We start from the raw sequence: 57,671 nt of genomic DNA on the forward strand, positions 1-57,671 counted from the left end.
AACGGTGATAAGGTTTATTTAGAGATCGTTAAAGATCTCTATAGTAAGCGAATCTTAACATGGTCAATCGGTGCTCATCCGAATTTGGCATTCTCATTAGCCCCATTAAAACAACTGGTGAAACAGATACCCCAAACGGGGTATCAAATCACACTCCATACTGATTAACGCTGGCAATACCAGCATCGAGCATGGAGAAAGCTACTCAAACAAATGCATATCCGGCAAAGTATGTCTCGACGAGCGACTTGTTTAGACAATGCAGCATGGGCTGTCTTTGATAAATTAAAAGTTGAAATCGTTAGTTTACAGCAATACGCAAACGCCTCAGAGCTAACCAAAGCAATCAATTCCTGGATTAATTATTACAATCAAAAGCGAATTCAAATAAAATTAGGCGGTCAATCACCACTCTATTTCGAGCGGCAATTAACTGCCTAATTAACAAAACTATTTAGTTCCAACTTTTTGGGTAAACGTCAAATCGTGAGCGGCGGTTGTTCGCTCTTTTCAGGTCGACTTATGCATTAATCACGGTTGCTGCCGTAACCAAAGATTTGAAGCACGTACAGGAAGATGTTGATGAAGTCCAAGTACAGTTGCAAAGCACCTTGGGCAGCTAACCCGCCAAGATCGACTTGGTTACCGTACTGTTCGTAGATTCGCTTCATCTTTTGGGTGTCCCACGCCGTCAACACGACGAAGATCCCAACAATAACGAAACTAAAAACGTAGCTGATCAATGATGACCGCAGCCACAAGTTGATCAGACTGACGACGATTACACCGATCAAAGCAAAAACCATCTGTGTTCCGATCTTTGTTAAATCACGGTGCGTTGTTGATCCATACACCGCCATTCCCCCAAAGATTACCGCGGAGGCCACAAAAGCTGCCATGATGGTTGCATTTGCATAGATCAAGAAAATCGTCGACAACATCAAGCCATTAACCAAGGCAAACCCCATTAGCCGGGCAACCCCCGTCGACTCATTCTGTTGAGCGCTAAACGATGAGCTAATGACAATCCCAAATTCTGCGATGACCAAGACCCATGTGAACCAGTGGTTGGCTGCCAAAAAGTTAAAGTACTGAGTGGCAAACACCTTCCCGGCTAAGAGCGCCACGATGGCGGACACCAACACAGCACCACCCATGTAACCAAACACCTTTGTCATAAAGGCGCTTAACCCGGAAGCAGAAACGTTCACTTCACGGCGCGGTTGTTGATATTCATTATTATTCACGTTAATTCCCCATTTCTAGTGTGCATCCGTAAAAGTCTGACGAATGTTGACTAATTACTTTCACATGTATTTTAACAAATCTAGCTAAACAAGCAAGTGTTTACCGCTAACCATGCACAACTTTAGAAAGTTTTATTGGGTTCAACGTTTCACCGTTTCCGCTAGTTTTTTCCTCACCACTCACTTAGAATGGTTAGTAACGTCATTCGTTATTTTCAAGAGAGGATCACCTGCATGAGTCAAACAAACACACCATCCGTTAAACCCACAACCTTTTTAACCCTCCTGTTAGGAACCCTGTCGGCGTTTGGGCCACTGTCACTTGATATGTACCTGCCGGCCCTTCCGCAACTACAAGCGAGTTTGCACACGAGTTCTGCCGCCGTTCAGGCGAGTATCAGTGCCTGCCTGATCGGAATGGCTGTTGGCCAACTTGCCATCGGTCCGTGGAGTGATCGTGTTGGTCGACGGACACCGCTACTAACCGGCCTTATTTTATTTACCGTAACGTCAACGGCCCTTATTTTCGTTCACAACATTACGCTCTTTTTAATTCTTCGTGTGCTACAGGGCTTGGCTGGTTCTGCGGGGCAAGTCCTATCCCGTGCTGTTGCCCGTGATTTATTTGAAGGCCCGCGGTTGACCCGCTTTTACGCAACATTGATGACGATCAACGGGGTCTTCCCCGTCATCGCCCCGATTGTTGGGGCCGGGCTTGTCAGCCTCTTTCCGTGGCCAGCCATTTTTATTACCCTCGCGCTAATCGGCCTCATCCTCGTTGCCGCAACATTTTTCGGTCTCCCGGAAACAGCGCCCGCAGACACAGCAACACCAGAACCGCTTAACTTCAAACCAATTTTCCATAATTCACGGTTCATGTTAAACGCAACGCTGCTTGCCCTGGTCTATGGTGCGCTGTTTACATACATTGCGGATTCATCCTTTATTTTCCAAAAGGAGTACGGCTTGAGCACGGGGGCATTCAGTCTAATTTACGCATTTAACGGTGTCGGCATTGCCCTTGGTAGCCAGCTCATGGGGCGCGCCAGTGGTCGCTTGTCTGAACACCAAATTGCCCAAGTTGGCTTTTTAGTGCCCATCATTAGTTGCGTTATTTTAGTCATCAATGCACTGACGATTAACCAGTTCTGGCTGTTTACCGCTGCTTTATGGCTTGTCGTTGTGTCGATCGGGTTCAACAGTGCTATTACGACCGCCATCGCCATGGAAAGCACCACAACCAACATTGGGACGGCGTCAGCAGTCCTTGGCACACTTTCACAAATTGTTGGTGGAATCGCCTCACCGTTAGTCGGCCTTTTTGGTTCTAACAGTGCCCTGCCAATGATTATCATCATTTTCCTCTTTGAACTAACCGGACTGCTTTTACTATGGTTTAGTCGTAAAAACACCACATTGCCAGCAGCCCACTCATAAACATAAACGACAAAAAAGCACGCCAGAAAATCTGGCGTGCTTTTTAATGACGACTCTAACCGTTATTCAAACTTGTGTTACTCAATAACGTTTCGTATTCACGTTCGTACTTTTGAACATCACCGGCACCCATAAAGATCACAACGGCATTGTGATAATCGAGTAATGGCGACATGTTCGCCCGTGTTAACACCTCGCCACCCTTGGTGATCTTTGCCCCAAGGTCGGCACTGGAAACAGTCCCGCTTTGTTCGCGCGCTGATCCAAAGATGTTTGTGAGGTACACTTTATCAGCAAGGTTTAAGCTCTTAGCGAAATCATCCATCAACGCAATCGTCCGACTGAACGTATGTGGTTGGAATACCGCAATTAATTGCTTGTCAGGATATTTTTGCCGAGCAGCATCAATGGTCGCCTTGATTTCTGATGGGTGGTGCGCATAGTCATCAATGATGGTCATATCCGCAACTTGTCGTTCTGAGAAGCGTCGTTTAACACCCTTAAACGACAACAGTTCCTTGCGTAAATCATCCATGTCCACTTTTTCAAAGTGTGCCACGGCGATCACAGCCAGACTGTTCAGCACGTTATGTTCACCAAACAATTGAATCTCGAAGTTACCCACAAATTCGTCATGGATGTACACATCAAAGTTTGAGCCCTTTGTTGTCCGCTTGATGTTCCGTGCTTGTACATCATCACGTTCATTGACCCCATAGTAGTAGACGGGAACGTCCGCCTTCAATTTACGAAGTTCTGGATCGTCACCCCAAGCAAAAATGGCTTTTCCAACTTGGCTCACATACGTTTGAAAGGCGTCGAAAACATCATCGATCCCCTTGTAATAATCCGGATGGTCAAAGTCGACGTTTGTCATGATCGCGTAGTCTGGGTGGTAGGCCAAAAAGTGGCGCCGGTATTCATCCGCTTCAAAAACGAAGAAGCGTGAGTTCGGTGTCCCCTTCCCGGTTCCGTCACCAATTAAGTAACTCGTTGGTGCAATCCCACTCAACACGTGGGCTAATAGGCCGGTTGTACTTGTCTTCCCGTGAGCACCAGCCACACCAATACTTGTATAACCGCCCATTAGTTGCCCGAGGAACTCATGGTAACGAACAACCGTTAAGCCCAGTTCCTTAGCCCGAACAATTTCAGGGTGTGTATCTGGAAAGGCGTTTCCGGCAATAATCGTTAGGCCTTCGTGGATGTTAGCTGGGTCAAAAGAATAGATCTTAATTCCCGCTTGTTCCAGTGGTCGCTGAGTAAACGTGTACTGATCAATGTCAGAACCCTCAACGTGGTCACCACGATCATGCAAGATCAATGCCAACGAGGCCATTCCTGACCCTTTAATACCAACAAAATAATACGTTGTTTCAGTGTTATCCATGACTAATGAGCTCCTTCATGAGACACATTGTCTCTGTTTACTAATTAATAATGTAGCAGGTTTTGTCCGCTTGGCGCAATTGATGGTCCTTGTTTAACCTAATCTTCATCAGTCTCCTGGTTCAACTGCTCGGGCGTTAAGTACACTTCCCGTGGCTTTGAACCCTGCTGAGCAGAAACGTAGCCGTTAGATTCCAGTTGATCAACAAGGTTGGCCGCCCGGTTATACCCAATCGAAAAGACGCGCTGAAGTTTCGATGTTGACACCGTTTTTTCGCCCGCAACGTACGTCAAAACTTCCGGCCATAAATCATCTTGGTCTTCCGCCGCAATTTCAGTTGCCAATAATTGTTTGGGCTCAAACGCATAGTGTGGCGCCATTTGTTCCCGAACAAAATCAGTCACTGCGTCAATTTCAGCATCGACATAAGTCCCCTGCAACCGAATTGGCTGACTCTTTCCGTTACCTAGATACAACATGTCTCCACGACCCAAAAGTCGTTCAGCACCAGCCGTATCCAGAATTGTCCGGGAATCAATTTGACTTGAAACCATGAATGCAACCCGGGTCGGAATGTTATTTTTGATGGTCCCCGTGACAACATCGACGGATGGCCGCTGAGTGGCAACAAGCAAGTGGATCCCGGCAGCCCGTGCCTTTTGCGTGATCCGTGCAATGTAATCTTGAACCTCTGAGGACGCAACCATCATCAGGTCAGCCAATTCATCAATAATGATTACGATGTATGGCATCTTTTGCTCTGGATGGTCACTTGCCATGGCCTTGTCGTTGTATTGCTCAATGTTACGTGCGCCAGCGGCTGCCAACCGTTGGTACCGTTCTTCCATTTCGGTGACCGTCCACTTCAATGCGGCTGCGGCCGCCTGTGGTTCAGAAACAACTGGTGACAGCAGGTGAGGAATCCCATTATACGGTGCCATTTCAACGGCCTTTGGATCAATTAAGATCAGTTTGACCTCTTGCGGGGTCGCCTTATATAAAATGGATAACAATAAGCTGTTAATGAACACAGACTTCCCGGAACCAGTGGCCCCAGCGATCAGTCCGTGTGGCATGTTCCGAAGATCCGTCACTTGTGGTTGGCCAAAAAGATCGACCCCAAGCGCCACCGTCAATGGTGACGTACTGTTCTGGAATGCAGGTGACCGTAGTACTTCGGACAACATAACTGGTCGCGACTTCAAATCAGGAATTTCGATCCCAACGGTTGATTTTCCTGGAATTGGTGCCTCGATCCGAATGTCTTTTGCAGCCAGTGCGAGTTTCAAGTCATCCTGTAAATTGGTAATTTTATTGACCCGGACGCCTGGTCCCAAGCTTACTTGAAACTGGGTTACCGTTGGGCCGACAGTGTAGTCAACCACTTCACCTGAAACATGAAACGAGGATAACGTTTCGTTTAAAACGTCGATCTGATTTTCAATCCACGCATCCAACTTTGCTTCATCACGCATCACCGGAGGCTTCAGCAGATCTAAGCTTGGAAAATGATACGTTAATAACGACTTATCATCCTCATCGGCGTAACTTCGACCAGACGGTAACTCGGTGATTGGTGCGCTGGTTTCTTCGGCCACCTCATCTTCATCAACAGAATCTGCGTGGTCGTTATTAAACAGTGCCAGGTCTTTTTGACCGTTTTGCTCTTCATTGAAGATGTCAGCCAACCCATGGCCCAAAGCCCCCTGTGGCCGCGATGGTGCGACCGGTGCAGCACTTGCTGGCTTGGTAACCACTGACGGAACTTCTTCAACGATCGTGGGCGTAACGCTTGTTGGCTCAACCGGGGCTTCACTTGATTGTGCGGACTCGGCAGCCGTTGATGCCACCATGACCGGTTGGCTCGTTACGGGAACGACCGTTGTGGTTGGTGCGACAACAACGGCCGCTTCCTCGGTCGTGACCGGCGCTTCACTGATCTCATCACTCAAGACGGTTGCTTCCGTAGCGCTTGTTGGTTCACTGGTTGGCGTTGCTAGTGATTGGACGGCACTTGGCGCGCTTGTTTCCGTTGCAGACGCGGCTTCATGGGACCAATCATCACTCACCCACGCACTCATTGCACCCTTATTTTGCTCAGAAAACGCCGTTGACGCTTGTGAGAATGGCCGGTTAACAGCCGAAACATAGCCTGCCTCGCTCGTCGCGCTTGCTTCTGGCGCAACTGGCGTCACTGAAGCGGCCGCAGGTGCCGTTGAAGTAACTGCCGTTGAAGCAGTTGATTCCACCACCGCTGCTTCACTAGCGGGCGTATGCCATGCACGACGTGGCCGAACTGTTTGCGCAATTGCACGGGCTTGCTGCGACGCATACTTCATTGCCATTGACCGGTCTAGCTCAACTTCGTTACTTCCGTAGCGAACGGCCTCGCTGGTTGCGGACATTGGTGTTGCGGCTGCAGATGACGGTCTTGGTGCTGGTGTCGCCAGTAACCGGTGTTGCCGTTGTTCACGTGCTCGTTCAAATTCTTCTGGATGTTGCCGAAAAAACGTCGGACCATCATAGTGTTTCATTGAATCACCTAAATCAATTTTGTTGTTTACTCAGCGATAAATGACGATTCCCATTCAGGAATAAAAAAGGAAGGCCCTGGCCTTCCTCACATCAATACATTACTTAATGATCATTAGTTTGGCTAGATTTTGCATTACGCAAATAGTGTATTACCCTTTTCAAAATCAAAAGGCGTTCCAACCGCCGCAAAATCATCCGGCAAAATTAACGCCCCCTTCTTTTGAGGTGCATTCTTTAACCGAAGCTCGCGACCACTAGTAATCATACCATTTGACGGCACCCCACGCAATTCGCCCGGCCAGATCACTTGCCCACTTGGCATCATTGCACCGACTTTGGCAACGACAACATAGATGTGATTCGTCATGTTCGGTGAACCACTGACAATTTGAACCGTTTGATCATTATCGATCCGCGTTGTTGTCACCAATAGGTGGTCTGAATCAGGGTGTGGCGTTGTCGCTTCAACATAGCCAACCACAAATCGTGGTTCGTGATCATTTTCCAAATCAGCTGGCATGTTTGCCGCAGTTAACGCCTGATTCAACGCGGCAACCTGGGCGTCAGTCAATGCTAATTGACCATTACCAGAAATGCTGGCATCAATCGCGCTAACGTTTAAGAAATTGTAGCCCAATGTTTGATCTGTTGCTGGATCGAAAATCCGGGCAATGTTACCTGTAACCGTCACGGCCTGTTCACTCACGTCCGGTCCGAGAATCACAACCAGGACATCCGGTGATGCCTGCTGGTTCATACTTGCAATCAACATTTTTCATCCTCCAAGATTGGGCCACGAGAATCACCAGATTTTGTGCCCAATAAACGTTTATACACCAGTTTATACGAAATTATCAGCAATTTAAAGGTGCAACGGCCCTGAAACACCATGTTTTCATCAATTTGCACAAAATTTAGTTTTCACTATGCCGATAAACGTTTGCACCAAACAAAAATGGCCGACGCTTCGTCATTCCGAAGAATCGGCCACCTGCATTTTTCAATCGTCATTAATGGCTAGGACGTTGCTTTATGTCTATGGCGCTGATCAACTAGGCCAAATACGGTCAACATCACAATTGCGGTTCCCAAAAAAAATTTCGGTAACGTTTGAATCGAGTGTCCGTGTAAAACACTCATTCCATACGTCAGCGCACTAACCAGACAGTAATATCCCAAACTGAACCACCCACTGGCGCGGCCCATCACGGCTTCATAACCAACAAGTGCACGGTTAAGCGCGTTTGGTAACGTCACGTTGAACCCCAAAAAGGCCAGAAAAAAGCCAATCACCAGCCAACCTGGCTGATTATTGATGGCTGCAAGCCATAGCCCTGCTGACGCCAAACAGCTCAATGATAAACCGCCAATAATCAACTGCTGTGGTTGCCACCACGTTAATAACCAGTTCACCAATAAGCTGCCTAACAGGCTGGCCAATGCGAGACTCAAGCCAAGGGCCCCATACGTGACCGCACGAAAATGAAAGTGGGTTTCAAAAATAAACGGTGCCTCAGCATAGTAGCTAAACAGCATGCCGTTGATTCCACCAATTAAGATGCCGTATGCCCAAACAACAGGATCACGCCATAAAAGGTGTAACAGATCTTGCTGAGCATCCGTTTCAGCCGTTATTGACTGCGGCCTCGTTTCTGGTAAGGCTAGTGCGGCATAGCCAAACACAAGAATGGCTAAAATCACGAGCGCAACGAACACGTTTCGCTCACCCGCCCAGGTTTGGATCGCGCCCCCAATTAATGGGCCCAACGCTGGGGCTAGGGCTAACGCCGCACTGGTTTGTGCAAAAATTTTGGCTCCCGCACGGCCATGGAAGCTCTCACGCATGATGGTTTGGGTCACCACAGATCCCGTACTGGCACCAAAGGCTTGGACCAGACGACTAATAATGATTCCCGTCAATGTCTGGCTAAGTAACAGGCCAACATTGCCGATGAGATAAATCACGATGCCGGCTAACAGTGCGGGGCGACGACCCCACCGGTCAGCAAGCTGCCCCCAGATAAGGACCCCAAGCGCAAACGCAATAAAGTACACGCTCATGGTCAACTGCACGCGGTTTGCACTTACATGCAGTGTTTGTTGTAATGCCGGTAAAATCGGCGTAAAGATTGATTCACTAATTTGTGGAAAGCCCACTAACGTCACCAATAATGTGAGTGTCGGAACTGTTCCGCGGACGTTTTTCATCAGATTCTCCTTAAAAATTTAATCTAGGAAAAACGTCCTTCACCGTTTACGGCAACACACACCAAGATTCGTTCATAATTCATGGTGTCACCTCTTTTCTATGTCGTTACACGATACGGAACTTGATCCAGTCTGTCAACCGTCCTATGTCAGCAACTTAGTGGTGAACAATTTTTTATATTCGCGCTTTTGGTGTACACTATGAACATTCATTAACACGTTTAGGAGGAATCATTGTGACAAATGACCATTATTACCGCCGTTTAGCACTCTTGGCCGGTGCCGGTATCAGCGCCGGATTTGCCATTGGATCAGCTATTCAAGCCATCCATGTCAAACACCCCGACCGAATCCTCGCCAAAGTTAAAGCATCATTTCAAAAGACCGGTGATCTGGACGGATCATGGATCGAGCACCGGCCCGTTCCATTTAAAAAACGGGCGTCTGACGTCCTCGTCTACCGCGGTGGCGTAACTCGTCAAGAGAATCACCACACAGTTGTTTATGCGTTCTTAGCCGACATTTATTCCGGTAAAGTTCTCGATGTATGGAAAGTGGCCACGCCCCTTTCATAGCGCGCTAAATAATTCTGCTCAATAACATAAAATGGCTGCTTCCCAAAACTTGGGAAGCAGCCATTTTATGTTACCGCCGTTCTTAATCACGATTTAGATCATCATCACTTACTTTTTTGAGGATGACTGATCACTAAGGTCACCTACATTAGTCTTTTGATTAGTCGTCCCTGTTGATTGTGACTGCCGGAACCGGGCACCCTGGAACTGAAGCAAGTTTTGCGACATTAGCGTCACGATTTGCTTGTTCTGCGGCAAATCGGTATGTTCCGCGTCACTCCCGGTGACCGTTAGTTCAGTAAAATGAGCCACCTGGTCCTGATAAACATACTTACCCGCGTACACACTTTCAACCGGCACAATCCCGTCACTGGTGTAATTTTCCGTGCCCGCGACGAGATAAACATTAAGTGCCTTTGGTAATTTATTCCGGTTATCAACCATGTCATTTAACATGTCGACCCGTTTAGTTTGATCCTTATCTTCAAGGTTAAACGGTGACCCCAACATCATTAACTCGTGCATCTTGAATTTAGACTGGTTGAAGTAATTCTCTAAAAAGAGGGTGTAAATGAGGCCCCCGTTCGAGTGTCCATAACCAGAGAAGTTATTGAAGTTATAGGTCTTTGCTAAGTACAAAAAGGCTGTGTTAAACCATTTTGCCTGTTTTTTGATGTTGCTGTACCCATCCTTGTTGTTCTCAAATGCCACAACAAAGAATGGTGCGTTATCACCAGCCCGCACATGACCAGTGACCCGCAGCGTGTTATCAGTTTTGACTGTCACCTTAACCACACTGTGCTGCACGGGTTGCTTATTTCCCTGCTGGTTCGGGTTCGCCTTCCCAGAATTAATTGTTTTGATCAGGTCGTCAAACCGATTTTGACCAGCTGATGATCCAGGAATAAAAATCACCGGGGACATTTGCGACTCACGGATGGCCCGTGGCTTTGTCACTGTATGGGTAACCCCTGGCACGGTGCACACAACAATGAGCACCAGAAAGAGAACAAATGCGCCTAATACGCCCCACCGAGTTCGTTTAATCTTCATGGTCGTCTCCTTTTGCCTTGGCTTTCTTTGCTCGGTCACGCTGAATCAATAAGGCCTGCAGACGATTACCATTTTTAACAAACGGAATAAACAACGCCACATCCACGATGAACAAGACAAACGCGACGATCAACGTTTTGATGTCGCCCCCGGTTCCCACGTATCCTTGCAACACGCCCGGTGTCGTCCACGGAATTCGATAAACGACCGGTGGAATCACCTTTGTCTTAATTAAAATTGCCCCAACCACCATGTTGATGACCGGCACAAAGACCATCGGAATCAGATAAATCGAATTGAAAATCACAGGCAACCCAACTAAGCCAATTCCCGATAGGTTTGACAATGCAGGTAACAGTGATCGGTAAGCAACCCGTCGCTCACGATGGGTAATCCCGACTAAAATAATGGCAATTGCCAATGCTAATAACCCACCAACACCACCAATGTTTCCAAACACATCGTACAACGTATGTAACGTGATCGGATATGGTGCCCCAAAGGACGTGTGGTGCGCCTGGGCAAATTGAGCGTTAGCGCCAGAAAACGTCGAGTAATTAATCAACCGTGGCTGTGCAATGGGACTCGCCAGCCCGATAAACATCAAGAGATTACTAATAATGGCCGAAAGCAAAATCGCCGGAACCCGAGTGGTCGCGTTCCCAACCGTAATGGCCGCCAGTCCCTCATTTAAAATCCCTAGTGGCCCCTGCGTTGTAACCAGGCTGATCAACCAGCCCAAGAGCATAAATAGCATCAGCACCAACGCCAATGGGATAAACATGCGTTGAGACCGCGCGAAGACCCGGTCATCGTCCGTTAATTGTTCGATTTTTGGAAGGTGCCGCGTCAACGGCAAGCGAAAAATCATTCCGACAATAATTCCGGTCACAAACGCTAAAAATAAGCCGCGCAACCCGAAGTTATTAAACAAAAACAGGTTATCTGCGCTCCGATAATCATAATTCAAAATCATATATGCGGCGGCACTTGCTAACCCAGTGGTCATCTTATCCCGGTGACACATTTCGGCGTAGTAGTACCCCACAAGATAAGCAGCACAAATACTGACCACAACGTTTAGCATGATCACCAGGTCGGTTAACAAATCACTTGCAATCAGCAACTTCTCACCAAGGGCCTGAAAGTGGAAAATTTGAAAATAAAAGCCGTCTGGCCGAAGCCAAGCTTCGTTGATCCAGTTAAGCAAAACATCCATCATGACAAACGGAAAGAGGATGGTTAGTGCGTGGCGAATAACAGCCATTAATGGCCGGTCACGAAAAAAAAGCGCTATGGCGCCATTTCGTGCATGAAAAGCGCTCATTAAGCGTTTCATTATGGTTCCTCCTCGTCCCTTTAATTAAGTTCTTTATACCCCCCGGGTTTGTTGATTGCAAGCCATATCACGTCATTTTCGTTAAAAGTCCGGGCGCCGATGTTGATGAGAAGATGACCACAAAAAAGACGCCCTTCCTTATCATTAAGAAAAGCGTCATTTAAGAACGGCTCATTCACCGTTATTTTTCTGTTGGAACAAACTGTGCCACCAGCCGGTAAATTGGTTGGCCCTTGGCAGCAAATTTTTGTTCGTATTCCGTTTCTACGTTTTCAAACTGGCCATCACTTGCCGCAACGTCTGTATGCAGATCTAAGGAAACTTCCGTCAGTTTCATCCCGAAGTTGGCCATGCTCATCAACGAATATTCGAACAAATGCCGATTATCCGTCTTAAACTGAATTGCGCCACCGATCCCTAAGACTGCAACGTAACTGGCTAAAAAGGTTGGTGATGTTAACCGCCGTTTTTCATGACGCGTCTTTGGCCATGGATCAGAAAAGTTCAAATACAGATGATCCACTTCTAAAGGTTCAAAGAAGTTTTCAATCCCCTGACCATCTGCCAACACCCACTGAAGATTTGGCAATGCTTCTGGCAGCGACCGTTTTAATGCGGCCCCCAGCACAGATTTTTGTAACTCGATCCCCACAAAGTTTCGTTCTGGGTGGGCCTTTGCCATGCCAATTAAAAATTGCCCCTTACCGGTCCCAATTTCAACTTGCAGCGGCTGTTCCCGTTCGAAGCGGTCCTGCCAGTGGCCCCGATGATTCACGGGTTCCAAAACGATTGCTTGTGGATTAGCGGCGATCAGCTCGTCCGCCCATGGTTTGTTTCTAACGCGCATACTTATTCTCCTTAATTAAGGTCGCTAAATAATGTCATTACATTGCCATCTTCTTCAATCGTAAGCGACTGTACCAACCAACGAAGATGATTAATTCTAAGCCTAAGGCGAAAATATCGGTGCCAAGCCGCACCCAGGACCAATTCACGCTGGCGTCGACAGCCACCAGTGCAACCGCCGTCAACGTTAACAGCACTGTTAACACCCGGCGAAAGGCCGCTAACTGCATGACAGTGGTCACCGGATAAAGGTGCGTGAACACCTTGCCTGCGTACTGTCCGTAAAATGGTAATAACTGAAAGCCAATTAGATAGACCGCCAAAAGCATTACGATCAGGCTGATCACCTGACTATGAACAAAGATCAAAATAACCATGCCAATAACGGTAAGCCGCACCACCAAACCGAATGTATCACTGTCGCGGCCTAACCCACGGGTAAATAGATAGAGGTATGGATTGGTTGATCGACCAACGATCATCCGCCACAGTGGGTCCAAATACCGGCGCCGTTTAACCGTTGCTTTAACCTGAGGAACGTCCGTAAACAGATTGAAGAACCGGTATAACAACATCATCCGATTGGATTCTTCATCCACAAGCACATGCCAGGCCAGTTGGCCACGCACCCACGATTGGCGTAGTCCAAAACTGGTCAAGGCGACAGCAAGGATTCCCAACCCGACTGCTAACCAGGCTGAAAGCCATACACCGCTTGCAAAAATCACTAATGGAACGATCCAGTTCAAGTACCGCGCCCATCCAACCGTTAAGCGTGTTTGCTGAACGGTTTGGCGCAATGCTAAGTTCATCCATGCCGCTTTAACCAAGATCTGGGTGACGATCATGAGCCCGGCTGAAAGCAAGCTCAGTTGGTCTGCTTGCCCCATAAATGGCACGAGGATAACACCGATCACCACTTGAATCACGCTCGCCATTAACAAACTGTAATTACGTGCGTGACGCAGATACGTGTGGAGTGGTGCCTCTGCTGGTAACAATAAAACCGCGTCGGCTGGTTCAATCAGCGTTGCTAATCGCCCCAACTGACTGCCGGCCGTCAGGATAACAACGGTTAGAATGGGTCCCCACCAAACGCCTGCTGTTAAGGACTTCAATCCGTTTTGATAGGCAAAGCCCAACGCACCGAAAAAGAAGAACAGTGCGATAACAAAGTGATCTGTGAAAACGAGGCGCAGATACTTCAGCAGCATGTTTCCGTGACGAGACAACCGCTGTGAAAACAACCGGCTTAACTCATTCATCGCGCTCACCATTGGCCAACGCAAGGTAAATTTCATCTAGGGATTCCCCGGCGTCTGGGAAGGCCGCCCGCAGTTCTGGTAATGTCCCAGCGACCCGAACCTCACCTTGGTGCAGTAAGACGAACCGGTCACAATATAATTCAGCGTTTGCAAGAACGTGGGTCGACATTAAAATGGCTGCCCCACGTTTTTTTGCTGCCTGAATCAAATCTAAGAGATCGTGAACTGCAACCGGGTCCAGCCCCAAAAATGGTTCATCAATAATGAAGACACTGGCCTGCGTCATGAACGCATTCACGATCATCACCTTTTGTTTCATCCCCTTTGAAAAGTTCACGGGGAACCAGGTTAGCTTATTGTCTAACCGAAACAATTTTAATAATTCGTGAGCCCGTGGCCAGGTCTGTTCTGGATCTAGTCCGTACGCATGCATTGTTAATGTCAGCGTCTCTTCCAACGTCAATTCATCGTACAATACCGGCAACTCCGGAATGTACGCAATTTGTTGTTTATACGCCACCGGGTCATCGGTTAACGTCACACCGCCCAGTTTGATTTGTCCATGTTGCGGCGTTAATAACCCAATAATGTGATTAATGGTGGTTGATTTCCCAGCACCGTTTAACCCGATCAAGCCGACAATCTCCCCGTCATTCACGCGAAATGTCACGTCTTTTAACACTGGTACTTGTGAATAACCTCCCACAAGGTGGTTGACTTCAATACCCATAATGATGTCCTTTCACAAAGAAAAATCGTTGCTCCGATTATAGCATACCTCACCCCGTGATGACGGCCATCAAACGCCGCTTCCTACCCCGACGCAAAACTTTTCGTTCTTTCCATTGATGTGTATAATTGGGGTAATCACGATTAACTGAGGAGGCTCCACAATGTTAGATGATAACTGTCTATTCTGTAAAATTATTAAGGGTGATATCCCGAGCTATACGGTTTACGAGGATGATGACGTCAAGGCCTTTTTGGATATTTCACAGGGCACCCCTGGTCACACACTCGTTATTCCTAAGACACACATCCCTGACATTTTTGCTTATGATGAGGCACTTGCGCAGCGCGTCTTTGCAAAAATCCCGAAGATTGCCCGGGCCGTCCGCGATTCTAACCCTGACATCGTGGCCATGAACATCGTTAATAACAACGGTGCCGTGGCGTACCAATCAGTCTTTCACTCACACTTTCACTTAGTTCCCCGTTACAGTGACCACGATGATTTCAAAATGATTTTCAAGGATAATAGCGCTCAATATGATGACGCTGCCTACAAAGCGCTGCAACAACACATCATTGATCACATGGAGGCGTAGCCCATGTTTAACAAACTCACTGATCCGATTCGCGACCTCATCCAATCCACAGCGGATTTCACAAAGGCAATAAAACGGCTCAACAACAACGTGAACCAACTATCGGCAACCGCAACCCAGGCTCAAGAAACCATCACCGACATTCAAAAGTCCGTGGACCGGTTCCAGTTCAAGGTTAACGCACACCAAAAAGTTCTTCAGGAAGGTGTGGACCAACTCAATCAGGATCTTAATGATCTCACCAACCGTCTCCCCCACTAAACGGAAGATTCCTTAAGCGAAACTTAACCCAAAGCAAAGTTTCTGTTAAGGGCGCGCAGGCATTCTACTTTCAGCTTAATCTATGTTAAGATATGCTTTGTGTGATTCATTAGACTCAACTAAAAAACGAATTGGATGTGAACTTTTTATGAAAAAATGGTTACTTATTCCTGCTGGCCTCTTGATGGCCCTTTCCTTAGCCGCTTGTGGTAACAAAACAGTGGCAACAACTGATGGTGGTAAAGTTACTCAGGACGAATATTACTCAAGCATGAAGACGACAAGTCAGGGTAAGCAAGTTCTGCAACAGATGATCATCAAGAAGGTTCTTGAAAAGAAATACGGCGACAAGGTTTCTGACAAGAAGGTTACTAAGCAATACGATGCCCTGAAGAAACAATACGGCTCAAGCTTTAGTAGCATGTTAGAACAACAAGGAATGACCGCTTCTGGCTTAAAAGACACGTTGCGTTTAAACCTGTTGTTACGTGAAGCTGTTAAGAACGACGTGAAGATTTCTGACTCTGACCTGAAGAAACAGTTCAAAGACTGGGAACCTAAAGTCCAAACAGCCATCATCGTTACTTCTTCTAAGGACAAGGCTCAAAAAGCCATTGACGCTTTAAACAACGGAGACAGCTTTAGTACCGTTGCTAAGAAGTACTCTGAAGACTCCAGCACAAAGAACAAGGGCGGAAAAGTCGGCAAGTTCGATAACGCCACTTCTTCTGTTGATGACTCCATTAAAACAGCAGCCTTCAAGCTGAAGAATGGTGAATACACCACTAGTCCTGTTGCTGACACAAGCTCAACCACTGGGACAAAGAGCTACTACGTCATCAAGATGCTTGACAAGCCTTCTAAGGGAACTTGGAAAGATCACAAGCAGGACTTAAAGAACCAAATCTGGGACCAAGACATGGATACCAGCAATGGTGGGACGGTTCTTCAATCCGTTATCTCTAAGGAATTGAAGAAAGCCAATGTTTCCATCAAGGACAATGACTTGAAGGATGTCTTATCACAATACACATCAACTTCATCTTCATCCACTTCAAAATAATTAGTTTTCTAAATAAGAGCGCCGAAACCTCCTTAGGTTTCGGCGCTCTTTTGCATGGCGAAGGCCCAAAATCACCGCTGGTTAAGATCGCAGTGTTGATATGCTTGCATTCTTTTCAAAGTTAGCCGACAATATGGCTGTTTTAAATCATTCATTTATCGGAGGTGCGTTATTATGGCAACAACACATGAATTAACCTTTAGTGACGCTGTTTTAGCTAAAATCAAACCCCTACTGATTAAGGGCAACCGCTTATTATTGAGCTACGATGACGGCGTTGGCCCCTATTCACATCATGGGTTAATGGCGCTTCAAATTTCCTTTCAATTGATTGTTGTGGGTGAAGCCGCAGACATCACCGATTATCAAGCCACGCTGCCATCTAATCTGGGCCCCGTCCATTACAAAGACTATTCCGGCGAATTTCTCGGTCACCACTTGCAAGCCGACTTTAACACGTTGATGCACACCATTCGCCTTTCTGATGAAAGTGAACAGATCGACGATGACGTTGCCTTAATTATTGATCCAAGCGCGGCTAAATAACGTTAGCCAGAAAGGTTTGTCACATGCCATCCATTACGCACATTCAAATTATGTTGTACGTTAACGACGTGCCCGCCATGGCCACTTTTTGGCAACACGCGGTGAGCGCAGAAGTGTCCAACCGTCAGAACATGCCTGACGAGTCTGAAAGTGTAACGCTCACAATTTTGAACCAGGTTGATTTGTGTCTGTTTGATCAACACTTTATTCAGACGACTTCCCCAGAAGTGGCGTTAAATTCGCCATCGCTCTTATTCCAAACGTCACATTTTGATGTCCTCTACCACCAGATCCGCACGGTTAGCCCATCAACTGGTGCCATCAGTGTGCACAATCAACAACGCAGCTTTAACTTTGCGGATCCTGAGGGTCATTATTTTGCCGTCAGTGAAATCCCGTCTTAGTGGCAGTATAAAACCCCAAAAGTTAGTGATAACTTTTGGGGTTTTCCTATGGATTAACATTCACTGAGCACTAGCCGTCCTGTCTAACTAAACCGCCCCTGCCTTAAGGATTTTACCAGTTGTCTTTTGAACCTTACTTTTCCGCCGATCCATGGCGTATTTTACAATGATCAACCCGTTTGCAAGCACCAATGCGCCCAAAAGCATCAACACATCAACGCCAATCCCACCGTTCAGCGAGATTCCCTGCCGAAGCCCATCAATGAGGTACGTCATTGGTAAGTACGGATTGATGATCCGGGCGTAGTTACTCGTTAATTCCACCGGGTACAATCCGGCTGCCGCAGAGAGCTGCACCACCAGTAAGATTGTAATGAGCCACGTGCCAAAGTCACCCAAGACCACCCGCAAACAGAAAAATCAATGATAAGAATGTCAACGCGCCCAACACAATCATGACGCTAAGTTTTCCTTCATTGACAGCATGAAGCCCGTTCCCGAAAGCCAATGTCGGAATCAAGATGCCCGCCTGTAAGAGGCCAACCGCCCCAATAATTGAAATTTTGCCACACCAGTACCGCCATGCTGAATCAGTGTGCTTCTTTGAATAGCTTGCATCAAACATAGTCCCAAGACCAATGCCGCCAACAAAGACCCCAATGGCAATTGAGAATGGTGCCATCCCGGTTCCGTTATTCGGAACCTTTGCAACATCCGTTGTGGATGATTCCACGGGTGAAGCCAACACTTTTGCCGTCTTATTTGTCTGTTTAATTTGGGCCAACTGAATGGCCCCCTTCGTTAAATGACTCGTCAACAACTGTTCGCCCGCGGTCGCCTGCTGCATCCCCGCGGTTAATCCCGCCGTTTGAGCAGCAATTGCATGTGCCACTTGGTTAGACCCTAACTGCTGGTCTAGTTCCTGATTTTCGCCATCCACAGTTTGCAAGCCCTGACTAATTTTTGTTAGTCCCGCTGTGACGGTGCCAGTTTTTTGCCCAGCCGTTGCCATTCCTGCCTGGGCACCCTTAAATGCGCTCAGCAAAGCGGCGACGTTCATTTGACTTACCTGCTTTGAAACGTTTGCTCGAATCACTGTTGTCGCCCCAGTTGTCATCTTTGAAACGATAAAATTGCGGCCTGAGTTGATCGTAAATTTGAGCTTCGCCAGTTGCGGTGTTTTAGTAAGTAACGTTATTGCACGTTTAGAAAAATTATGTAGGATCGTCACCACCATGTCGTAGCCACCAGTCCGAATCCCCTTACGTGCGGCCTTTACTGTTGTAACATGATAATCCATCGACTTTGAATTGTTAAGTTTATTCGTCAACTGGCGGCCAATATCAATCGACCGCCCGTGAACGGCTGTCGCCTGATCATGATTAACGACCGCTACCGGAATGTGGTCCACCCTTCCGTACGTATTCCACATGGATGATAAATAGAGAAAGCAGTAAATGGCGGGAATCAGCGCAATCGCAAGTAACGCTGCTACCAATCCCGGCTTTTTCCATAATTGGTTCCACTCGTTTTTAATCATTTAAATCCCTTCCCCTCGTAAACCATTTGACGCTTGGTTCAAGGATTATCCTAGTCGGGGACTTATCGGGATTCAATGTGCAAAACGACGCCAAGTGTTCATTTTTGGGAAGCGTCTAAACGAACCGGGCTAATTCAACGGCTGATAGTTGGTGGCTCGCGATAAAAATCTGGAAAACGTCAGCAACTGTTTCTGACCGCTCATCTCGTAACCAATAAGTAATTGTCGCGAGCACATTTCACAAGCATAGGCCGACGGGATGTTGTAATCAGCCGCCGGTGCCGCTTGTGGCGCGTCACTGACCCCCTTCGTGATTTCAGCTTTCGTTGCTTGCTTCATCTTATCAGCCAACTGTGATTCTGGCGTCTTCAATAATGCCTTCACTAGTTGCCGGTGTGCATCTAAATAATTAAAGAGCCAATAAAAAGCGTTATCCTCAGCCTGCAAAACGGTTTTAGGCATTTCTCGTTTCGCGTGTGTTTTAAAGACCCTTTCCACACCGTCGATCAAACGGTCTTCATACTTTTCCAACAAATCAAACTTATCTAAATAATGTAGGTAAAAGGTGCCTCGACTAATATGAGCCGTTTCGACAATGTCCCTAACGCTCATCTTTCTAAATCCTTTATTTGAAATAAGCTGAATCACTGCCGTTTCAATTTTGGCTTCAGTTTGTTGCCGCTGACGTTCACTTTTCATGACTAACCATCCCTCACTTAGGCCGCGTTTTCTTGATTATAACAGGAATTATTAATAACCAGCTGGCCAACACAAAAACGATCAGGGAATCATCCCCTGATCGTTTTTAAGTAGTCTTATAAATTATTATTTTGGTTGTTCATTTGTTTCTTCCGCCGTTGGTCGAAAGAAGTTGCGCCCGTCCAGGCCAAAGATTCGTTCAGAAAAGGCCCCCGGTTCAGTGTGTTCAACGGCCGTTGTCATCATTTGAATGCTGGCATCTAACTCATCCAAATCGTGAAGCACTTCCGCCTCCAACAGGTGGGGGCGAACTGGCGAACCGTATTCCATTAGGCCATGATGTGCTAGGATCATGTGCCGGAGCAAGATCAATTCCTCATCTTCAGGATCAAAGTGCAGTTCGTGACACACATCAACAATTTCTTCATCGATGAGGACAATGTGCCCGATCAAATTGCCTGCCAAAGTGTATGTGGTTGACACTGGTCCCGATAGTTCCGTCGTCTTTCCAAGGTCATGTAACAAGGCCCCAGCGTACAGCAAGGAGCGATCAATGTTCGGGTGGAGATCGGCCACCGTTTTAGCAAGCCGGGCGATGGAAATTGTGTGATACGCCAATCCGCCGGCAAACGCATGGTGGTTCTTTTTGGCTGCTGGGAAGCTGTAGAAGTCATCCGCGTGCCGTTGTAACAGCGTCCGCACCACCCGGTTCCATGATGGCGTTGTGATCTCAAAAATAATGTTTGAAATCTCTTCTTCCATCGCCGCGCGCGACATTGGTCCGTGAGCGACGAATGCTGACGGGTCATGTGGTTCGCTGTCATTGGCCAACCGTAAGTTTAAAATTTTGAGCTGTGGGCGTCCTTGATACAATTCCTTTTTTCCGTGGACAAGCACCACTTGTCCCGCAACATAGGTTTGAATGTCTTGTTCATTTGCATCCCAAACGTTTCCCGCTAACTCGCCTGATTGATCTTCAAACGTTAGGTGGATAAACTGCTTGCCGTTCTTTGCTGTCCGGACATCAGCCCCCTTCAGCAAAACAAACAGATCAAATTCTTCATCCACTTGGAACGCCATTAACTGTTTTTCTGGCATTTTGCTTCTCCTCGTTTACATCAATTTTATCGTGATAATCGTAATTGTTGGGCGGTGGTGACCGTTGTTAGCAACCGTTCATCTGCCGTAAAGTACAGCACCTGAATCTGCTCTGCAAACTGCTTTAACAAGCTTATCATGGCTGCTCGCCGTTCCTCATCAAAGTTAACGAACGCGTCATCCACAATTAACGGCAGCGGCACACGGTCACCCATGACACTCGCAAAGCCCAACCGTAGGGCAACGTATAATTGTTCTGCCGTTCCGCGTGATAGCTCGGCGACCGTAAAACGGGTCCCGGTGGTTGTCACCACTTGGAGGTCAGTACCCGTTAATTTAATTTCAGGATAATGCCCGAGCGTCAGCGTCGCAAAGTATTGCTCTGCTCGTTCAATGATGAGCGGTAACCGGTCACTCGAGGCAGCCGTTAGTGACTGATCAATCCACTGCGCTGCCAGTTGATTCACCAACCACTGCCGACTTAAATCAACAATGGTTGTCGTCTGGTTCGCAAGTTCCTGTTGTAACTGTGGATAAACATCATGCTCGGCCTGCTGGGTAAACTGCGCTTGTTGCTGAGCAACTTGTCGTTGCGCTTGCTCCCGCTGGGCTACAGCAGTTGCATACGCCGTGGTCGCCGCCTGAACGGCTTCTGTTACCGCTGCCTGATCACTAAACTGGGCTAACTGGGCTTGAATGACCGGCGTCAACTGTTCACCGAGTGCCGCTTGCTGGGCCTGTCGTTGCTGATCTTGCTGTTGTGCCTGATAAGCAGCCACCAATTGCTCGGCGTTCGCCACGTTTGCTTTTGCTAGGAGCGTTCCAAGTTGCGTCGTTAATTCAGTTTGCCGCGCCTGCATTTGCTCAGTTGTTTGAATCAACTTAACGCGTTGTTCCGCACGGGCGGAATCCGTTGCCACTAACGCACTCATTCGGCGTTCGTACGCCTCCGCGTGGCTTAACGCGTCAGCAGCTGACAACTGTGTTAATGGTAACCATTGATCAGCGAAACCGTAACGGCTAAAGTACTGCCCCACTTCATCGTTTAACTCATGGTCACGCTTTGTTAACTGATCAATTTGCTCGGTTAGCGTTGTCACCGTCTCACTGTCAGCCTGTAAACTAAGCCAGTCAGCAACCGGGATTCCGGTCAAATAGTGCTTCTGGGCTAATTCTTGAATGTCTACGGGCGGAACAACCTGTTGTTTGCTAACGGGTTGTCCCATCACACGCGCCGTAACGCCGGCCAACCAGCCTTGCCAACCGGCAACCCCCAGCGCTAACCCGGCAAGGATAAAGCCCCATTTGATGCCGCTACTCATCAGCAAGCCTAAAACCACAAGGACGCCACCAGCACCAACGCCCCACCACTGGCGAGCACTTGAAACTGACGAACCATCCGCCGTGTTTTGATGCGTCAATTGCTGTTGCAGAGCCGTTCGTTCGTTTGATGTTAGTGGTGTCGGGTATGGCGGTTGCCAGTGATGCACCATCGCTAATTCGTCGCGATTAGTCGTCATGGTTGTCCGCCGATCACGCCCGGCCTGCCGTTCCCGAAGCCAATCATGGACCTGATCAAACTGCTTCGCCTGATCTGTAAACGCTGTGCGGTGGTCAATGTAAAATGCCGTTTCTGGTGATTGCGCATCATCAGTTGCGGCTAACTGACGGGCCTGGTCTTCCAACGATTTTTTTAACGACTCGTGTTCAGCCCGAATTGCTAGAAAGTCGTTGTACACGTCATCATCGATTTGCGCCGTTAACGCTGGCGCCGCCGCTTGAAGCTCCTGATAATGTTCGTACGTTGGCCACAACCGCTGAACCGTCGCCAGTTGGTCGCGCTGCTGACGAAGATCACTGACCTGCTTGGTTAAGCCGGCCACATTAGCGTTGCCCTGCTGGATCTCACGCTGTAATTGAACAAACGCCGGGTACCGGTCGGCTGCTTGACGAACCCGATCCTGTAAATCATGATACGTTGCCAACTCTTGGTTAAGCCGCGGCTTCCGACCACGTGGTTTGTACACGTCATCCGCCGCCTTGGTTAGCCGTTCTGCGAGCTCGATCCACGCCTGACTACCGACAGCCCCGACCCGTTGCACATTTGCAATCAGTGCTTCTTGTGAGGTCGCTGTCAATGCTTGAAGCCCTGCAAGGTCAAAACTAAAAGTTGATTCAGCAAACTGTTGATCAACACCACCCAACAATTCTGGTAACAGGATGTCCACTGTTGTGTTGGTGGTGACGTTTAGTAACGTCACGTCACCACCGCTCTTCCCTGCTGTTCGTTGAACACGGTAGACCGTCTGATTTTTGTCATTTGCCACAAACGTCACCGCCCCACCATACCCCGCACCACTCTTCGGGATGTATTGTTCGGCGGGATGCTTTCCCGTTGCAAAGCCAAACAAAACGCCGTGAATAAACCGTTGAAGGGTTGTTTTCCCAGCCTCGTTTGCCCCATAAATCATTTGAAAGTGGTCATCAAACGTAAAGTCGACGTTTTGCCACTTCCCGAATCCGTCAATGTGTACTTGTGTGATTCTCATTGCTCACCCCCACGCTTTCTTGGTTAATGAGTGTTTCTGCTGCCGTTTTAAGGGCGGCCACGGAGGCCATCTTGACCGCATCGTCAATCGCGGTCTCCGCTAATAACTGATCTGCAAGTGCCGTAATGTTTTCCGGCGTAAAAACGGATTCGGCGGCCTGCGTCCAATACGTTTGGTCCAATGTACTAAACGCTGGTGTTGCCGCGATTTCTTCCACCCGTAAACTAACGACCATTCGGCCATGACCATTTTGTAACCGGTGAACCTGTTGTGTCTGGAGAACCGTCAGCAGACTATCGTTAGTCAACCGGGTGCGCACCGTCTCTGGTAGCCCAGCGGTCTTCGTTAACGTCACAGCAACGAGCATTAAATCATCAGTCTGTTGCTCATCAACTAACTGCGCCTGAATGGCCGCTAACACCCCGTCCGAATCGGTCGTTTGTGAACAATCAACGGTGACCGTTTGCCAAATAACTGGTGCCACTGCCCGAAATTGCGGTGTTAGTGTGCCGTGATCATCCGTCACAAGGTAGTACCCCTTTGCACCAGTTTCGTTTGCGTGACGCCCCTGAAGGTTGCCGGCGTAAATAACCCACGGTGTTTCCTGCAAAACTTGCCGTTTGTGAATGTGCCCTAACGCCCAGTAATCATAGTGTTTACTGGTCAATTCAGGAAGACTAAACGGCGCGTACGTTGCGTGGGGCGCATCGACGCTGGCCACGGACCCATGAAGCATCCCAATGGCAACATCCACTCCGGGTTGCCGAACTGGGTAATCAGGAATCATATCAGTCGTTACCGCCCGGTTCGCGTACGAAAAGCCGGTAATGGCCACCGTTGTTTGATCTGTTGTCGTCAGTGTTTGTGTGCTAACCGTTTCATCAAACGCATGAACGTTTGGTGGCAACTGCAACGTATCCGTCGTGCCGGTTAAATAATCATGATTCCCATAACTCAAATAAACCGGAATTTTGGCCTGATCAAGACGATTCATTTGCGTCAAAAATGCCGCCTGCGCGCCAATGGCCCGATCTTGTCGATCATACACATCACCACTGATCAGCATAAAATCGATTTTTTCATTAATCGCATCATCAACCATGCGCGTCAACGCCGTAAATGGTGATTGATAAATTTGTTCCCATAACGATTGGGGTAACTGTTTGAGTCCTAAAAACGGACTGTCTAAATGTAGATCCGCTGCATGAATAAACTTCATGGTGAGCCCCCCTTTTTTTCATTTAACGTGCGTACTGGACGAAAAAAGCCCAGCCGCCACGGAAACTTCCGCGACGACCAGACTTGTTCTCACCGTTCACATGTACCGGTCCTAGTTCACTGAGTCGCGGTATAAATCTTGGATTGGTTTCGTAATGACGTTGTTCAATTCGTTCAGCAAGTTGTTCACTGCTTCTTCCTTTTGCATCAACGTCTTCACTTCTTCGAATTCACCAACTTTAGTGGCCAATTCACGTGCGTCATTCATTTCTTCTTCAGTCATGTCCTGACCTTGCATTTGCTTCTGTTGCAAAGTCACTTGCATGTCTTGGAACTTTTTGAAGGTGTCAAACGCATCTTGGTTTGCCTTCATTGCTGTATAAGCATCGCTTAATGCTTTAAATTCGTCACTAGCAGTTAACGTTCCTGCCATTGTTTTTGCATCTGCTAAAATATCTGCTGCCATTATGGGTAGCCTCCTCAATTAAAGTACTTCACCATTTTACCATTTCTCCAGTGATCAAAACAGCTGTTCGCCTAATTTAACAGGAATTTAGCATTCAACGAGGATTAAAAAATAAGGTAGCTGACTTTTATCGTTTCATCGTCAGCTACCTTATTCTTAAACCGATTAGTGACCAAAACTGCCGGTCACTTTATCCCAAAATCCTTTTGCTTTTTGTGCTAAGGAATCCGCACCCTTACCGATTGAATCAGTGACTTTACCGGCGCCATCCTGAATGCTACTCCACATGTCACCATCACTGGAAGCAGAATTTTCTGAGGCCGCGAGGGTATTGGCGTCCTTCACCGTAAACTGTGTCTCATTTGTTGTTGGAATGATGCTCGTCATTTCCGCCTTATATAAAGACCCAACGGTTAACCCATCCGGAACATCCAAATGGTCTCCCTTACTGGTCTGATCAAAGCCTTCCCAGTTGACCACAACGATGTCTGGCGTGTAACCATCGACCCACATATCCGTGGTCCCGGCTGAATCGCTCACACCATCTGCTTCGGTCGTCCCGGTTTTACCGGCGACCTGGTAGTTAGCTGGTTTGCCGTAAACCCCGGTTCCGTGAGAGAACGTGCCCAGCATCATACTGGTCATTTCATTGGCCACTTTCTTACTAATGATCTGTTTTGGTTGATCATACTCATTATCAACGATTGTCTTTCCTGAAGCATCCACAATCTTTGTAATGTAGTGGGCCTGGGTCAGTTTTCCACCATTGGCAAACGTTGTGAACGCCTGGGCCATGGTTTGTGGTGTAACCCCTTTTTTAATTCCTCCAAGAGCCATCGCCAGGTTATCATCAGATTTATCAAGACCGAGGCCAAACTTCTGGGCAGAATCATACCCCTTTTGAACCCCAATCTTGTTTAATAACCAAACTGCTGGCGCATTATAACTATTTTGAAGCGCTTGGTACATTGGCACTTTACCACGATAAATGTCACCGTAATTACTTGGGCTGTAGTTATTGGCCCCATACGACTGCTTTTTATCCTGTAGCTCTGAATCATAGTAATAACCATTCTCAATGGCCGGTGTGTACACCGCAAATGGTTTAATTGTTGATCCAGGTGACCGCAGCGACTGGGTGGCACGGTTAAAGCCACGGAAAACGTGCTCCCCCCGGCCCCCAACAACAGCTGTCACACCACCATCAGATGGATCCATCGCAATACTTGCCGCCTGGACCATGGTGCCATCCGCCGCATTCGCCGGGAAGTTGGCCGAATTTTTAAACAACGTTTGCATGGTGGTCTGTTGTGACTGATCCAACGTGGTGTAGATCTTGTACCCCCGGTTCATAATGTCGGATTCCGTTAGACCATACTTGGAGATGGCCTCGTCAACCACTGCATCAAAGAAATACGGGTATTTATATGAACTATTCGCCGCGTAATTATCCGTTGTTGTTAAGGCAGTTTGTTTATAGCTGGCCGCCTGCGCTGTGGTTAACTTCTTGTTTTCCACCATCAGATCAAGAACCACGTTACGCCGCTTCTTGGCAGCCTCCGGATGATCGACAGGGTTGTACCCGCTTGGTGACGTCAACATTCCAGCTAGCACTGCCGCCTCGGGTGCAGTTAGTGCTGACGCATGTTTGCCAAAATACCGCTCTGAGGCATCTTCAACACCCCAGACCCCGTGGCCAAAGTAGGCGTTGTTGAGGTACATGGCGAGGATATCCTCTTTGGAATACACGTTTTCAACTTCAATCGAAATAAAGATTTCTCTGGCCTTCCGCGTGACCGTTTGTTCCTGCGATAGGTACGCATTTTTGACTAACTGTTGCGTTAACGTTGAGCCCCCACCACTAATGTAGTCACGGTGGAGAAGCTTGTTTCGTAGCAATAAGAAGGCCGCCCGACCAAGTCCCTTCACGGAATACCCGTGTTCATGGTAGAAATTACGATCTTCGGTTGATAACACCGCATTTTGGATGTTTGGGGAGATCTTATCCAGTGACACATAGGTCCCTTTTTGTGAGTATAGTTCACCGGCCTTTTTATTATCACGGTCATAAATGGTGGTTGGTTGTGATAACGCCGCCTTTAGGTCACCAACGTGGGCCGTCTTTGCCTCAAACGTTAGGTACGCACTCATGACCAACACAACGCTCAAAATAATCACGATAAGCCACCGGGTTAGTTGGAATCGGTGCCAAAAATGACGTAAGTGCCGCCATAGTGTCCTCAATAACCGGCTAAACCACTGCACCACAGCATTATCGCGCCATGATGGGCCACCGTCTGGATGTTGATTGCGCTTCATATTTTTCGTACCTTTCTCTCGTCAAAATCGTCCCGTGTATCTTACCACACAACCCCAAACGGAAATCACGATTTAACCGAGCTTAACCATTTTTTACAACGCCACATCATTAACCGCTGCCTGTTACCCTGTTTCTTTCCGTCATTAGTGCCTGGGGCAACAAAAAAAACGGGCTGCTTTCCAACGTTAGGAAAGCGGTCCGTCTCAGGTTACTAATTTAAGTAGGCAGCCCACATCTCGTGTAATGACGTTGCCGCCATTTTACTCGGGCTAATGATCAAAATGGTGTCATGACCGGCCAACGTGCCCGTAATCCGTGACTCCATTAATTCATCAATTAACGCAGCCAGTGCGTTTCCGTCACTTGGCGTGGTTTTCACAACGTTCATAAATTCAACCTGGGTGAAATCCACCACCACTTCACCAAATTGCTGTGCAAAGTGATCCATTGGCACCGGAACCGGTTGCTTTAGGACACGGTACACTGCCGGTCCCGTGACCGTTGGCTCCTTCACAATGTGGAGCTCCTTTAAGTCGCGAGATAATGTGGCAAGTGTTGTTGAAACGCCGTTTTCAGCCAAACGCTTTTGTAGGTCATCCTGGTTTACCACCTGTTCGCTGCGCACCAACTCTAAAATTGCTGCCTGCCGATCTTGCTTTCGCATTCAGCCACCACCCTACATTTCGTCTGGTGAATCAACGCCCAATAACCGCAAGCTTTCTTTCAGAACGATGCTGACACTCTTAACCAGTGCTAAACGGGCGTTTAACCCAGCGTCTTCCACCAAAATCTTAGAATTTGCATAGTATTTATTGAAATCACGGGCCAAGTTGATTGCGTACTTGGCAATGATCGATGGTTCGTAATCCGTCACGGCGCGTCTGATAACATGGTCAAATTCACTTAATGACTTGATCGTGTTCCATGCAGCTGGATCGTCAATGCTCAGGTCATCCATCGCGAAGTCCGTTTTGTGGGCCTTCCGGAGGATACTCTCAGCCCGCGCACGCGCATACTGCACGTAAGGACCAGTGTCCCCTTCGAAACGAACCACTTCTTCTAAGTTAAAGTCGAAGCTGTTCATGCGTTCGTTCTTCAAGTCATGGAAAATAACCGCCCCGACACCAACTTCGTGCGCAACCGTCTCTTTGTTTGCTAAATCAGGATTCTTTTCCTCGATTTGTTTCATTGCCAATTTCTTGGAATCACTCAAAACATCTTCCAATAAGACAACGCGGCCGGACCGAGTTGACAACTTCTGCCCGTTTAACGTGATCAATCCAAACGGAACGTGGTGAATTTGGTCGGCCCAGTCGAAGCCCATTTCCGTCAACACAGCCTTCAATTGTTTGAAGTGGTTGATTTGTTCCGCCCCAACAACGTACAGGGATTGCACAAAGTTGTATTCACGTTTCCGGTAGATAGCGGCAGCTAAGTCACGGGTAATGTACAGTGTTGCCCCATCAGACTTTTTGATCAGGGCCGGGTTCAGGTCATACTTATCCAGGTCGACAACTTCGGCCCCTTTACTTTCATGCAGCAGGTGCTTGTCTTCCAGAATTTGAACCACTTCAGCCATTTTATCGTTATAAAAGGCCTCACCGTTATAGGAATCAAACGTAATTCCTAACTCATCGTAGATCTTCATGAAGGATTTCAGTGATTCTGACCGGAACCACTTCCACAAGCGCATGGCTTCCTCATCCCCGTTTTCAAGCTTCAGGAACCATTCACGGGCAGCATCGTCCATTTCAGGATGCGCTTTATCTTCTTCATGAAAACGCACGTAGTATTCCAGTAAATTGTTGATGGGGTCAGCTTTAACTTCTTCCTCGCTTCCCCACATCTTATACGCTTGGATCAACTTTCCAAACTGGGTTCCCCAGTCACCTAAATGGTTTACTTTGACGGGATTGTAACCCGTCTTAGCTAGGATGTTTGCCAATGCGTTTCCGATCACAGTTGAACGCAAGTGCCCCATTGAAATTGGTTTGGCAATGTTTGGGGATGACATGTCGATCGGCACGTTACCACCATGGCCAATGTCTTGTTGACCGTAATTTTCCTTTTCCGTTAGCACGGCGGTTAACGTATCAACCGCAAAATTTCCCTTTTTCAAGAAGAAATTAAGGTATGGTCCCACTGCTTGAACCGTTTCAAAGTCATCCGTTGCGACTTTTTCAGCCAGGTCAGCGGCAATCATGTTTGGTGCCTTGTGCATCGTTTTTGCCAACATGAAGGCGGGAAAGGCCCAGTCTCCCAGGTCAGAAGTTTTTGGTTGTTCCAACTTATCAACGATGGTCTCAACACTCAGTTCACCATCTAAAGCTGTACTAATAGCTGTTGCAATTAAAGTTTTATTATCCATAATGTCATCCTTTCTGCATAAAAAAGGACAGCCGCCCCCTACATGTTCATGTAAGAGGCGGTTGCCCGCGGTACCACTCTTATTGGACGGCTGTTACCAGTCATCCCACTCATTGATTAATTTATCAAACGGTTAACACGCTTCGTTTCGCTGAACCATCGCCTTCCATCGACCGCGACTCGCTTAGGATTCAGTGGTGAAACTACTTCTCTAACCGGAAACTCTTGATATTATAACAGCCTTTATCGTGAAACACAATCATTGCCCGTTGGCGACCAATTGCAACGTCATTTTCTGATGCATAATCCCAAAATCATCAAATGCATCACCTTCTGCTTTAAAACCAAGCGAGGCATAAAAAGCGGTTAAATACACCTGTGCCTCAACTTCAACCGTTGTTGCGGTCGTCTGTTCAGAAAGCCACGTTAATGCGGTCGTCAATACTTGTCGCGCCAAGCCGCGGCCACGATCCTGCTGCGCCACTAATACCCGGCCGATGTGCCACACAGCACCTTGCGCACCGGCATAAATGCGACAGTACGTTTCAAGATGACCATCAGCCGCCTGCTCGAACAAATGCTGAGCCGTAAGATCAATGTCATCGACCTCGGGATAGGCACAGTTTTGTTCAACAACAAAGACATCCGTTCGTGCACGGTAGATCTGGTACAACTCAGGCGTTGATAACGCCGAAAATGATTTATTAAGCGTTGAAACCACCTCCTAGAATGATTTGCTCGTCAGTATAACACAGGCCACGTGCTATCAACGCTAAGGCCTTCGCATTTTAACTGTCAAAAAAGACTGACACAGAGGTCAGTCTTTTCATCATTAATTATAAAAGTAACCCCACGCGGTAGTGAATGAACATCGTTACAAGGCCAACAATCACATTTCTAATGATGGCACGTTTTGCTAAGCCGTCCCCCAGTTTGGCACTTAGATAACCCGTTAAGGCCACGGACAGGGTCACGGCAAAAATTGTCATGGGCCACTGAATGTTAACTGGTGAAAAGGTCATCGCAAAAAGTGGAAACAGTCCTCCGGCCGCTGCCGCAAAGAGCGATGAAAACGCAGCGTTCCACGGATTCATGTATTCACCTAGTTCAAGATCATCTTTAATTCGAACCAACGTGCCCAGTGGATTTTCGTGCATAAGTTCGTTTGTGATTGCCTGGGCGGTCTCCTCGCTAACCCCTCGTTCAACGTAGTACGCTTTGACAATGCCAGCCTCGACGTCTGGTTGGCTGTCCAACAGCGCCTTTTCTTCGGCCACGACGGCCTTTTCTGTATCTTTTTGTGAGCTGACCGACGCATATTCACCAGAAGCCATCGAAAACGCACATGCGAGTAAATCTGACAAACCAGCAATAAAAATTGTGAACTGATTGGTTGTTGCCACGGCAACTGAAAACAGTACCCCGACAACCGTTAAGATCCCGTCATTTGAGCCGAGCACACCAGCCCGTAACGTGTTCAATCGTTCCGCCATGGTCATTTTTGGCCGTGTTTTAGTTTTAACCCCATCTTGTTGCATTCACTTTCCCTCGTTTCCTCATTCTCGATAAGCCTACCGTGCAAATAACAAACCAATGGCATAGGTAACGGCCATCGTCAGAATCCCAGCAACAACATTTCGCAGTGTTGCTTTATAGCGGTTCGCATTTCCAAGAGCTGCGGCTGTAAATCCGGTAACTGATAACGCAATTATTACTGAAATAATCGTGGCAATAATCCGGATTCGGGCCGGGAAGAAGGTAATTGCAACGAGGGGCAAAATTGATCCCAGCGGAAACGAAATCATGGATGCAACTGCCGCTCCAATGGCACTGGTCTTCACTTTAGGATCAAAGCCGTAACGTTCCCGGACCCCAATGTATAACGGGTCACCGGCCATCATTTCATGGGCCGCTTGTTCAGAAAGTTCTGCTGAAATCCCCTGTTGCATATACTTATCCTTAATAAAGGTGATTTCTTCCGGCATGTGTTCAGCAACTGCAACTGTTTCACGCTGAATGGCCCGTTGCTCCGAGTCACGCTGCGTGCTAACGGAGACCCATTCCCCCATCGCCATAGAAATTGTTCCGGCAAGCATGCCGGCAATCCCGGCTAGGAAGATCGCGTTCGGACTGTTCGTCGCTCCCGCCACCCCGATAACGATCCCAGCAACAGATAAAATGCCATCGTTAGCACCCATCACGCTAGCTCGCATGATGTTGATGCGTTGTGCTAGTGAGGCGGTCGGCCGCTTCTTCTTCTCTACTGTTGTTTCCATCCTAATTGCCCCATTCTTTGTTTCATTCATTTACATTTAGAATGATTCTAAATATCTATGAATATCGTACCACATTCCTGCTGAACTGCAAGTCCGATTAAACAGACACTCGCGGTAGTTTAGTTAAATGTCACGTGTAAATTAATTTAATTTACTTTTCAATAAGTTAGTTGACCACTTATATATTTTATTATAAAATATTTTTTATAGAAAAGAATTTTAATTCCTATTTATAAAACCATCTTTTTGGCGTCAAAATCCAGTTAAAAATGATTTTATAAAAAATTCTAATCTTATGAATATTTATTAAAAATAATTTTCAAGCACGATTTCATTTATTTTCAAAAACCATTATTACCATTTGCACTGCGTGAATCATGTGCCATCGCATGCTTTTTTCACGGCCACCACTTCTTTACGATTTTAAAACGAAAACGGAGTCTCGTTTATGGATAAATTTTTTGGTCTTTTATTTGCCGCCCTTTTTGCTTACGCCGCCTACCGCCTTTATCAACGAAAAACAATGACAAAGTGGCTACGAATGAGCTTACTAATTCTCACCAGTATTTTCGCCATTGCATCACTCATCGGACCATTTAGTTCTTCTGAGCAAACCACGGCACCACGATCCACTACTTCAACGGGCAGTTCGTCACCTCGTCAGCATAAAAAAGCCACTAAAACAATCACAAGTTCACACGTTGACGATTCATCATCTTCAACTCGAAACTCAATGAGCCAGTCTATTGCTGAAAGTACGTCGGCGCGCCAATCACTTGAAGAAAGCGCTTCGCGCCAATCAGTTGACGCTGCCAAGCAGTCATCGAGTGCCCAATCCGCCGCGAACGCGGCCGCAGAAAGCTCACAAAAGGCCGTTGCTGAACAATCCTCAACGGTGGCGACCACAGAGGGCGGTATCATCGGTGATTCAAAGTCACACATCTACCACATGCCAGATCAGGCATCCTATCATATCAGCCCCGCTAACGCTGTTACATTCAGTTCAGAATCAGAAGCGCAGGCTGCTGGCTATCGAAAGTCACTTCGGTAAGTTTCTCCGCTTAATTTAACCGGAAGTCGTTACCATTTCTCGCTAATAATAAAGGCACACAGTCAGGTGACTGTGTGCCTTTATTATTTCTGACTGTTTAATCCTTGCCAACCAACGAAACACAAAAAGCCCCGACCTTGTCATAACGACGAAGATCGAGGCTTCAATTAACTATTGGTTTAATCTCGTTAAACATTAAATAGTGACTTTCAATGATGTTCCAAGTCACCGAGAGGATGAGTATTACTTTCAACTCATTGGTAGTAGAATAACACATCCAGTCAGAATAAGCCAGGATTTAAGTTTAGCTACCATATTGGAGCAAACACGCAGCACGTCGCTTCACCTAGTGCGCAACCGGTTCACGATTCCCCAGACGGACTTTCTTGACGCCCATCTTTTTATTAGCGACGTCGCTTTCTTTAAACCCAAAGGCCCACGTGCAGGCAAACGAAACGACCAATGACGTTGCGCTGGCCAACAAGTACCCCCAGAAGCTGGCATCTAGTCCCTTTGGATTAACAAACGACGTAAAACCGATCAAGGAACCCGTGAATCCCCACATATTCACTCGTAATAGACCAGTTATGAGACCACCCGCAGCACCACCAATACAAGCTGTGATAAAGGCCCGCCCATACTTCAGGTTAATCCCGTACATTGCGGGTTCCGTGATTCCGCTAAACGCAGAAATTGTGGCCCCAGCAGCCAGTTCACGAAGACTGGCCGTTTTTGTCTTTAAGAGAATTGCCAGGACCGCCCCACCTTGCGCCACCATGGAAGCAGAAACTAATGCGTTAATTTGAGAACTTCCGTCCGCAGCAATTTGATTAGCCACAATTGGGATCACCGCCCAGTGCAACCCAAAGATAACGAGACACTGGTAGAACCCGCCAATAATTACCCCGGCAACTGTCGGACTGGCATTATAAAGCCACATCAAGCCAGCGGCAATTCCAGAACTCAAAATACTAATGATGGGCCCCACAACAATGAGGATAACAGCACTGACCGCAAACACTTCAATCAATGGATTAAAGATCATTTGCAATGCCATTGGCATATGTTTCTTTAACCATGGTTCTAGTTTGGCAGCCATGTACGCAGCCGCAATAATTGGGAAGATGGAGTACGAATAATTCACTAAATGGATGGGCAGTCCAAAGAGATTGGCATTCATGTTGACGCCGAGAAAGTAACTTTTTGACGTCTGGGCGGCCGCTTTAACAATCGTCGGGTAAGTCATAACCCCACCAATAATGGCCACAATGATCGGGTCGGCACCAAGTCGGCGCGCTGCCGTGTAACCAACAAAAATTGGGAGGAAGAAGAAGACTGAATCCCCCATGGCGCTGACGATCACGTACGTTGAACTGGTGGCAGATACCCAATGAAACGTGGTCGCTAACGCGAGCGTGCCCTTTAAGATCCCAGCTGCGGCCATTAAACCAATGATGGGAATCATGGACCCAGTAATCACACCGATCAACTGAGAAAAGTAAAACTTTGTGGCTGGCCACATCCCTTTAGGAGCGACCTGTTTTGGCGCTGCAACACTGGCGTCACCGTCTTCAGAAAATTCGGGTCCAAGAACCTTAATGACCCCGTTATAAACCTCCGTCACGGCTGGTCCGATGACAACTTGATACTGACCACCTGACTTGGCAATATCAATAACACCATCCAGGTTCCGAATGGCCTCGTCATCCGCTTTGTGATCGTCCTTGAGGTAAAAACGCACCCGTGTAATACAGTGAATCACGCTATTCACGTTGGCCTTGCCACCAACGAGTTGCACGATCTGTTTAGCCAGTGTTTCATACTTGGATTCACCCTTAGTCGTGGACGCTGCCGCTGAATCTTGTTGAGCCGTCTTGAGGGTTACATCCGCCGCAACATCACCAGCCGTAACCGTTCCTGGTTTAACCGTTAAATGATCCAAAACAGCATCAGTGTTAGTGATAGCTGTAATCACGGTCTTTTGCTTGCCTGCGTGGTCAATTTCAGCCAGGTTCATGGTTGCCAACGACATCGCCAGCAGTTACGGTAGCGCCCTCCTGGATCGTTATGTCAAACGGACCTCCGTTTAGCTCCACCGTGTCAATTCCTAGATGAACGAGCACTTCCATCCCACTCGCCGTTTTAAACCCCAGCGCATGGCCAGTGTGCGCAACCAACATCACCGTGCCACTAACGGGAGCGACAATGTGCCCGTCTGTTGGTTCAATCCCAAACCCATCACCCATCATTTTTTGTGAAAAAACCGGATCCTTTACATCAGTGATGGGCATCATCTGCCCTGTAACTGGTGCCATAATTGATGCTTTATTGTTTGCCATTGTGCTCAATCCCCTCTCAACAAGTGATTACCAACGTAAAATGCAGTGCTTTGGTAAGGCTGTAATATCTGATCATTTGGCTTTGCGTCCACATAATTACTGATTAACACGCGAGCGTCTAAATAGTCTCTCGGCACTTGAAATGGCTTGGTGTGCCCCGAAAAGTTTGCAACCACCAGTAACCGTTCTGTGCCCCAGCGACGCTCGAAACCATACACATCATCATCAACCGTCGGAACAGCGAGAAAGTCACCGTCACTGATCAATTTGAACGTGTGGCGTAACGCAATCAGTCGTTGATAGTAGCTAAAAATTTGTTGACTCATTGGTGCGCCCTGGTGAATGATGGCTTGATTAGTGGCGCGCAGCCACGGGGTCCCCGTGGTAAAACCGGCCTGCACATCATTTTGCCACTGCATTGGTGTTCGACTATTATCCCGCGCTTTCCGTTGAACGATTCGAAACGCCGTTGCGGGGCTTTTGCCTGCCGTAAGCAATGCCTGGTACGCGTTGTGCGCCTCCACATCAACATAATCATCCATGCTGGTGTACTCAGGATCACTCATCCCCAGTTCCTCCCCTTGATAAACGAACGGGGTTCCCCGCGACAGGTGAACGACATTTGCCAGCATTTCAGCGGCCTGAACCCGGTAGCGGCCCACATCGCCAAACCGGTCTAACGCCCGCGGCTGATCATGGTTATTCCAAAAAAGTGCTGGCCAGCCGCCGTCAGCTGCTAAATTTGTTTCCCATTTGGTCAATGTTTCCTTGAGCAACCGGTAATTAACGGGCTGATCGGTCCACTTTTGACCGTGGTCATAATCCACCTTCAAGTGATGAAAATTAAACGCCATGTTCAGTTCGTGATTTTGCGGTTTGGTGTAGGCAACGCTCGCGGCCATTGTGGTCGAAGATAATTCACCGACCGTCACGATTTCTGGATCACGGCCAAAACTCATTTGATTTAACTGCTTAAGGTACGTTTCCACGACCGGTTGATCTGTGTAACGTGTGCGACCATCCGTTCCGGCAATCGCATCCATCAGTGGCTCTGGCTTGCCAATAACATTGATAACATCAAAACGAAATCCCTGGACCCCCTTTTGACGCCAAAAATTAATGATCTGGGCGCATTCGTTGCGGACCGCCGGATTACGCCAGTTCAAATCGGTCTGTGACTGGTCGTAGAGGTGTAGATAATATTTTCCAGTCGTTCCAAACGGCGCCCAGGCGGGGCCACCAAACTTTGATTGCCAATTGGTCGGTAATGAGCCATCCGGTTTCGGCGCCTCGATCAGATAATATGCTTGGTATTTTTCATCGCCAGCCAGCGCAGCTTGAAACCAGGGATGAGTCGTTGACGTGTGGTTAAACACCATGTCGAGCATGATCCCAATACCCACGCTTTTAAGTACGGCGACTAATTCTTCAAAGTCCGCCATGGTTCCAAATCGTGGATCAACCGCGCGGTAATCCGCGACGTCATAACCATTATCCCGTTGCGGCGAAACAAAAAACGGGTTAAGCCAAACCATGTCGATGCCTAACGACTGTAAATACGGGACTTTTTCGATAATGCCCCGAAGATCCCCCAGCCCATCACCGTCGCTATCATAAAAAGACTTTGGGTAAATTTGATAGATCACCTTTTGTCGAAAATCCATTGTTCTGTTTCCTCTCTCCAGCCTTGATTTTTCCCACTCATTCCGCATGAATCCGGCGCACAAAGCTTTCAAACCGAAATTTATCGGCTCTGTGCCGTGACTCTGTATAAGAAATCGTGCGGCCATCCGTTAAACTCGTTTTGCTCCGAACCACCACAATGTCCGTCTGGCCGTCAAGATCAAGAAGCCGTCGATCCGTTTGGGTCGCTGCTTCGATGGTAATGAGCTTTTGGGCGACACCGATGCTTAGACCCAAGTCATGTTCGAAATATTCAAACAATGAATTTGCCGCTTTGACCTCTGGAATCGTTAACACAACGTCTGGAGAAATATAATCTTTGTCAATAATCACGGCCAGGCCATCGATCACCCGAAGCCGTTCCACATAGAGCATTGTTTGAGCCGTAATATCTGGATTTAATGCCCGAAAATCGCGGACTGGCAATGGCCGCCCTTCAATTCGCTGCACACGCGTATCGACCCGAATGCTCAACCGTTCAGAAACCTCTTTATAACTGGTCAAACCAGAAACTGGAAGAACAAAATCACTTCGTGCTAACACCAGTGAGCCCTTGCCCCGAATCTTTTGAATGACACCACTTTCCTGCATCAGGGTCAACGCTCGGCGAATCGTTTCCCGCGATGTTTCAAACCGTTCAGCTAATTGGTTTTCACCCGGTAGGAATGTCCCAACAGAAATTTCACCACGACTAATTTCTGTCATTAACGTATCGTACACACTGGTGTATTTTTTAAGCATTGAGAAACCTCCTCTCTTTTTTGTAACCGCTTTCATATATGACGATAAAGCTTGTCTATACAATCCCGCAAGTGTTGGGATCACCACGCGGCAGTCTTATCCACACATTTAGTTGCTCAATGCCCAGTCTTAAAGGAACTTTCCCAGAGCAACCCATTTGAAAAAAATATTAAAAAAGCCAACGATCAACTGTCTTGTCTATGTAAAGATTCAGCGACTAAACATTAGCAGCCCATAAGTGTTTGATGACGCTCATCCTAATTTGAGCTTGTCATCCACCCTCACGTTTCCGAACCAAATCGCTGTCAAAAAAAAGTGCCTAACTTCCAAAAATGGAAATTAGGCACTCCGCTTACGCATGTTTATCGCTTAGTCTAAATCAATTACATTCGGAAAGTGAGCAAGCCGTGCTTTCTTTCCAAGCTCTTCCTCAATGCGCAAGAACTGGTTGTACTTTTCCACCCGTTCACTGCGCGCCGGCGCACCACTCTTAATTTCGCCAACATTTGTTGCAACTGCTAAATCAGCGATGTATGGATCACCCGTTTCGCCAGAACGGTGTGACATCATCGTTGTGTAGCCATTTTTACGGGCTAGCCGAATTGCTTCCAGTGTTTCCGTGATCGTCCCGATTTGGTTTGGCTTGATCAATAAACTGTTAGCCATCCCTTGCTTGATGGCTTTCCGAATAAGGATTGGATTTGTACAAATATTGTCGTCCGTCACAATCTGAACCCGGTCACCATTTGCCGTCGTGAACTTCTCAAAGTTATCCCAATCGTCTTCTCCAAACGGATCTTCGATCGACACAATTTCCGGAAACGCATCGAGAAGGCCTGTGTAGTAAGCTGCCATTTCGTCGGCTGTTTTGACTGATCCTTCAAACTTATACGTCCCGTCTGGTTGTGCAAAACTCGTGGCTGCCGCATCAAAAGCAATACCAATGTCGGTCCCGGGTTCGTAACCAGCTGCGATAATTGCTTCATGGAGCATTTTTAATGCTTCTTCACTCGAAGGCAAGTCTGGCGCAAAACCACCTTCGTCACCTAAACCAGTGGCGTATCCCGCCTTCTCCAGTAAGCCCGCTAACGTGTGGTACGTGTTCACAATTTTCTCAAACCCGTCACGGAAACTGATCCGTTTAATGGGTGTAATCATGAATTCTTGCATATCGATCCCGTTATCCGCATGTTCCCCGCCGTTAATGACGTTATGGAACGTTTGTGGTAACTCTAAGTCGACACCACCCAGATAACGATACAGCGGTTCGCCCTTCGCATTTGCGGCTGCCCGGGTCGTTGCCATTGAAACCGCAAGAATCGCGTTTGCCCCCAACCGGGCCTTATTCGGTGTGCCATCCAGATCAATCATCACCTGATCGATTTGGGCTTGGTCAAACGGCGACTTCCCCTTTAATGCCGCATTGATTTCCGTATTAACGTTGTTCACAGCTTTGCTAACGCCGCGCCCACCGAGACGGTCACCACCATCACGTAACTCGACGGCTTCATTTTCTCCCGTTGATTTTCCGGACGGAACTTCTGCCCGCCCGCGGGTCCCATCACTTAGAATGACGTCTGCCTCGACGGTTGGATTGCCCCGTGAATCAAAGATTTCGCGTGCCTTAACCTGTTCAATTGTTTGCATAATTTCGACTCCCTTTATTTACATGATTTTTTAATGTGACAAGTTCAGTTTGACATGAGCTGATTCGTTAGCCGCCTCATTCACCATCACTTCCCATCACATGGCGCCGGTAGAAACGTTGTTTAAACGCATCCAGCAGTGTTCCGACAATTAACACTGTGCCTAAGACCAACACCGTGGTGACCACGCTAACCCCACCGGTCAACCAACCAGCGGTCACAATAACAATTGTCACCACAATGTTTAAGCCAACCATTCCGGAAACTGCCCGGCTTGGATAACTCCGCCACCATGACTTATCCGTTCTGGTCATCAAAATTGTCATCATTGAGGAAAACATCAGGTACATCAATAACGTCGAACTGACCCAGCCGGCGGAAAAGTGCCAAATTTGTTGGTTTAAAATGATCATCGCTAAGCCTACAATCAACCAGCCGGTGGCCAACCAGGCAGCTAATCGGCTAATGGTCGGGAGATCCCACCGCGGTGTCGTTTGGAGATCACCCGTCCGGTCGGTTCCCAGTACTAATGTCACTAAATCGTTAAGCACCACGATCAAAACAATTAAATTCAGTGAAATTGGGAAACGACCCGTTAGCATAAACCCAAACGTTAACAGGGCTGTGAGGACCGCTGTCCGTGATAACTTCGTGATGGTCCAGGTCATCATCCGCTGATATACGCGCCGACCACTTGCAACGACCACACCAACATCAATCAGCCCAGCATGAGCCAACACTAACCGAGCCGCTTGTTTAGCGATGTCACGGGCATTAGAAACGGCCATGCCAACGTCTGCCTGATGAAGAGCGGCCGCATCATTGACCCCGTCACCAATCATCCCAACCACGTTACCTGCTTCTTGGAAACGCTGAACAATTGTTTGTTTATCCTGTGGATAGACGTTAGCAAACCCACCAATGGTCGTTAAATCAACGGGGTGATCGATGCCATTAACGATTGCGCCCGTTAAGCCGATTTGACCGGCAATTGCTTGGGCCGTGCTCACGCCATCACCAGTTAACATCACGATTCTGATCCCCGCAGCTTTTAACTGTGCAATTTGATCAGCAATATTCGGCTGGAGTGTGTCAGAAAACCCGAGGAGCCCAACTAACTGTGATTGTTGCTGATCATCTGTGACCCCAACCGCTAGAACCCGCTGGCCTTGATCGGCCAAGTTGCTAATCGCTGACTGCGACACCGTTAGATTTAACCGAGTGGCCACGGCCTCTGGCGCCCCAAACGTGATCGTCTTTGCAACACTGTCCTCAATAATTTTGGCTTCGGCAACCTTTTTCCGAGCATCAAACGGAATAAATTCTGTCACGGTGGGAATGATGGCGGCTTGTTGACTGGTTCCCGCCTGCACAGCCTTACTGATTGCGTCCTGAGCTGTTGCGCTGGTTGCAACCCGCGCCCACGATAACAATTGTTGTTTGGTAAAGGTTACAACTGGTTCAACACTCACTAATGCCTGTTTGTTTTCTGTCAGTGTCCCAGTCTTATCAACCAACAGAACGTCCATCGTCCCGGCTTCCTGAATCCCACTAAGCCCCGTTGCAAGAATGTTCTCCCGCGCAAGCACCTGTGCTTCAACCGCATTGGCGACCGTAAAACTTGCTGGCATCGACACTGGAATCGTCGCGATGATTAAAATTGCAATAAATGGTAATAACTCTTGCCAACTGGTGTGATGGAAAATTGCGGCAATCACTAACACCACGGTTAGTGCTGCATCTAAGTAGGCTAAGTAGCGAACAACCGTGAACAATAACCGTTCCAGTCGCCCTGGAACATCCGCAGTTTGTGCTAATGTGACGGTCTTCCCATAACTGCTGGTTGCCCCGACCGCACTTACTTCGGCAATCACTTCGCCACCAACGACCATGCTCGCAGCCGTTAGTAGATCACCAGTTTCTCGCGCGACGGCAACCGTTTCACCCGTCACTGCCGATTCATCAGCACTCGCTTGCCCAACAACAATGCGGGCATCGGCCGGAACCATGTCGCCTGCACGAAGATGGATGATGTCCCCAACCACCAAGTCATCGGCTGGTTGAAACGCCCACTGGCCATCGCTTAAGGTGCGCGCCGTTGGCACTAATCCTTGCTGAACGAGCTTTAGTGCCCGGTTAGCCCGGCGTTCTTGAATTGCGCCATCAATGGCTGAAAAGAGTAGCATGCCAACGACCACAACCGCCTGCAAGAGCTTTCCAAGCGCCAATTCAAACACAATTGCCGCCTCAAGGAGCCATGGAATGGGCCCCCACAGCCGTTTTACCGTACTTTGCCAGAACGTTGTCTGTTGATAGGCAACATGGTTGTCACCGTGTGCCTGCCGACTGGCCGCTTGCTCACTACCGGTTAACCCCTGTCCGCGGTACTGTTGCTCAAACCGATCCACTGTTTCAACATGGTGCCGTTCACTTTCTGTTTGTTCCATCTTTACCAACCCCCCTCAATGTGCTGGTTCAAAAAAATGACGCCTACCACACCAAAAAAGATGTAGTAGACGTCATCAGAACCCGCAGGCCTTTATGGCGAACGTCATCGCCAATTAAATTTTCTTTACGCACTTATAATAGTTCTTCGGTTACTGAGTTGCAAGGAAAAATGTTTACTTTGTTGATTATTTTGAAAATTTTCATCACGTGTTTGAAAACGACCGCCTGATTTTCATTGACAATCACTCATTCAAACGGTGCAGTCATTTTTAATGAACAAAAAAACGTCACGGCTCATCTGAGTCATGACGTTTTCGATAAAAGAATTAATTTAAGCGGGTGACGAGAATCGGACTCGCGACACAAGCTTGGGAAGCTTGGATTTTACCACTAAACTACACCCGCAAAACTTCAACTTTTATAGTCTAGCATAGCAATCCGTTTCTGTCAGCACTTTTTATTAATTTTATGCACCAAATTTCGGGTTCGCCTGTCATTCACTTATGCGGCAGGCTTTTCACCAGAGTTCTTATGATCTAACGCTGTGCGTTGCGTCAGGTAATAATACGCACACAGGCCAACGTAGATGCCAACCGTTAAGACCGTTACGATCCACGTTGTTGATAATAAAATCCCAAAGAAGACCAACACCAACGCGATTAATGAAAACCACGACGTCCACGGATATAAACTTGTGTGATACGTGTTCACGTCAAAGGCCACCTTCCGGCTTCGAATATGCCCCACACAGAGCAACATCCAAATCACTAAAATGGTGTAACTGATGGAACCTACCAAATAGGTAAACAAGGTATTCCCAATGAAAAACGTAACCAAAACACCCGCAAACAATGACAGTGAGCAAGTAAGGACCGCAACAAACGGGACGTGATTGCGATTCAACCGGGTTAGCGCGGCGGTCACCTTTGTTTGCCGCCGGTTTCGTTGATTTTGAACAAATAACAGTCGTGAGGCCGAATAAATGCCGGAATTAATGGATGAAATTAACGCCAAAATGATGACGAAGTTAACAATGTCCGAGGCATACGGAATGTTTAACAGTTGAAAAACGGCAACAAACGGACTCACCTTATCTGTAAGTTGGTTCCACGGAAACAACGTGACGATAATAAAAAATGGAATCAGATAAAATGTGATGATCCGCACCATGATGCCGTGAACTGCCTTAGGAATCACCTTTTGCGGATTCTTCACTTCACCTAACGTAATCCCAATTAACTCAGAACCCGCAAATGAGTAAATGACGATCAGCATGGCACTTAACACACCAAAGCCCCCATGAGGGAAGAAGCCACCGTGAGCCGTTAGATTTGTAAACGCATGCGGTGCTGTCACCATGTTGCGGCCAATCAAAAAGACACCCGCAAAGATAAAAAAGATGATGACAGAAATCTTCATTATTGCCAGCCAGTACTCTGTTTCAGCAAACCAACGAACCGACATGAGGTTGATTCCAGAAATGGTGACGGCAATGACCAAAACGATCGCCCACGTCGGCACCTGTGGAAACCAAACCTGAATGAAACTAGCTGCGGCAATGGCTTCGGCGGTGATGTCGACAAACCACATCGTGAAGTACGCCCAGTCAACCATGTACGCCGCAAACGGACCCAAGATAGGCGCCAAGAGCCCAGAAAATCCGGTCGCGGATGAATTATTGGCGGCCATCTCCGCCATTCCCTGCATGATGAACAACAAAATGAGTCCACCAAGCAAATAGGCTAAGATGACGGCTGGTCCCGCTGTGTGGACCGCGTTCGCGCTTCCCTTGAATAACCCGGCACCAATGGCGCCACCGAGCGCCAGCATGGTTATATGGCGACTTGTTAATGATCGTTCTAGCTGTGGTGCTTGTTCTTGTGTTGGCATAAACTCATCCTTTCATTCCCGTTGGTCCAAAAAAACGTCCCTTAGATCAGTTAAGATCTAAAGGACGTTTTCACGTGGTACCACCTTTTTTTCAATGACAGTGTCATCTCTTCTTTGCAAAGTTTCCTCTACAAAACTGGTGGATAACGGGGCGTCCCCCGACACACCTCGAGTGGTGTGTGCCTGAATTTACCTTTCAAACAAGTGGTCATCATACCCTTTCACCAACGGTACTCGCTTTGCATAACGACTTGCCTACTCCGCAACATTCAATCAACGGTTTTGTTAAATTAACGACATATTACATTACCATGAGAATGTCGTCAACCTTTTTAATTTTGACATACAAAAAAGAGCACGGCGTTAATGGCCATGCTCATCATTGTTATTTTTTATCCTGATCGTCGTCATCTTCAGCATCTGGATCTGGCTCAGGTACTGGTGCTGCCTTGATCACTTTGATGTCATCGTTTTTAACCACGGCCCGACGGTTCATTTCGCTAACCGTCATACTATCACCATCGTTATAATCATCGATTAAAATAAGGGCCGAGTTTTCATAAACCTTTTCCAGTTCACCACCGAAATCATGTTCAAACGGACCAAACTTCTTAGCGGTAACAACATCTCCAACGTGTAATTCAGCCATTTATTTCACCTCAAGTTCCGGATCACACTGGGTGATCATCGGTTATTCTGGTCCCATGCAAACTTGCATACGAGAATGTATCTTAACAAAATTCACAACAAAATTCAACTTTTGCTCTCTGCTGGGCTTGTGGCCTCTGAAATCGCTTTGTCCTGTTCATTTTGATCATGCATGTTTTGTAGATTCCGTAACTGCCGAATTGCCCGCATGTATGATGGAATCAACACAATACACGAGCCGACCCAGGCCAGTGGTTCGGCCGAAACTGCCCCGGCATAGCCAAGTGGACCAACCAAAAAGAAGGCTGTCAGGGTCCGCATGACCAGTTCCGCAATTCCCGCAAACGTCGGCATTGCTTGCTGACCAACCCCTTGAAGGGTATTTCGGATAATAAATAAGACTGCTAGAAAAATATAACTCGTCGCAATCACATTGAAGTACGTTTGTGACAATTGGAGGACGTGTTCATTCCCATTGCTGATGAAAAGCTTCACCAATGAGCGGCCAAAAACCACTTCCAAAATTCCGACCGCAATGGCAAAACCACCTGACAAAACGAGGGTTTGTCGAACCCCCGTGATAATTCGGCGGTACTTTCCGGCGCCCATATTTTGCGCCGCGAATGTTGCCATCGTTACCCCAAATGAGGACATCGGCATTGTCGCAATTTGGTCAATTTTACTGGCCGCTGTTGATGAAGCCACCGAATCGGTTCCCAAGCTGTTCAGTGCAGCCTGCATGACAATCGTTCCGATGGCAATGATCGACATTTGAAAACCCATTGGCAATCCGGTTGCAAAGTGTTCCCACAGTTGCCCCAGTCCGGCCCACATGTCCTGCGCAGTGATTCGTAGTAACGGGACGTGCCGCCAAATGTAAACCATACATAAGACGCTGGCAATCATTTGTGAAATCACCGTCGCATAACCGGCCCCGGCAACACCCATATGAAACACAAGAATGAAAACCAGTTCTAAAATAACGTTAATAACAGTCCCAATAATCAAAAAATATAACGGCGTCCGTGAATCACCCAGCCCGCGGATCATGTTTGATAACAGGTTAAACGCCACGGAGGCAAAGATTCCTGCAAAAATGATGGAAATAAACGTTTGGGCATCATGGTAAATTGCAGTCGGTGTTTGCATTAAGTAAAGAATTGGGTGCACAAATGCTAACGACAGCACGGTTAGTGTCACCGTGACCGCAATGCTAATCCAAATGCTCGCGGCAAAGCTTTCGCGAACGCCCTTTGCATCCCGGGCCCCAAATCGCTGGGCAGTCACAATTGATAGCCCCGCCGTCAGTCCCTGCGCAAAACCAATGATCAAAAAGCTGATTGACCCGGTTGATCCAACGGCCGCAAGTGCGTCGACACCAAGCGTCTGCCCCACAACAACCGTATCTGAAATGTTGTACAACTGCTGGAATAAATTCCCAATGAGCAGCGGCATTGTAAACAAGAAAATTAATTTTAAGGGCTTCCCCTCGGTTAAATCACCCACACTGTGACCTCCTTTATCACTTCGACCGTTGGCGAATTTATTTAGCGCATTAAACACTGCTTAACGCCGTGGTTTAACCATGCTAGAATAACTATAATTACATGTCAAGTTGTGTGCACGGAAAGGACCTCATTATGAACCTACTTATCGCCAGTCACCTCTGGGGCGCCATTTTTTTACTCATTACCGTAATTGCTGGACTTGCTAGCAAAACGGAAAAACGCATTAAGGTCTGGCTCATGTGGAGTCGTGTTTTGTACATGATTATGATCATTAGCGGCGTCATCGAGGCCGCCAGAACGTTCAGTCATGCCCCACTACTGACCATCATTAAGGGCCTCTTCGGCATCATTTTAATTGGTCTCATTGAAATTGTTTTTGCAAGAAAACAGGAGACCCACGTGACGACCACCCTTTACTGGCTGCTCGGTGCCGGCTTTCTGCTGACCATTATTTTAGGGGTGTCACTTCACATCTTCAGTTAAACCGTTCCAAAACGCCTTTTACCAATGATAATGGCCGATTTCCCGCCGTGGGAAATCGGCCATTTTAATTTGCTTCCTTATCAAACAGGGTCATCGGCGCCCGGCCTTAGCCCTCTAAATCAGCCACGACTCGTTTAGCCACCGCCATGTCCGTTGGGTATGGTGTGTCAACGCCCCGCACCTTTTGATACGGATCTTCACCCTTCGCCGCCAAAACCACAATATCGTTGCCATGACTATCTGAAATGGCATCATGAATGGCTGTTGGGCGATCAATCTGCACGTGGACATCCACGCGCTCGTGATCAATATGCGCATCAATTTGGGCCGCAATGTCAGCAGGATCTTCAAAACCAGGATCATCCGCCGTGAGGTAAACCACATCCGCTTCTTCATTCAGTGCCTTACCAAACCCTTCGCGCCGTGAGATCCCCTTGTCACCAGGGCTCCCCACCACAACGATCACCCGGCTATCGTCATACTGTTTGTGTAAAAACGACAACAATGCTTTAACAGAAGCGTAATTATGGGCATAATCCACAAATATCGTGCCATGTTGCTTTGTTTGCACTGATTCGAACCGTCCTGGAACACGGGTCGTTGGCAGACTCGTTTGGGCCTGCGCGACTGTGGCCCCGGCAAGTGTTGCCGCAATGATCGAAGCCACCGCATTACTTTCGTTATAGTCACCTGGTAACGCCAACTCATAATCACCACTAACGTCAATGGCTGATTCATTTGCCGTCGCTGACACTGTGAACTTAGCGTCCTTCAGGTTATCTTCATTGCTACGGAACTGGAAGTTTACCGGGACATCAATCGTTGGCGTAACCCCTTCGCGGGCATACACATAGATGTTTTCTGGGGCCGTTGTCATCTTGGCCGCCATGTACACGTCTTCCAAGTGGTCTGTTTCAGCATTGATAATACACCGCCGCGAGTTGACCAACAGTTGTGACTTACAGAATAGATAATCAGCAAACGTGGGGTGCTCATTACGGCCGATGTGATCTGGTGTAATGTTCAAGAACACACCAACGTCATACGTCAAGCCGAAGACACGGTCCCGTTTATACGCCTGTGAGGAGACCTCCATCACTAGGTGGGTCATCCCTGAATCCACCGCTTCCCGCATGTCATGGAATAGATCCAGTGATTCCGGTGTGGTTAAATCAGACTTAAATTCTTGCTCTGGACGTGGGCCAAGGATTCGATCAATCGTCGAAAATAGCGCCGTTTTATTTTCAGTCGATTGCTGAAGGATGCCCCGTGTAAAGTAGGCCGAGGTCGTCTTCCCTTTCGTTCCCGTAAAGGCAACGATGAACAGGTCATCTTGGGGATAGCCATAAAACGCCGCCCCCAGCAGTGCCATTGCTTGCTGAACGTTTGAAACAATGAAGCCCGTAACGGGTTGCTCTGGGTAGGCGATTTCTGACACGTACCCGGTAATCCCGGCCGCAACGGCCGTTTCAAGGTAAGCAACGTTAAAATTTCCTTTGCAGAAAAATAACCCGTTAGCTGCGGCCGTTCGTGAATCATAGGTCACAGACGTCACGTCCAGTTCACCAGCACCTGGCGTCGGTTGAACGACATCAACCAATAAATGATGTTCGCGCAAAATCAGCTGGATCTGTGCGCTTGTTAAATGCAATTTTGCCATAGGTTCACAAACTTCCCCTAACGTTTTTTTGAAACTTCATTATACACCATTTTTTGATTAGCTTTTGGCGATCTCACTTCAATGACCAAATCATGGCCGTCGTCCTGGTTCACGATTAGTGACGTGTTGGTTCGTCACGATCTGGAAACCAGTAACTACTTTCAATCGTCTGAAGCAACTTGACCAATTGGACCGTCTCCGTTGCGTCGTGAACCCGTAAAATTCGGCCCCCATGTAAATACATGTACGCTTCCGCAATCAGGGTCACAGGCAGGCGGTCATCTTTGGCCAAGCCAAAGAGCTTATGACCAAAGCCCTTCCGCGAAATCGCAATCATTAACGGGCGTTGCAACGGTAAAAACTGGTCAATATTGCGCATCATGGTAAAGTCCTGGTACCCATCAGCAACCTTGGCGTAACCAATTCCTTCATCCAGTGCAATCCGTTCACGGTCAATGCCCGCTGCTTCCAGCGCAGCAAGATTATCGGTGAAAAAATCTCGCATGGATGTGGTCAAATTTTCATATTCATGCCCCCGACTGGCGTGCATCGTTAATACCCCGACGGATGATGGTGCCAGCAGGGTCAACTTTCGAAGGTCATCTGTAAACGCATTAACATCATTAATGATGTCGACACCCTCCGCCAAAACAGCCTTCGTCACCGGCAACTTGTATGTATCAACTGCAATGGCTACCTCCGGAAAACGCGTCTTCACTGCCCGAATAGCAGGAACCACCCGGTCAATTTCAACATCCACAGGCAGTTCTTTAAACCCGGGGCGGGTCGTTTGCCCACCAAGTTCAATGACGGGAACGCCCGCGTCCACCAGTTCTTGAACCCGGTTCAAAATACTCGTCATCTCAACGTAACGACCACCATCATAAAATGATTCTGGGCTAACGTTAACAATTCCGTAAATGAGCGGCGTGGTTGACACGTTAAAGTCAAATCGTCCGGCCAGCCAGTGGACTTCGTGAGCCCGTTGAATGGTTTGCAATGTTTCAACCAGCGCCGAATCAGCAAATTGTCGCTCAAGTTGGTTCGCTAGGACTGGCAAAGCATCACTGCTCACCAGCGTTTGAATGCTTGCTTGATCCGCACTGCTGGAAAAAGTAACGGCATCAAGATTTCCAAGTAATGCAACCAAACGGTTCTGTTCTTCACCACTGAACTCACTAAATTGGAGCCCAATCTGTTGATGATGCGCCATGGCATCCGCGAGTGCTGCTTCTGCAAACGTTGTCGCTGGTTTAGTTGTTAATTCACTGAGTTTCATTAAATTACCCCCACTGCGCGCATCTTCTCTAATAAAACGGGCACTGCCTTTCCCCGCGGTGTAAACGGAATTCGAGCTGCGTCCGGCAATTCTGCCAGCGTCAGGCCCACTTCTGGAAGCCACATAATTTTGTCAAACCCGACGCTATGGTTACCGCGCGGAGCACTTGGCACCGTAAAGTTGGTTTGCCCCGTTGCTGTTAACCACGTTTCATTTGGTCCCGCAACTGTTAGCGTGGTTGTCAACGTCGCGGTCCGTGGTTCACCTGCATGTTGATTTAACAATTCAAGAATATAGTCATTCATCGCCGCATCGGTTTGTGCATGCGCCATCAGTTCGCGCATGGTCGTGATGCCAAAATGGTCTGGCAATGCATCCACCAACAAACCACTGTCATCGGCAATGACGACAGCCTCTGGCAGAAGCGTTTGGACAAACCGTGCTTTGCCCTCCGCGTTATTCGTAAAATCCGCCGTGCCCTCTTTTGGGAACTGCTGGCGGCCTACGTACAGCCAATACGGCTGAAGCGTTTGCCCATTAGCCGCAAACACGCGCGCAAGTTCGGCAAATTTTTGCCGATTATTGGTCGCTGCCACTAACAGTGGTTTACTCATTTAGTCCTGCCTCCCGCAATGCCCGAATCAAATAAAAACTGCCCGTAATAACGATTGGTGTTGATCCTGGCGTTTCACGTAATAAAGTTAGTGCCATCTGCGCAGTTGGGGCTAATTGCACGGCAACATCCGCTAACTGCTGGCGCGTTAATACCGCCGTGACCTTTTCTGCCAGAGCAGAACTTGCCAGTGCCCGCTCGTGTTGGTCTGGAACCGTCAAAATCACCCGGTCTGCCAGCGGCAACACCTGCGCCAACATTTCATCGACATTTTTATCCGCCAAGAAGCCAAGGACAAACGTTAGTCGCTTGTTTGGATACAGTTGCCGCAGTGTCTTCACTAGTGCTTGCATCCCGTCTGGATTATGGGCCCCGTCGATCCACAGCGCTGGGTGCCCCGTTGTTTCAGGTAGGTAGGTCATTCGGCCCGGCAATTGAACCCGCTCGAACCCCGTGCGAATTGCCGCTGCTGAAATCTGCCAACCGGCAAGCCGCAACTGATTAATAATGGTCACAACCGTCGCCGCGTTGGTCACCTGGTGCTCACCAACCAAGTTCAGCCGCACGTCAGTTATGGTTTCCTCGGCCAAATGAATATCCATCCGGGTGCCCGTGGTTTCCGGCCGAACGTGGGTTAACTGGACGCTTACTTGTGCTCGCTTTAGCGGGGCGTTCTTTGCTTTTGCAGCGGCCTCCACAACGGTAATGGCCGCCATGGGCTCACCATCTGCCAACACAACAGTCGTTCCTGATTTAATGATTCCGGCCTTATTTTGGGCAATGTCAGTAATTGTTGGTCCCAGGATTCGCGTGTGGTCCAACGCAATGTGCGTCACAACGCTTAACAACGGCGCACTAATCGCATTGGTTGCATCCATCAGCCCACCTAACCCGGCTTCAAATAACATCATGTCCACGTGTTGGTTGGCAAACCACCACACCGCAATCAAAAACTCCCATTCAAAAATACTGAGCTGATCACTAGCACCGGCCACAGCAATAACCGTTGGTAACAGCGCCTGATAACTTGCCACAAACGCGTCCTGGCTGATCAACTGACCGTTAATTTGGATCTGTTCGCGATCATCACTAATGGCCGGACTGGAAAAAGTTCCCACGGTGAACTCGGCGGCTTGCAAAATCGCCGCTGTTAGAGCCACAGTGGATCCCTTTCCGTTTGTACCAACCACATGGATTTTTGGAGCGGCGTGATCAGGTGCACCGGCGGCCGCCAATATTTTCCGTAACAGTGGCACCCGGTCGTCAAAGCCGGCCAGCATCGCCCGATTTAACGTCGCTAGTAAGACCTCATAGGTTAAGATTGCCATGACTTGTCCTCGTAAGAAACTCTTGTCGAAGCGCTGCGTCAGTTTTAAACGTTCCGGTATATTTAACCGTTTGGGTCACGGAGCCCGTCTTATTGACCCCGCGCATTTCCATGCACATGTGACGAGCCGAAACACTAACAGCCACCCCAGCAGGCGCCAAAATCCGGACTAATTCCGCGGCAATTTCGTTCGTTACATTTTCCTGAACGGTTGGCCGCCGTGTTACAAAATCCACTAACCGCGGGATCTTGCTAAGACCAATGATCGTTCCATCTTTTGGCACGTAGGCCACATTGACCTGCCCAAAGAATGGGAGTAAGTGATGTTCACACATTGAGTAAAACGGAATCTGGCCCACGAGGACCATATCCGCATTTGTGTCTTCTTTAAATAACTTGTAATCAACAAATTCTTCCTTATCCAAAGAAGAAAACATCTCTGCGTATGCCTTTGCGACACGCATGGGTGTTTCAACTAAGCCAGCTCGATCTGGATCTTCGCCGACGTTAGTCAAAATCGTCCGAACCGCCGCCGTAATGTTTGCCTGTTGTTCATCTGTCATTAATTATTGTCTCCCTTATGCCGTTCTTTACCCTAATCGCTGAATCGGTTGATGATCTGGTGTCTCCGCTAACCAATCCGTTAGCTGCCGTTGCAATTGTCGATCTGCCCCGCTTATTTCTAACAGCGGTTCCAATACAAACCGTCGATTGGCAGCTTCTGGATGCGGTACCGTTAGTGTTTCAGTATGAATGTGCGCCGTGCCATAAAAAACAATGTCAATATCTAACGACCGGGGGCCCCAGTGAACGAAGCGGTGCCGGTGTTCTGCCTGCTCTAATTCATGGATAAACGTGAGTAACGATTCGGCCGACCGACTCGTTTCAACTGCAACGGCTGTGTTCAAAAAGTCAGGTTGACTGACACCACCCACCGGTGCCGTTTCATAAAAATGGGCAACAGCCATCGCTGATGTTGCTTGATCTGCACGTAAACGCGCAATTGCGTATAACAAATGTTTGCGGCGATTACCAATATTAGCGCCCAAACTTAAATAAGCCGTGGTCATTGGAGGTCGCCTCCCGTCACTTCAATTTCAATGTTGTCAAAAATGCCGGCAATCGGCACCGCATATTTGCGGACCCGTAATTTAATCCCCGTTGCCTGTGGGTACTTTGCTTGAAGCATTGCAAGCGTGTTGTTTGCCAATGATTCAATTAAGTTATAGGGGTGCGTTAACACAAAATCTTCAATGTCATTATAAACGTGACCATAATGAATGGTCGTTGTTAAATCGTCGTCATGAACCTTTGTTTCAATGGGGTAAGCAAGTTCAACGTCCATTTCTAACCGTTGCCCAAGCTTTTTTTCTTCGGCATACACGCCGTTATAAGTGTGAAAACTCATGTTATTAATTCTAATCTTGCCCATTTTTCTTCACGTCCTTCACTAAAAGATCTTGTTCAATCTTAGCACAGCCCCCCGTGAAATACCGGGGAACGTGCTCTCTTACCAGTCTTTCATTGAAACCACAAAAAAGCGTTCAAAAGTTGTTATCAAACAACCCTTCTGAACGCTTTGAACGACACTAATCAGCCGTTAGTCCTTCAATTCTTCGTCACTAATCGCCGTTAACCGCGTGGATAATCCCCGTGCACTGCTCCGCGCATCAGCGTATGCTGACTTGTCATAGCCCAACAGATCCATGCACGAATTAACTTGAGCATAGATTTCATCACGCTTTCCACGACCCATTTCTGTTAGGGTCACGTTAACCTGCCGTTCATCTTCCTTTGACCGTTGCCGTTGCACCCAGCCATTATTTTCTAACCGCCGGAGCATGGGCGTCAACGTGCCGCTGTCCAAACTAAGGTGTTCCCCCAGTTCGCGCACATTTTGCCCATTTTCTTCCCATAACGCACAAAGTGTAATGTACTGTGCATACGTCAAATGGAATGGTTTTAAAGCTTCTGTATAGAAATGATTAAACAGTTTATTGGCATTATAAACCGCTACACAAAGCTGTTCGTCTAACAGGCGTGGTTTTACTGCATCTGCCATTTTTCAACCCTCTTTGTAATTAAGATCCTTTTTTATTTACCAACTAACACAATTCAATTGTACGTAAGGAACGAAAAAAAGCAACCCTTTTATAGATATTTAAAAGACAGATAATTTGCACCGGTTAGCTCATTCTCGGATAATTAGGGTGCCAAGAAGCACGCCAAGGTGTCGAATGTTGTGTGAGCCGTCGTGCAAAAGCGCAATCCTCACCCCCGACCGCACGTGGCCCCCTCGCTTCTGAGCGCAACGGTTCATACCCAACGTCTGGTTGGGCGCAGGCCAATGCAAACAGTGGTGATCACCACGTGCCGCCTCTTGGTTGGGTCAACAGCAATGTTGGTCCTTTTTTAATGCCAACTATTCAGAGCGTCACTTAACGACTATGCTACAATAAAGCCACGATTAAAGGAGGTTCACCATGCGCCACATTATCACTGCCATTATTTTCCTACTTGCTGCCGCCATTTTTGGCGGGGTTGTCTGGATCACGGAAATTCAGCACCTTACCGGTCTACCGTTAGCTGTCCTCTGGATCGGGGCCTTTTTGATAACGACCGGGCTCATTGCCTGGATTAAGATCTGGCAATTACGACGCCACCAGCAAAAACAACAGGAGTCAACCACCCATGAATAAACCACTTGACGCGACCCAAACTTCCCGGTTTGACCGGATTATTGAGACCATCCTGCTCTGTTTGATGGTCCAGCTTCCCCCGATGCTTCTGTTATTTGCACCCAAAACAAGCTTCCATAATCCGAGTGGTTACGGGCTTCTCATCGCCTATTGGGCTCTCTTTGGCCTCTGTATTTGGATTGCATTCCGTCGGTTTCGGCACTGGTCTAATGAGCGGTTATTCCATGACTTTCACCTTCGCGATGTTGGAATTGCACTACTTGCCTACGTTGTTATTTTAGTTGGTGAAAATGGTCTGATGGCTCTCCAACAACTACTTTACCATCAGCGGTCAACTGAAAATAATGATGCAATTGCAAGCATGCTCAAAACCAGTCCGGTCGCCCTCGTCGCCATCGTGGTCTCAACGGTTTCCCTCACCCCGTTTTTAGAGGAACTCGTTTTTCGTGGTGTATTCACAAACCTCTTTTTTGATCAAACAAAACTATGGCCGAAGATCATTCTTTCAAGCATTCTCTTTTCTGCCGGCCATGCCTCTAGCAACGTCATTAGTTTCTTGATTTATTTCTTCATGGGTAGCGTCCTGGCCTTTGTCTACCAGCGAACACATAAACAATTTACGTCCGTTATGGTTCACTTTCTAATCAACGCAATGGCCATGAGCCAATTGTTACTGATACTCAAATAACGTAAAAAACTGCCGTAAGCATCTAATGCTTACGGCAGTCTTTAGTAGCGGTTATTGCCGCTTTTGGTCGGGGTCGGTAAACTCCCCGTCAAATGTGTTGGTTTCATCTTGATGATGGCTTTGCCGCGACCCATTTGACTGCGAATCATCCGCGTCTGGCATAACTAAGGCTGCAATAGCGTAAACCACCAGTCCTGTCCCGATGGATGATAAGATGAGGATACTCCCAATTACACGGGTCAACGCCTTGTCCCAGTTGAAGTATTCAGCAACCCCACCAAAAACACCGGCTAGCACCCTGTCATTTGATTTTGTTAATTGCTTTTTCATGGTTCAGTCCTCCTTCGTTGATTGTTTACTTAACTGAATTATCACCATCATTGGTGTTCAATTGCAACCGATCTGCATTGGTTTCGTTTTGTTGCAATTGTCCACCATCACTGTTGGCCTGATCAAACAGTGCGTTACCACCACTCGTATGCGAGATGATGTAACCCTTGCTATGATCCGCGCCAACCACCGTGTTGTCACCATCGTCATTAAAGACGCTCACAACCCCGGTAAAGCTCCCGTCATGCATCCGGAAATCACCATTATTTAGCTTGATCGTCCCCTGGTTCAAGGTCACGTTTTTCAGTGCAACATCATCGCTTGATGTGATTTGTGGATTAGTTAACGTTACGTTTTCAACGTAAACACCATCGGCTTTGATGGTGGTTGGCTTTTTGATCGTCATGGTTTCCAAACTAACATCTGAATTTGAATTAACCGTCAACTTTTTCGTTGAAACATCCGTCATCCGAATGCTGCCGTCATCATTGTGTGCATTGATCACGTTTAGTTTTGTTCCTCGAGGAACGGTCACAACCACCGTCCGGTCGGCCATCTTTCCGTCATTAGCACTAAAGTTAATCAAACCACCCTCGTTGTTTTCAAACCCCCACTGGACGTGTTGGTTTTCACTGCGATGTTGGGTGATTTTTAAAGTTTTACCTGTTTGTTCAACGGTTGGCAGTGCCTTACTTTCTCCACGCATTTGAACGCGAAACTGGTCGCCCTCTTTGACCCGCAGCTGACTTGACTTCAGGTTAACGGTCAATGTGTCGAATGCCTTAACGTGCTTCGTAACGGTTTTCGTTTGTGCTAACTCTGGTCGGAAGTTTTTATTGTACGTCACGTCCCGAAAACTGTGCGTGATGGCGCCAATCATGATCAAAATCACCCCGACCACTAGGAACCAAATCCCAATCTTAAACGTTCGTTTCATTTTATTGGTCCCCCTTTAGTTGCTTAGGCTGTTGCCGCCGGCTGCTCAATTTCCGGTAAATGAACCGAATGAAGTTTGCGGTCATTTGGATGAGAACCCGAATCAGGTAGTAGCATGCTGGAATCAGCATCAGCGCAATCCCTAGGCCAGTGAACCCAATTCCCAGGTAAGCTAGCCCGACAAACAAATGGGTAAACAACAAGCTAAACCCGGTATAAAACGCCATTCCGGCGACAAAGATCCCGACCGCTAACAAGACTAAGGCCACGAAAATGCCGGTTCCAATTATGAGGGCGCAAATAAACACGCACAGTAATAATAATGCCACAATCGCAATGGCCACCGGAATGGTCACCGGTGTCGATAAAACGGCCAAAATGATGAGCCACACCATGTTGGCGTTTGATCGTGGACTCCGCCGTTCACCCTTTTGCTCAGCTGTTTCATTTTCACGAATGGAGTAATCGGCTAGAACTTTCCGTGCCAGTTGCTTTGGCGTCCCCAGTTTTTCAATGATTGCATCCCCCGATGTCAATCCCGCATCGTTCACGTACTCCGTGTAAAAATCCATCACATCAGCACGTTCAGCCGCCGTTAAATTATGCAACCGCCGTTCAAGTTCACTTAAATAGGCTTCACTTGTCATCGCCTTTTTCCCCCTTTGCTTGCATGTGTGCCGGTGGTAACAAGATTTTATCTAAACTATCTTTATAGGCGCCCCACTCATGCAATATTTCTGCTAACCGCTCACGACCAGCGGCTGTAATTTTATAATACCGGCGGTTTCGACCTTGAAATGGTTGATCATACGTTGTCAGCCAATCCTCTTTTCTTAACCGCCGCAAAACTGGATACATGGTTGATTCAGAAACCGTAATTGATTCCTGAATTCGTTGTGTTAAGGCGTAACCGTAATAATCTTCACGGCTAAGTAACGCAAGAACCATGCCATCCAGCAGTTCAGTACTGATTTGAATACTCATCGCACTGGCCTCCTTGACTGCGTTCTCTTTGTTTATGACTATATTATATGTCATATAATATAAAAGTCAATCTAATATTCTTAATTAAATAGACGGCGCTCTCATTCTACTGAAGTTGTTCTGGCTATGATATAATTTATTTCATTATAATTAGCGTTTGGAAAGCTAAATTGCCGGCACCTTTATTGAACTCAATTCATTCTTCTGGAGGAATCACTCATGACTGCAACACTTTACTTCTTCATCTTTTTCGTCCTTTTTGTAATAAATAGCCTTATTTTTGGCGGGTTTTTAACGACCTATTTTATTGGGCGATTGACCACTACCAAGGCTGCTAAAACTACCGGTAAGTTGGGAATGATTATTGTCGGAAGTTTGACCGGTGTCCTACTAATTATCACGATAATTGCAGCCGTGATTTTTTCGGCAGCAAACTAACTCAACAAACAAAGGTGAGGTTAACATGAAAAGATTGGTGATATGGTTGATCACAGTTCTTAGTGTCGTCACGTTGGCAGCTGGTTGCTCCAAAGCTGCGGACCGTCCGCGCGCAACAAGCCACCAATCGACAACAGCCCGCACGGCTCACTTTCCAGCATCATTTAACAAGACCTGGTATGGGATTAATGCCGACACAAAGAAGCTTGACCAGCTCACCTTTGCTGGTAATAAATTAATGAGTGGTGAC

General features: G+C 47.6%; 56 protein-coding genes, 1 tRNA gene, 1 pseudogene and 1 riboswitch (1 of these 59 running past the window's edge). Of the genes and pseudogenes, 14 read left to right on the top strand and 44 right to left on the bottom strand.

From position 1 onward, the window contains the following. The first annotated feature begins 231 nt into the window (after positions 1-231). On the top strand, positions 232-441 hold the full coding sequence (locus ACKTR5_RS06410; protein WP_407880215.1) for an IS3 family transposase: 210 nt from the start codon (positions 232-234) through the stop codon (positions 439-441). A gap of 86 nt (positions 442-527) precedes the next feature. Here ACKTR5_RS06410 and ACKTR5_RS06415 read toward each other — a convergent pair whose 3' ends face one another. After that, positions 528-1,247, bottom strand: a complete 720-nt coding sequence (locus tag ACKTR5_RS06415; RefSeq protein ID WP_407880111.1) for a Bax inhibitor-1/YccA family protein — start codon at positions 1,245-1,247, stop codon at positions 528-530. A gap of 234 nt (positions 1,248-1,481) precedes the next feature. On the opposite strand from ACKTR5_RS06415, the gene ACKTR5_RS06420 reads away from it, so the two are divergent. Beyond that, complete coding sequence (locus ACKTR5_RS06420; RefSeq protein WP_407880112.1) at positions 1,482-2,684, top strand: multidrug effflux MFS transporter; 1,203 nt, start codon at positions 1,482-1,484, stop codon at positions 2,682-2,684. Positions 2,685-2,739: 55 nt separating this feature from the next. Here the strand turns inward: ACKTR5_RS06420 and murC are convergent, their stop codons facing one another. The 4 genes from murC to ACKTR5_RS06440 all read right to left on the bottom strand — a co-directional run bounded on the left by murC (position 2,740) and on the right by ACKTR5_RS06440 (position 8,817). Continuing rightward, complete coding sequence (gene murC, locus ACKTR5_RS06425) at positions 2,740-4,074, bottom strand: UDP-N-acetylmuramate--L-alanine ligase (RefSeq protein ID WP_407880114.1); 1,335 nt, start codon at positions 4,072-4,074, stop codon at positions 2,740-2,742. Between the two features lie 98 nt (positions 4,075-4,172). Then, positions 4,173-6,608 carry a DNA translocase FtsK gene (locus tag ACKTR5_RS06430; RefSeq protein ID WP_407880116.1) on the bottom strand — a complete coding sequence of 812 codons (2,436 nt, stop codon included), beginning with the start codon at positions 6,606-6,608 and terminating at the stop codon, positions 4,173-4,175. 134 nt (positions 6,609-6,742) lie between these two features. Then, on the bottom strand, positions 6,743-7,381 hold the full coding sequence (gene ytpR, locus ACKTR5_RS06435; RefSeq protein ID WP_407880118.1) for a YtpR family tRNA-binding protein: 639 nt from the start codon (positions 7,379-7,381) through the stop codon (positions 6,743-6,745). A 245-nt stretch (positions 7,382-7,626) separates the two neighbouring features. After that, the gene (locus ACKTR5_RS06440) at positions 7,627-8,817 is read right to left on the bottom strand and encodes a multidrug effflux MFS transporter (protein ID WP_407880119.1); all 1,191 of its coding nucleotides are present in this window, start codon (positions 8,815-8,817) and stop codon (positions 7,627-7,629) included. 236 nt (positions 8,818-9,053) lie between these two features. Here ACKTR5_RS06440 and ACKTR5_RS06445 point away from each other — a divergent pair, with 236 nt between their 5' ends. Beyond that, on the top strand, positions 9,054-9,392 hold the full coding sequence (locus tag ACKTR5_RS06445; protein ID WP_407880121.1) for a hypothetical protein: 339 nt from the start codon (positions 9,054-9,056) through the stop codon (positions 9,390-9,392). 108 nt (positions 9,393-9,500) lie between these two features. Here the strand turns inward: ACKTR5_RS06445 and ACKTR5_RS06450 are convergent, their stop codons facing one another. From ACKTR5_RS06450 to ACKTR5_RS06470, 5 genes are all read right to left on the bottom strand, one after another. Further along, complete coding sequence (locus tag ACKTR5_RS06450; protein ID WP_407880122.1) at positions 9,501-10,445, bottom strand: alpha/beta hydrolase; 945 nt, start codon at positions 10,443-10,445, stop codon at positions 9,501-9,503. After that, on the bottom strand, positions 10,435-11,784 hold the full coding sequence (locus ACKTR5_RS06455) for a hypothetical protein (protein WP_407880124.1): 1,350 nt from the start codon (positions 11,782-11,784) through the stop codon (positions 10,435-10,437). The genes ACKTR5_RS06450 and ACKTR5_RS06455 overlap by 11 nt, the downstream gene beginning before the upstream one ends. A gap of 181 nt (positions 11,785-11,965) precedes the next feature. Continuing rightward, complete coding sequence (trmB, locus tag ACKTR5_RS06460; protein WP_407880126.1) at positions 11,966-12,631, bottom strand: tRNA (guanosine(46)-N7)-methyltransferase TrmB; 666 nt, start codon at positions 12,629-12,631, stop codon at positions 11,966-11,968. 37 nt (positions 12,632-12,668) lie between these two features. Continuing rightward, a complete protein-coding gene (locus tag ACKTR5_RS06465; RefSeq protein ID WP_407880128.1) occupies positions 12,669-13,931 on the bottom strand; it encodes an ABC transporter permease in 1,263 nt (420 codons plus the stop codon). Continuing rightward, a complete protein-coding gene (locus tag ACKTR5_RS06470; protein ID WP_407880129.1) occupies positions 13,888-14,625 on the bottom strand; it encodes an ABC transporter ATP-binding protein in 738 nt (245 codons plus the stop codon). The genes ACKTR5_RS06465 and ACKTR5_RS06470 overlap by 44 nt, the downstream gene beginning before the upstream one ends. Positions 14,626-14,788: 163 nt before the next feature. On the opposite strand from ACKTR5_RS06470, the gene ACKTR5_RS06475 reads away from it, so the two are divergent. The 5 genes from ACKTR5_RS06475 to ACKTR5_RS06495 all read left to right on the top strand — a co-directional run bounded on the left by ACKTR5_RS06475 (position 14,789) and on the right by ACKTR5_RS06495 (position 17,497). Then, complete coding sequence (locus ACKTR5_RS06475) at positions 14,789-15,223, top strand: HIT family protein (RefSeq protein ID WP_407880131.1); 435 nt, start codon at positions 14,789-14,791, stop codon at positions 15,221-15,223. A 3-nt stretch (positions 15,224-15,226) separates the two neighbouring features. Then, complete coding sequence (locus tag ACKTR5_RS06480; RefSeq protein ID WP_407880133.1) at positions 15,227-15,484, top strand: hypothetical protein; 258 nt, start codon at positions 15,227-15,229, stop codon at positions 15,482-15,484. Positions 15,485-15,632: 148 nt separating this feature from the next. After that, on the top strand, positions 15,633-16,547 hold the full coding sequence (locus ACKTR5_RS06485; protein WP_407880134.1) for a peptidylprolyl isomerase: 915 nt from the start codon (positions 15,633-15,635) through the stop codon (positions 16,545-16,547). Positions 16,548-16,721: 174 nt separating this feature from the next. Then, entirely contained in the window at positions 16,722-17,093 is a 372-nt protein-coding gene (locus ACKTR5_RS06490) for an iron-sulfur cluster biosynthesis family protein (protein WP_407880136.1), read from the top strand. 23 nt (positions 17,094-17,116) lie between these two features. Next, the gene (locus ACKTR5_RS06495) at positions 17,117-17,497 is read left to right on the top strand and encodes a VOC family protein (RefSeq protein ID WP_407880138.1); all 381 of its coding nucleotides are present in this window, start codon (positions 17,117-17,119) and stop codon (positions 17,495-17,497) included. A gap of 87 nt (positions 17,498-17,584) precedes the next feature. Here the strand turns inward: ACKTR5_RS06495 and ACKTR5_RS06500 are convergent, their stop codons facing one another. From ACKTR5_RS06500 to ACKTR5_RS06560, 13 genes are all read right to left on the bottom strand, one after another. Then, positions 17,585-17,896 (bottom strand): ABC-2 transporter permease, encoded by a 312-nt coding sequence (locus tag ACKTR5_RS06500; protein ID WP_407880140.1) that lies wholly within the window; start codon positions 17,894-17,896, stop codon positions 17,585-17,587. Next, positions 17,889-19,037: a YhgE/Pip family protein gene (locus tag ACKTR5_RS06505; RefSeq protein WP_407880141.1), complete on the bottom strand. Its 1,149-nt coding sequence runs from the start codon at positions 19,035-19,037 to the stop codon at positions 17,889-17,891. Before ACKTR5_RS06505 ends, ACKTR5_RS06500 begins: the two co-directional genes overlap by 8 nt. 129 nt (positions 19,038-19,166) lie before the next feature. After that, positions 19,167-19,736 (bottom strand): TetR/AcrR family transcriptional regulator, encoded by a 570-nt coding sequence (locus tag ACKTR5_RS06510; protein WP_407880143.1) that lies wholly within the window; start codon positions 19,734-19,736, stop codon positions 19,167-19,169. Positions 19,737-19,862: 126 nt separating this feature from the next. Further along, entirely contained in the window at positions 19,863-20,834 is a 972-nt protein-coding gene (locus ACKTR5_RS06515) for a 3'-5' exoribonuclease YhaM family protein (protein WP_407880144.1), read from the bottom strand. A 26-nt stretch (positions 20,835-20,860) separates the two neighbouring features. Then, on the bottom strand, positions 20,861-23,383 hold the full coding sequence (locus ACKTR5_RS06520; protein WP_407880146.1) for an ATP-binding protein: 2,523 nt from the start codon (positions 23,381-23,383) through the stop codon (positions 20,861-20,863). Beyond that, a complete protein-coding gene (locus tag ACKTR5_RS06525; RefSeq protein WP_407880148.1) occupies positions 23,358-24,602 on the bottom strand; it encodes a metallophosphoesterase family protein in 1,245 nt (414 codons plus the stop codon). Before ACKTR5_RS06525 ends, ACKTR5_RS06520 begins: the two co-directional genes overlap by 26 nt. Positions 24,603-24,713: 111 nt before the next feature. Further along, the gene (locus ACKTR5_RS06530; RefSeq protein ID WP_407880149.1) at positions 24,714-25,067 is read right to left on the bottom strand and encodes a YlbF family regulator; all 354 of its coding nucleotides are present in this window, start codon (positions 25,065-25,067) and stop codon (positions 24,714-24,716) included. Between the two features lie 165 nt (positions 25,068-25,232). After that, positions 25,233-27,386, bottom strand: a complete 2,154-nt coding sequence (locus ACKTR5_RS06535) for a PBP1A family penicillin-binding protein (protein ID WP_407880151.1) — start codon at positions 27,384-27,386, stop codon at positions 25,233-25,235. Positions 27,387-27,598: 212 nt separating this feature from the next. Next, complete coding sequence (locus ACKTR5_RS06540) at positions 27,599-28,051, bottom strand: arginine repressor (protein WP_407880153.1); 453 nt, start codon at positions 28,049-28,051, stop codon at positions 27,599-27,601. 12 nt (positions 28,052-28,063) lie between these two features. Then, a complete protein-coding gene (gene argS / locus ACKTR5_RS06545; RefSeq protein WP_407880155.1) occupies positions 28,064-29,755 on the bottom strand; it encodes an arginine--tRNA ligase in 1,692 nt (563 codons plus the stop codon). 258 nt (positions 29,756-30,013) lie between these two features. Beyond that, positions 30,014-30,475 carry a GNAT family N-acetyltransferase gene (locus tag ACKTR5_RS06550; protein WP_407880156.1) on the bottom strand — a complete coding sequence of 154 codons (462 nt, stop codon included), beginning with the start codon at positions 30,473-30,475 and terminating at the stop codon, positions 30,014-30,016. A gap of 115 nt (positions 30,476-30,590) precedes the next feature. Further along, positions 30,591-31,292 carry a VIT1/CCC1 transporter family protein gene (locus ACKTR5_RS06555; RefSeq protein ID WP_407880158.1) on the bottom strand — a complete coding sequence of 234 codons (702 nt, stop codon included), beginning with the start codon at positions 31,290-31,292 and terminating at the stop codon, positions 30,591-30,593. 33 nt (positions 31,293-31,325) lie between these two features. Continuing rightward, positions 31,326-32,030, bottom strand: a complete 705-nt coding sequence (locus ACKTR5_RS06560) for a VIT1/CCC1 transporter family protein (protein ID WP_407880160.1) — start codon at positions 32,028-32,030, stop codon at positions 31,326-31,328. Positions 32,031-32,478: 448 nt separating this feature from the next. On the opposite strand from ACKTR5_RS06560, the gene ACKTR5_RS06565 reads away from it, so the two are divergent. Next, on the top strand, positions 32,479-33,081 hold the full coding sequence (locus tag ACKTR5_RS06565; RefSeq protein ID WP_407880161.1) for a sunset domain-containing protein: 603 nt from the start codon (positions 32,479-32,481) through the stop codon (positions 33,079-33,081). A 346-nt stretch (positions 33,082-33,427) separates the two neighbouring features. Here the strand turns inward: ACKTR5_RS06565 and ACKTR5_RS06570 are convergent. The 9 genes and pseudogenes from ACKTR5_RS06570 to ACKTR5_RS06610 all read right to left on the bottom strand — a co-directional run bounded on the left by ACKTR5_RS06570 (position 33,428) and on the right by ACKTR5_RS06610 (position 45,982). Next, positions 33,428-35,420, bottom strand: a pseudogene (locus ACKTR5_RS06570) (glucose PTS transporter subunit IIA). 5 nt (positions 35,421-35,425) lie between these two features. Further along, complete coding sequence (locus ACKTR5_RS06575) at positions 35,426-37,084, bottom strand: alpha,alpha-phosphotrehalase (RefSeq protein WP_407880162.1); 1,659 nt, start codon at positions 37,082-37,084, stop codon at positions 35,426-35,428. A gap of 37 nt (positions 37,085-37,121) precedes the next feature. Then, the gene (gene treR, locus ACKTR5_RS06580; RefSeq protein WP_407880164.1) at positions 37,122-37,844 is read right to left on the bottom strand and encodes a trehalose operon repressor; all 723 of its coding nucleotides are present in this window, start codon (positions 37,842-37,844) and stop codon (positions 37,122-37,124) included. Positions 37,845-38,213: 369 nt separating this feature from the next. Further along, a complete protein-coding gene (eno, locus tag ACKTR5_RS06585; protein WP_407880166.1) occupies positions 38,214-39,491 on the bottom strand; it encodes a phosphopyruvate hydratase in 1,278 nt (425 codons plus the stop codon). 76 nt (positions 39,492-39,567) lie between these two features. Further along, the gene (locus tag ACKTR5_RS06590) at positions 39,568-41,937 is read right to left on the bottom strand and encodes an HAD-IC family P-type ATPase (protein WP_407880167.1); all 2,370 of its coding nucleotides are present in this window, start codon (positions 41,935-41,937) and stop codon (positions 39,568-39,570) included. A gap of 59 nt (positions 41,938-41,996) precedes the next feature. Further along, positions 41,997-42,058, bottom strand: a riboswitch (Fluoride riboswitch). 214 nt (positions 42,059-42,272) lie between these two features. Next, positions 42,273-42,343, bottom strand: a tRNA-Gly gene (locus ACKTR5_RS06595). 96 nt (positions 42,344-42,439) lie between these two features. Then, positions 42,440-43,828, bottom strand: coding sequence for an amino acid permease (locus ACKTR5_RS06600; protein WP_407880169.1), 1,389 nt, complete (start codon positions 43,826-43,828; stop codon positions 42,440-42,442). A gap of 385 nt (positions 43,829-44,213) precedes the next feature. After that, positions 44,214-44,477 carry a DUF2187 domain-containing protein gene (locus ACKTR5_RS06605; RefSeq protein WP_407880170.1) on the bottom strand — a complete coding sequence of 88 codons (264 nt, stop codon included), beginning with the start codon at positions 44,475-44,477 and terminating at the stop codon, positions 44,214-44,216. Between the two features lie 104 nt (positions 44,478-44,581). After that, positions 44,582-45,982, bottom strand: a complete 1,401-nt coding sequence (locus ACKTR5_RS06610; protein ID WP_407880172.1) for an MATE family efflux transporter — start codon at positions 45,980-45,982, stop codon at positions 44,582-44,584. Positions 45,983-46,116: 134 nt separating this feature from the next. Here ACKTR5_RS06610 and ACKTR5_RS06615 point away from each other — a divergent pair, with 134 nt between their 5' ends. Next, a complete protein-coding gene (locus ACKTR5_RS06615) occupies positions 46,117-46,467 on the top strand; it encodes a DUF1516 family protein (RefSeq protein ID WP_407880174.1) in 351 nt (116 codons plus the stop codon). Between the two features lie 106 nt (positions 46,468-46,573). Here ACKTR5_RS06615 and ACKTR5_RS06620 read toward each other — a convergent pair whose 3' ends face one another. The 8 genes from ACKTR5_RS06620 to ACKTR5_RS06655 all read right to left on the bottom strand — a co-directional run bounded on the left by ACKTR5_RS06620 (position 46,574) and on the right by ACKTR5_RS06655 (position 53,408). Beyond that, positions 46,574-48,127: a UDP-N-acetylmuramoyl-L-alanyl-D-glutamate--2,6-diaminopimelate ligase gene (locus tag ACKTR5_RS06620; RefSeq protein ID WP_407880176.1), complete on the bottom strand. Its 1,554-nt coding sequence runs from the start codon at positions 48,125-48,127 to the stop codon at positions 46,574-46,576. 115 nt (positions 48,128-48,242) lie between these two features. Beyond that, positions 48,243-49,406, bottom strand: a complete 1,164-nt coding sequence (gene folP, locus ACKTR5_RS06625) for a dihydropteroate synthase (RefSeq protein WP_407880178.1) — start codon at positions 49,404-49,406, stop codon at positions 48,243-48,245. Then, complete coding sequence (locus ACKTR5_RS06630; RefSeq protein WP_407880180.1) at positions 49,406-50,020, bottom strand: non-canonical purine NTP pyrophosphatase; 615 nt, start codon at positions 50,018-50,020, stop codon at positions 49,406-49,408. Before ACKTR5_RS06630 ends, folP begins: the two co-directional genes overlap by 1 nt. After that, positions 50,013-51,347 (bottom strand): bifunctional folylpolyglutamate synthase/dihydrofolate synthase, encoded by a 1,335-nt coding sequence (locus tag ACKTR5_RS06635; protein WP_407880181.1) that lies wholly within the window; start codon positions 51,345-51,347, stop codon positions 50,013-50,015. Before ACKTR5_RS06635 ends, ACKTR5_RS06630 begins: the two co-directional genes overlap by 8 nt. Beyond that, complete coding sequence (gene folE, locus ACKTR5_RS06640) at positions 51,328-51,909, bottom strand: GTP cyclohydrolase I FolE (protein ID WP_407880183.1); 582 nt, start codon at positions 51,907-51,909, stop codon at positions 51,328-51,330. The genes ACKTR5_RS06635 and folE overlap by 20 nt, the downstream gene beginning before the upstream one ends. Before the next feature lie 27 nt (positions 51,910-51,936). Continuing rightward, positions 51,937-52,416, bottom strand: a complete 480-nt coding sequence (gene folK / locus ACKTR5_RS06645) for a 2-amino-4-hydroxy-6-hydroxymethyldihydropteridine diphosphokinase (RefSeq protein ID WP_407880185.1) — start codon at positions 52,414-52,416, stop codon at positions 51,937-51,939. After that, positions 52,413-52,778: a dihydroneopterin aldolase gene (folB, locus tag ACKTR5_RS06650; RefSeq protein WP_407880187.1), complete on the bottom strand. Its 366-nt coding sequence runs from the start codon at positions 52,776-52,778 to the stop codon at positions 52,413-52,415. The genes folK and folB overlap by 4 nt, the downstream gene beginning before the upstream one ends. Before the next feature lie 168 nt (positions 52,779-52,946). Continuing rightward, positions 52,947-53,408: a MarR family winged helix-turn-helix transcriptional regulator gene (locus ACKTR5_RS06655; protein ID WP_407880189.1), complete on the bottom strand. Its 462-nt coding sequence runs from the start codon at positions 53,406-53,408 to the stop codon at positions 52,947-52,949. 421 nt (positions 53,409-53,829) lie between these two features. Between ACKTR5_RS06655 and ACKTR5_RS06660 the strand changes: the two genes are divergently transcribed. After that, positions 53,830-54,045: a hypothetical protein gene (locus ACKTR5_RS06660; RefSeq protein ID WP_407880190.1), complete on the top strand. Its 216-nt coding sequence runs from the start codon at positions 53,830-53,832 to the stop codon at positions 54,043-54,045. Continuing rightward, positions 54,038-54,733 carry a CPBP family intramembrane glutamic endopeptidase gene (locus tag ACKTR5_RS06665; RefSeq protein ID WP_407880192.1) on the top strand — a complete coding sequence of 232 codons (696 nt, stop codon included), beginning with the start codon at positions 54,038-54,040 and terminating at the stop codon, positions 54,731-54,733. The genes ACKTR5_RS06660 and ACKTR5_RS06665 overlap by 8 nt, the downstream gene beginning before the upstream one ends. Positions 54,734-54,784: 51 nt before the next feature. Here the strand turns inward: ACKTR5_RS06665 and ACKTR5_RS06670 are convergent, their stop codons facing one another. Genes ACKTR5_RS06670 through ACKTR5_RS06685 form a run of 4 tightly spaced genes read right to left on the bottom strand, consistent with a single transcriptional unit; the run spans position 54,785 to position 56,983 of the window. After that, entirely contained in the window at positions 54,785-55,063 is a 279-nt protein-coding gene (locus tag ACKTR5_RS06670; RefSeq protein ID WP_407880194.1) for a PspC domain-containing protein, read from the bottom strand. Positions 55,064-55,088: 25 nt separating this feature from the next. Beyond that, positions 55,089-56,000: a DUF4097 family beta strand repeat-containing protein gene (locus ACKTR5_RS06675; protein WP_407880196.1), complete on the bottom strand. Its 912-nt coding sequence runs from the start codon at positions 55,998-56,000 to the stop codon at positions 55,089-55,091. Between the two features lies 1 nt (position 56,001). Further along, positions 56,002-56,646, bottom strand: a complete 645-nt coding sequence (locus ACKTR5_RS06680; protein WP_407880197.1) for a DUF1700 domain-containing protein — start codon at positions 56,644-56,646, stop codon at positions 56,002-56,004. After that, on the bottom strand, positions 56,636-56,983 hold the full coding sequence (locus ACKTR5_RS06685) for a PadR family transcriptional regulator (protein WP_407880199.1): 348 nt from the start codon (positions 56,981-56,983) through the stop codon (positions 56,636-56,638). The genes ACKTR5_RS06680 and ACKTR5_RS06685 overlap by 11 nt, the downstream gene beginning before the upstream one ends. A 219-nt stretch (positions 56,984-57,202) precedes the next feature. Between ACKTR5_RS06685 and ACKTR5_RS06690 the strand changes: the two genes are divergently transcribed. Beyond that, complete coding sequence (locus tag ACKTR5_RS06690; protein WP_407880201.1) at positions 57,203-57,421, top strand: hypothetical protein; 219 nt, start codon at positions 57,203-57,205, stop codon at positions 57,419-57,421. Positions 57,422-57,446: 25 nt separating this feature from the next. Continuing rightward, positions 57,447-57,671: the start of a hypothetical protein gene (locus tag ACKTR5_RS06695; protein WP_407880203.1), read on the top strand. 360 nt of this gene lie beyond the right edge of the window; 225 of the gene's 585 nt are visible here — the first part of the coding sequence; the start codon lies at positions 57,447-57,449; the stop codon falls past the right edge of the window.

It is taken from the genome of Furfurilactobacillus entadae, from assembly GCF_045862745.1.
In the GTDB taxonomy this organism is placed as follows: Bacteria; Bacillota; Bacilli; order Lactobacillales; family Lactobacillaceae; genus Furfurilactobacillus; species Furfurilactobacillus entadae.

Bases quoted from the DNA above. Each gene is read 5' to 3' on its own strand.
- ACKTR5_RS06410 (WP_407880215.1), top strand. From the start codon at position 232: ATGTCTCGACGAGCGACTTGTTTAGACAATGCAGCATGGGCTGTCTTT.
- ACKTR5_RS06420 (WP_407880112.1), top strand. From the start codon at position 1,482: ATGAGTCAAACAAACACACCATCCGTTAAACCCACAACCTTTTTAACC.
- murC (WP_407880114.1), bottom strand. From the start codon at position 4,074: ATGGATAACACTGAAACAACGTATTATTTTGTTGGTATTAAAGGGTCA.
- ACKTR5_RS06430 (WP_407880116.1), bottom strand. From the start codon at position 6,608: ATGAAACACTATGATGGTCCGACGTTTTTTCGGCAACATCCAGAAGAA.
- ytpR (WP_407880118.1), bottom strand. From the start codon at position 7,381: ATGTTGATTGCAAGTATGAACCAGCAGGCATCACCGGATGTCCTGGTT.
- ACKTR5_RS06440 (WP_407880119.1), bottom strand. From the start codon at position 8,817: ATGAAAAACGTCCGCGGAACAGTTCCGACACTCACATTATTGGTGACG.
- ACKTR5_RS06450 (WP_407880122.1), bottom strand. From the start codon at position 10,445: ATGAAGATTAAACGAACTCGGTGGGGCGTATTAGGCGCATTTGTTCTC.
- ACKTR5_RS06455 (WP_407880124.1), bottom strand. From the start codon at position 11,784: ATGAAACGCTTAATGAGCGCTTTTCATGCACGAAATGGCGCCATAGCG.
- trmB (WP_407880126.1), bottom strand. From the start codon at position 12,631: ATGCGCGTTAGAAACAAACCATGGGCGGACGAGCTGATCGCCGCTAAT.
- ACKTR5_RS06465 (WP_407880128.1), bottom strand. From the start codon at position 13,931: ATGAAATTTACCTTGCGTTGGCCAATGGTGAGCGCGATGAATGAGTTA.
- ACKTR5_RS06470 (WP_407880129.1), bottom strand. From the start codon at position 14,625: ATGGGTATTGAAGTCAACCACCTTGTGGGAGGTTATTCACAAGTACCA.
- ACKTR5_RS06475 (WP_407880131.1), top strand. From the start codon at position 14,789: ATGTTAGATGATAACTGTCTATTCTGTAAAATTATTAAGGGTGATATC.
- ACKTR5_RS06480 (WP_407880133.1), top strand. From the start codon at position 15,227: ATGTTTAACAAACTCACTGATCCGATTCGCGACCTCATCCAATCCACA.
- ACKTR5_RS06485 (WP_407880134.1), top strand. From the start codon at position 15,633: ATGAAAAAATGGTTACTTATTCCTGCTGGCCTCTTGATGGCCCTTTCC.
- ACKTR5_RS06490 (WP_407880136.1), top strand. From the start codon at position 16,722: ATGGCAACAACACATGAATTAACCTTTAGTGACGCTGTTTTAGCTAAA.
- ACKTR5_RS06495 (WP_407880138.1), top strand. From the start codon at position 17,117: ATGCCATCCATTACGCACATTCAAATTATGTTGTACGTTAACGACGTG.
- ACKTR5_RS06505 (WP_407880141.1), bottom strand. From the start codon at position 19,037: ATGATTAAAAACGAGTGGAACCAATTATGGAAAAAGCCGGGATTGGTA.
- ACKTR5_RS06510 (WP_407880143.1), bottom strand. From the start codon at position 19,736: ATGAAAAGTGAACGTCAGCGGCAACAAACTGAAGCCAAAATTGAAACG.
- ACKTR5_RS06515 (WP_407880144.1), bottom strand. From the start codon at position 20,834: ATGCCAGAAAAACAGTTAATGGCGTTCCAAGTGGATGAAGAATTTGAT.
- ACKTR5_RS06520 (WP_407880146.1), bottom strand. From the start codon at position 23,383: ATGAGAATCACACAAGTACACATTGACGGATTCGGGAAGTGGCAAAAC.
- ACKTR5_RS06525 (WP_407880148.1), bottom strand. From the start codon at position 24,602: ATGAAGTTTATTCATGCAGCGGATCTACATTTAGACAGTCCGTTTTTA.
- ACKTR5_RS06530 (WP_407880149.1), bottom strand. From the start codon at position 25,067: ATGGCAGCAGATATTTTAGCAGATGCAAAAACAATGGCAGGAACGTTA.
- ACKTR5_RS06535 (WP_407880151.1), bottom strand. From the start codon at position 27,386: ATGAAGCGCAATCAACATCCAGACGGTGGCCCATCATGGCGCGATAAT.
- ACKTR5_RS06540 (WP_407880153.1), bottom strand. From the start codon at position 28,051: ATGCGAAAGCAAGATCGGCAGGCAGCAATTTTAGAGTTGGTGCGCAGC.
- argS (WP_407880155.1), bottom strand. From the start codon at position 29,755: ATGGATAATAAAACTTTAATTGCAACAGCTATTAGTACAGCTTTAGAT.
- ACKTR5_RS06555 (WP_407880158.1), bottom strand. From the start codon at position 31,292: ATGCAACAAGATGGGGTTAAAACTAAAACACGGCCAAAAATGACCATG.
- ACKTR5_RS06560 (WP_407880160.1), bottom strand. From the start codon at position 32,030: ATGGAAACAACAGTAGAGAAGAAGAAGCGGCCGACCGCCTCACTAGCA.
- ACKTR5_RS06565 (WP_407880161.1), top strand. From the start codon at position 32,479: ATGGATAAATTTTTTGGTCTTTTATTTGCCGCCCTTTTTGCTTACGCC.
- ACKTR5_RS06575 (WP_407880162.1), bottom strand. From the start codon at position 37,084: ATGGATTTTCGACAAAAGGTGATCTATCAAATTTACCCAAAGTCTTTT.
- treR (WP_407880164.1), bottom strand. From the start codon at position 37,844: ATGCTTAAAAAATACACCAGTGTGTACGATACGTTAATGACAGAAATT.
- eno (WP_407880166.1), bottom strand. From the start codon at position 39,491: ATGCAAACAATTGAACAGGTTAAGGCACGCGAAATCTTTGATTCACGG.
- ACKTR5_RS06590 (WP_407880167.1), bottom strand. From the start codon at position 41,937: ATGGAACAAACAGAAAGTGAACGGCACCATGTTGAAACAGTGGATCGG.
- ACKTR5_RS06600 (WP_407880169.1), bottom strand. From the start codon at position 43,828: ATGCCAACACAAGAACAAGCACCACAGCTAGAACGATCATTAACAAGT.
- ACKTR5_RS06605 (WP_407880170.1), bottom strand. From the start codon at position 44,477: ATGGCTGAATTACACGTTGGAGATGTTGTTACCGCTAAGAAGTTTGGT.
- ACKTR5_RS06615 (WP_407880174.1), top strand. From the start codon at position 46,117: ATGAACCTACTTATCGCCAGTCACCTCTGGGGCGCCATTTTTTTACTC.
- ACKTR5_RS06620 (WP_407880176.1), bottom strand. From the start codon at position 48,127: ATGGCAAAATTGCATTTAACAAGCGCACAGATCCAGCTGATTTTGCGC.
- folP (WP_407880178.1), bottom strand. From the start codon at position 49,406: ATGAAACTCAGTGAATTAACAACTAAACCAGCGACAACGTTTGCAGAA.
- ACKTR5_RS06630 (WP_407880180.1), bottom strand. From the start codon at position 50,020: ATGAGTAAACCACTGTTAGTGGCAGCGACCAATAATCGGCAAAAATTT.
- ACKTR5_RS06635 (WP_407880181.1), bottom strand. From the start codon at position 51,347: ATGGCAATCTTAACCTATGAGGTCTTACTAGCGACGTTAAATCGGGCG.
- folE (WP_407880183.1), bottom strand. From the start codon at position 51,909: ATGACAGATGAACAACAGGCAAACATTACGGCGGCGGTTCGGACGATT.
- folK (WP_407880185.1), bottom strand. From the start codon at position 52,416: ATGACCACGGCTTATTTAAGTTTGGGCGCTAATATTGGTAATCGCCGC.
- folB (WP_407880187.1), bottom strand. From the start codon at position 52,778: ATGGGCAAGATTAGAATTAATAACATGAGTTTTCACACTTATAACGGC.
- ACKTR5_RS06655 (WP_407880189.1), bottom strand. From the start codon at position 53,408: ATGGCAGATGCAGTAAAACCACGCCTGTTAGACGAACAGCTTTGTGTA.
- ACKTR5_RS06660 (WP_407880190.1), top strand. From the start codon at position 53,830: ATGCGCCACATTATCACTGCCATTATTTTCCTACTTGCTGCCGCCATT.
- ACKTR5_RS06665 (WP_407880192.1), top strand. From the start codon at position 54,038: ATGAATAAACCACTTGACGCGACCCAAACTTCCCGGTTTGACCGGATT.
- ACKTR5_RS06670 (WP_407880194.1), bottom strand. From the start codon at position 55,063: ATGAAAAAGCAATTAACAAAATCAAATGACAGGGTGCTAGCCGGTGTT.
- ACKTR5_RS06675 (WP_407880196.1), bottom strand. From the start codon at position 56,000: ATGAAACGAACGTTTAAGATTGGGATTTGGTTCCTAGTGGTCGGGGTG.
- ACKTR5_RS06680 (WP_407880197.1), bottom strand. From the start codon at position 56,646: ATGACAAGTGAAGCCTATTTAAGTGAACTTGAACGGCGGTTGCATAAT.
- ACKTR5_RS06685 (WP_407880199.1), bottom strand. From the start codon at position 56,983: ATGAGTATTCAAATCAGTACTGAACTGCTGGATGGCATGGTTCTTGCG.
- ACKTR5_RS06690 (WP_407880201.1), top strand. From the start codon at position 57,203: ATGACTGCAACACTTTACTTCTTCATCTTTTTCGTCCTTTTTGTAATA.